The 57,671-nt window shown below is 68.6% G+C and carries 51 protein-coding genes and 2 pseudogenes (2 of these 53 running past the window's edge); 47 read left to right on the forward strand and 6 right to left on the reverse strand.

The window, feature by feature from the left end; genetic code table 11:
• From ruvA to AC2D10_RS02350, 6 genes and pseudogenes are all read left to right on the forward strand, one after another.
• A protein-coding gene (gene ruvA, locus AC2D10_RS02325) for a Holliday junction branch migration protein RuvA (RefSeq protein WP_484710223.1) crosses the window boundary here: on the forward strand, positions 1 to 222 show its 3' end. It extends 399 nt beyond the left edge of the window; only the last 222 of its 621 coding nucleotides appear in the window; the start codon falls outside the window, past its left edge; its stop codon occupies positions 220 to 222.
• A pseudogene (gene ruvB, locus AC2D10_RS02330) lies at positions 215 to 1,239 on the forward strand (Holliday junction branch migration DNA helicase RuvB). The gene ruvA and the pseudogene ruvB overlap by 8 nt, the downstream one beginning before the upstream one ends.
• A gap of 77 nt (positions 1,240 to 1,316) precedes the next feature.
• Positions 1,317 to 1,751: a preprotein translocase subunit YajC gene (locus AC2D10_RS02335; protein WP_484710224.1), complete on the forward strand. Its 435-nt coding sequence runs from the start codon at positions 1,317 to 1,319 to the stop codon at positions 1,749 to 1,751.
• A 55-nt stretch (positions 1,752 to 1,806) separates the two neighbouring features.
• Positions 1,807 to 3,555: a protein translocase subunit SecD gene (gene secD, locus AC2D10_RS02340; RefSeq protein ID WP_484710227.1), complete on the forward strand. Its 1,749-nt coding sequence runs from the start codon at positions 1,807 to 1,809 to the stop codon at positions 3,553 to 3,555.
• Positions 3,555 to 4,544 (forward strand): protein translocase subunit SecF, encoded by a 990-nt coding sequence (gene secF / locus AC2D10_RS02345; protein ID WP_484710228.1) that lies wholly within the window; start codon positions 3,555 to 3,557, stop codon positions 4,542 to 4,544. Before secD ends, secF begins: the two co-directional genes overlap by 1 nt.
• A 67-nt stretch (positions 4,545 to 4,611) precedes the next feature.
• The gene (locus AC2D10_RS02350) at positions 4,612 to 6,864 is read left to right on the forward strand and encodes a RelA/SpoT family protein (protein ID WP_484710229.1); all 2,253 of its coding nucleotides are present in this window, start codon (positions 4,612 to 4,614) and stop codon (positions 6,862 to 6,864) included.
• On the opposite strand, the gene AC2D10_RS02355 is transcribed toward AC2D10_RS02350, so the two are convergent.
• Together AC2D10_RS02355 and AC2D10_RS02360 are read right to left on the reverse strand one after the other, a co-directional pair.
• Positions 6,851 to 7,402: a hypothetical protein gene (locus AC2D10_RS02355; protein ID WP_484710230.1), complete on the reverse strand. Its 552-nt coding sequence runs from the start codon at positions 7,400 to 7,402 to the stop codon at positions 6,851 to 6,853. The genes AC2D10_RS02350 and AC2D10_RS02355 overlap by 14 nt on opposite strands.
• Before the next feature lie 62 nt (positions 7,403 to 7,464).
• Positions 7,465 to 8,814, reverse strand: a complete 1,350-nt coding sequence (locus AC2D10_RS02360) for a DUF349 domain-containing protein (RefSeq protein ID WP_484710231.1) — start codon at positions 8,812 to 8,814, stop codon at positions 7,465 to 7,467.
• A gap of 215 nt (positions 8,815 to 9,029) precedes the next feature.
• Here AC2D10_RS02360 and nirB point away from each other — a divergent pair, with 215 nt between their 5' ends.
• The 6 genes from nirB (at position 9,030) to AC2D10_RS02390 (ending at position 16,388) form a co-directional block, all read left to right on the forward strand.
• Positions 9,030 to 11,609: a nitrite reductase large subunit NirB gene (gene nirB, locus AC2D10_RS02365; RefSeq protein WP_484710233.1), complete on the forward strand. Its 2,580-nt coding sequence runs from the start codon at positions 9,030 to 9,032 to the stop codon at positions 11,607 to 11,609.
• On the forward strand, positions 11,606 to 11,965 hold the full coding sequence (gene nirD, locus AC2D10_RS02370) for a nitrite reductase small subunit NirD (protein WP_484710234.1): 360 nt from the start codon (positions 11,606 to 11,608) through the stop codon (positions 11,963 to 11,965). Before nirB ends, nirD begins: the two co-directional genes overlap by 4 nt.
• The gene (cobA, locus tag AC2D10_RS02375) at positions 11,962 to 13,197 is read left to right on the forward strand and encodes a uroporphyrinogen-III C-methyltransferase (protein WP_484710235.1); all 1,236 of its coding nucleotides are present in this window, start codon (positions 11,962 to 11,964) and stop codon (positions 13,195 to 13,197) included. Before nirD ends, cobA begins: the two co-directional genes overlap by 4 nt.
• 2 nt (positions 13,198 to 13,199) lie before the next feature.
• Positions 13,200 to 14,324 carry a uroporphyrinogen-III synthase gene (locus AC2D10_RS02380; protein ID WP_484711787.1) on the forward strand — a complete coding sequence of 375 codons (1,125 nt, stop codon included), beginning with the start codon at positions 13,200 to 13,202 and terminating at the stop codon, positions 14,322 to 14,324.
• Positions 14,321 to 14,998, forward strand: coding sequence for a sirohydrochlorin chelatase (locus tag AC2D10_RS02385; RefSeq protein WP_484710236.1), 678 nt, complete (start codon positions 14,321 to 14,323; stop codon positions 14,996 to 14,998). Before AC2D10_RS02380 ends, AC2D10_RS02385 begins: the two co-directional genes overlap by 4 nt.
• 151 nt (positions 14,999 to 15,149) lie before the next feature.
• Positions 15,150 to 16,388 (forward strand): NAD(P)/FAD-dependent oxidoreductase, encoded by a 1,239-nt coding sequence (locus AC2D10_RS02390; RefSeq protein WP_484710237.1) that lies wholly within the window; start codon positions 15,150 to 15,152, stop codon positions 16,386 to 16,388.
• A 23-nt stretch (positions 16,389 to 16,411) separates the two neighbouring features.
• Here AC2D10_RS02390 and AC2D10_RS02395 read toward each other — a convergent pair whose 3' ends face one another.
• Complete coding sequence (locus tag AC2D10_RS02395) at positions 16,412 to 16,723, reverse strand: hypothetical protein (RefSeq protein WP_484710238.1); 312 nt, start codon at positions 16,721 to 16,723, stop codon at positions 16,412 to 16,414.
• A gap of 88 nt (positions 16,724 to 16,811) precedes the next feature.
• Here AC2D10_RS02395 and AC2D10_RS02400 point away from each other — a divergent pair, with 88 nt between their 5' ends.
• The 10 genes from AC2D10_RS02400 to aroB all read left to right on the forward strand — a co-directional run bounded on the left by AC2D10_RS02400 (position 16,812) and on the right by aroB (position 27,640).
• Positions 16,812 to 18,179, forward strand: a complete 1,368-nt coding sequence (locus AC2D10_RS02400) for a replication-associated recombination protein A (RefSeq protein ID WP_484710239.1) — start codon at positions 16,812 to 16,814, stop codon at positions 18,177 to 18,179.
• 167 nt (positions 18,180 to 18,346) lie between these two features.
• A complete protein-coding gene (rpsD, locus tag AC2D10_RS02405) occupies positions 18,347 to 18,976 on the forward strand; it encodes a 30S ribosomal protein S4 (protein ID WP_282217100.1) in 630 nt (209 codons plus the stop codon).
• A gap of 111 nt (positions 18,977 to 19,087) precedes the next feature.
• Positions 19,088 to 19,276, forward strand: coding sequence for a hypothetical protein (locus AC2D10_RS02410; RefSeq protein WP_484710240.1), 189 nt, complete (start codon positions 19,088 to 19,090; stop codon positions 19,274 to 19,276).
• Between the two features lie 52 nt (positions 19,277 to 19,328).
• Entirely contained in the window at positions 19,329 to 21,989 is a 2,661-nt protein-coding gene (gene alaS / locus AC2D10_RS02415) for an alanine--tRNA ligase (RefSeq protein ID WP_484710241.1), read from the forward strand.
• Positions 21,986 to 22,459, forward strand: a complete 474-nt coding sequence (ruvX, locus tag AC2D10_RS02420; RefSeq protein ID WP_484710242.1) for a Holliday junction resolvase RuvX — start codon at positions 21,986 to 21,988, stop codon at positions 22,457 to 22,459. Before alaS ends, ruvX begins: the two co-directional genes overlap by 4 nt.
• A gap of 2 nt (positions 22,460 to 22,461) precedes the next feature.
• Positions 22,462 to 23,937, forward strand: coding sequence for an endolytic transglycosylase MltG (gene mltG, locus AC2D10_RS02425; RefSeq protein WP_484710243.1), 1,476 nt, complete (start codon positions 22,462 to 22,464; stop codon positions 23,935 to 23,937).
• Positions 23,938 to 23,941: 4 nt separating this feature from the next.
• The gene (locus AC2D10_RS02430) at positions 23,942 to 24,760 is read left to right on the forward strand and encodes a shikimate dehydrogenase family protein (protein WP_484710245.1); all 819 of its coding nucleotides are present in this window, start codon (positions 23,942 to 23,944) and stop codon (positions 24,758 to 24,760) included.
• A 57-nt stretch (positions 24,761 to 24,817) separates the two neighbouring features.
• Positions 24,818 to 26,044 carry a chorismate synthase gene (gene aroC / locus AC2D10_RS02435; protein ID WP_484710246.1) on the forward strand — a complete coding sequence of 409 codons (1,227 nt, stop codon included), beginning with the start codon at positions 24,818 to 24,820 and terminating at the stop codon, positions 26,042 to 26,044.
• Positions 26,031 to 26,561, forward strand: a complete 531-nt coding sequence (locus AC2D10_RS02440) for a shikimate kinase (RefSeq protein ID WP_484710247.1) — start codon at positions 26,031 to 26,033, stop codon at positions 26,559 to 26,561. The genes aroC and AC2D10_RS02440 overlap by 14 nt, the downstream gene beginning before the upstream one ends.
• Positions 26,558 to 27,640 carry a 3-dehydroquinate synthase gene (gene aroB / locus AC2D10_RS02445; protein ID WP_484710248.1) on the forward strand — a complete coding sequence of 361 codons (1,083 nt, stop codon included), beginning with the start codon at positions 26,558 to 26,560 and terminating at the stop codon, positions 27,638 to 27,640. Before AC2D10_RS02440 ends, aroB begins: the two co-directional genes overlap by 4 nt.
• Here the strand turns inward: aroB and AC2D10_RS02450 are convergent.
• The 3 genes from AC2D10_RS02450 to AC2D10_RS02460 form a co-directional block, all read right to left on the reverse strand.
• Complete coding sequence (locus AC2D10_RS02450; RefSeq protein WP_484710249.1) at positions 27,637 to 28,965, reverse strand: MFS transporter; 1,329 nt, start codon at positions 28,963 to 28,965, stop codon at positions 27,637 to 27,639. The genes aroB and AC2D10_RS02450 overlap by 4 nt on opposite strands.
• A 13-nt stretch (positions 28,966 to 28,978) precedes the next feature.
• Entirely contained in the window at positions 28,979 to 29,860 is an 882-nt protein-coding gene (locus AC2D10_RS02455) for a shikimate dehydrogenase (protein ID WP_484710250.1), read from the reverse strand.
• 116 nt (positions 29,861 to 29,976) lie between these two features.
• Entirely contained in the window at positions 29,977 to 30,609 is a 633-nt protein-coding gene (locus AC2D10_RS02460; protein WP_484710251.1) for a TetR/AcrR family transcriptional regulator, read from the reverse strand.
• A gap of 62 nt (positions 30,610 to 30,671) precedes the next feature.
• On the opposite strand from AC2D10_RS02460, the gene AC2D10_RS02465 reads away from it, so the two are divergent.
• The 25 genes and pseudogenes from AC2D10_RS02465 to AC2D10_RS02585 all read left to right on the forward strand — a co-directional run.
• Positions 30,672 to 32,492 (forward strand): bifunctional sugar phosphate isomerase/epimerase/4-hydroxyphenylpyruvate dioxygenase family protein, encoded by a 1,821-nt coding sequence (locus AC2D10_RS02465; RefSeq protein ID WP_484710252.1) that lies wholly within the window; start codon positions 30,672 to 30,674, stop codon positions 32,490 to 32,492.
• A gap of 12 nt (positions 32,493 to 32,504) precedes the next feature.
• Complete coding sequence (gene aroQ / locus AC2D10_RS02470; RefSeq protein ID WP_484710253.1) at positions 32,505 to 32,948, forward strand: type II 3-dehydroquinate dehydratase; 444 nt, start codon at positions 32,505 to 32,507, stop codon at positions 32,946 to 32,948.
• A gap of 75 nt (positions 32,949 to 33,023) precedes the next feature.
• The gene (gene efp, locus AC2D10_RS02475) at positions 33,024 to 33,584 is read left to right on the forward strand and encodes an elongation factor P (protein ID WP_484710255.1); all 561 of its coding nucleotides are present in this window, start codon (positions 33,024 to 33,026) and stop codon (positions 33,582 to 33,584) included.
• 3 nt (positions 33,585 to 33,587) lie between these two features.
• Complete coding sequence (gene nusB / locus AC2D10_RS02480) at positions 33,588 to 33,998, forward strand: transcription antitermination factor NusB (protein ID WP_484710256.1); 411 nt, start codon at positions 33,588 to 33,590, stop codon at positions 33,996 to 33,998.
• Positions 33,999 to 34,050: 52 nt separating this feature from the next.
• Complete coding sequence (locus AC2D10_RS02485) at positions 34,051 to 37,341, forward strand: DEAD/DEAH box helicase (RefSeq protein ID WP_484710257.1); 3,291 nt, start codon at positions 34,051 to 34,053, stop codon at positions 37,339 to 37,341.
• Between the two features lie 111 nt (positions 37,342 to 37,452).
• Positions 37,453 to 39,030 carry a Rieske 2Fe-2S domain-containing protein gene (locus tag AC2D10_RS02490; RefSeq protein WP_484710259.1) on the forward strand — a complete coding sequence of 526 codons (1,578 nt, stop codon included), beginning with the start codon at positions 37,453 to 37,455 and terminating at the stop codon, positions 39,028 to 39,030.
• A gap of 94 nt (positions 39,031 to 39,124) precedes the next feature.
• Positions 39,125 to 39,655, forward strand: a complete 531-nt coding sequence (gene pyrR / locus AC2D10_RS02495; RefSeq protein ID WP_484710260.1) for a bifunctional pyr operon transcriptional regulator/uracil phosphoribosyltransferase PyrR — start codon at positions 39,125 to 39,127, stop codon at positions 39,653 to 39,655.
• Positions 39,652 to 40,617 carry an aspartate carbamoyltransferase catalytic subunit gene (locus AC2D10_RS02500; protein ID WP_484710261.1) on the forward strand — a complete coding sequence of 322 codons (966 nt, stop codon included), beginning with the start codon at positions 39,652 to 39,654 and terminating at the stop codon, positions 40,615 to 40,617. The genes pyrR and AC2D10_RS02500 overlap by 4 nt, the downstream gene beginning before the upstream one ends.
• On the forward strand, positions 40,614 to 41,918 hold the full coding sequence (locus AC2D10_RS02505) for a dihydroorotase (protein ID WP_484710262.1): 1,305 nt from the start codon (positions 40,614 to 40,616) through the stop codon (positions 41,916 to 41,918). Before AC2D10_RS02500 ends, AC2D10_RS02505 begins: the two co-directional genes overlap by 4 nt.
• Entirely contained in the window at positions 41,915 to 42,442 is a 528-nt protein-coding gene (locus AC2D10_RS02510) for a PH-like domain-containing protein (RefSeq protein ID WP_484710263.1), read from the forward strand. The genes AC2D10_RS02505 and AC2D10_RS02510 overlap by 4 nt, the downstream gene beginning before the upstream one ends.
• The gene (gene carA / locus AC2D10_RS02515; protein ID WP_484710264.1) at positions 42,439 to 43,584 is read left to right on the forward strand and encodes a glutamine-hydrolyzing carbamoyl-phosphate synthase small subunit; all 1,146 of its coding nucleotides are present in this window, start codon (positions 42,439 to 42,441) and stop codon (positions 43,582 to 43,584) included. Before AC2D10_RS02510 ends, carA begins: the two co-directional genes overlap by 4 nt.
• Positions 43,584 to 46,871 carry a carbamoyl-phosphate synthase large subunit gene (carB, locus tag AC2D10_RS02520; RefSeq protein ID WP_484710267.1) on the forward strand — a complete coding sequence of 1,096 codons (3,288 nt, stop codon included), beginning with the start codon at positions 43,584 to 43,586 and terminating at the stop codon, positions 46,869 to 46,871. The genes carA and carB overlap by 1 nt, the downstream gene beginning before the upstream one ends.
• Positions 46,868 to 47,710, forward strand: a complete 843-nt coding sequence (pyrF, locus tag AC2D10_RS02525) for an orotidine-5'-phosphate decarboxylase (protein ID WP_484710268.1) — start codon at positions 46,868 to 46,870, stop codon at positions 47,708 to 47,710. Before carB ends, pyrF begins: the two co-directional genes overlap by 4 nt.
• Entirely contained in the window at positions 47,703 to 48,611 is a 909-nt protein-coding gene (gmk, locus tag AC2D10_RS02530) for a guanylate kinase (RefSeq protein WP_484710269.1), read from the forward strand. The genes pyrF and gmk overlap by 8 nt, the downstream gene beginning before the upstream one ends.
• A 65-nt stretch (positions 48,612 to 48,676) precedes the next feature.
• Positions 48,677 to 48,934 carry a DNA-directed RNA polymerase subunit omega gene (gene rpoZ / locus AC2D10_RS02535; RefSeq protein ID WP_484710271.1) on the forward strand — a complete coding sequence of 86 codons (258 nt, stop codon included), beginning with the start codon at positions 48,677 to 48,679 and terminating at the stop codon, positions 48,932 to 48,934.
• Between the two features lie 90 nt (positions 48,935 to 49,024).
• Positions 49,025 to 50,218, forward strand: coding sequence for a methionine adenosyltransferase (metK, locus tag AC2D10_RS02540; protein ID WP_484710272.1), 1,194 nt, complete (start codon positions 49,025 to 49,027; stop codon positions 50,216 to 50,218).
• A gap of 33 nt (positions 50,219 to 50,251) precedes the next feature.
• Positions 50,252 to 52,210, forward strand: a complete 1,959-nt coding sequence (locus AC2D10_RS02545; protein WP_484710274.1) for a primosomal protein N' family DNA-binding protein — start codon at positions 50,252 to 50,254, stop codon at positions 52,208 to 52,210.
• A 19-nt stretch (positions 52,211 to 52,229) separates the two neighbouring features.
• Positions 52,230 to 53,152, forward strand: a pseudogene (gene fmt, locus AC2D10_RS02550) (methionyl-tRNA formyltransferase).
• The gene (locus tag AC2D10_RS02555; RefSeq protein WP_484710275.1) at positions 53,149 to 54,624 is read left to right on the forward strand and encodes an RsmB/NOP family class I SAM-dependent RNA methyltransferase; all 1,476 of its coding nucleotides are present in this window, start codon (positions 53,149 to 53,151) and stop codon (positions 54,622 to 54,624) included. Before fmt ends, AC2D10_RS02555 begins: the two are co-directional and overlap by 4 nt.
• A 3-nt stretch (positions 54,625 to 54,627) precedes the next feature.
• On the forward strand, positions 54,628 to 55,308 hold the full coding sequence (rpe, locus tag AC2D10_RS02560) for a ribulose-phosphate 3-epimerase (RefSeq protein ID WP_484710276.1): 681 nt from the start codon (positions 54,628 to 54,630) through the stop codon (positions 55,306 to 55,308).
• A complete protein-coding gene (locus tag AC2D10_RS02565; protein WP_484710279.1) occupies positions 55,305 to 55,568 on the forward strand; it encodes a phosphoribosyl-ATP diphosphatase in 264 nt (87 codons plus the stop codon). Before rpe ends, AC2D10_RS02565 begins: the two co-directional genes overlap by 4 nt.
• A 38-nt stretch (positions 55,569 to 55,606) precedes the next feature.
• Positions 55,607 to 56,446 (forward strand): ATP phosphoribosyltransferase, encoded by an 840-nt coding sequence (hisG, locus tag AC2D10_RS02570; protein ID WP_484710280.1) that lies wholly within the window; start codon positions 55,607 to 55,609, stop codon positions 56,444 to 56,446.
• Positions 56,446 to 57,207 carry an imidazole glycerol phosphate synthase subunit HisF gene (gene hisF / locus AC2D10_RS02575; RefSeq protein ID WP_484710281.1) on the forward strand — a complete coding sequence of 254 codons (762 nt, stop codon included), beginning with the start codon at positions 56,446 to 56,448 and terminating at the stop codon, positions 57,205 to 57,207. Before hisG ends, hisF begins: the two co-directional genes overlap by 1 nt.
• The gene (hisI, locus tag AC2D10_RS02580; protein ID WP_484710282.1) at positions 57,204 to 57,569 is read left to right on the forward strand and encodes a phosphoribosyl-AMP cyclohydrolase; all 366 of its coding nucleotides are present in this window, start codon (positions 57,204 to 57,206) and stop codon (positions 57,567 to 57,569) included. The genes hisF and hisI overlap by 4 nt, the downstream gene beginning before the upstream one ends.
• Positions 57,566 to 57,671, forward strand: partial view of a Trp biosynthesis-associated membrane protein gene (locus tag AC2D10_RS02585; RefSeq protein ID WP_484710283.1) — the beginning only. It continues 485 nt past the right edge of the window; the window shows 106 of its 591 coding nt (coding positions 1-106); it begins with the start codon at positions 57,566 to 57,568; its stop codon lies beyond the right edge, outside the window. The genes hisI and AC2D10_RS02585 overlap by 4 nt, the downstream gene beginning before the upstream one ends.

A 57,671-nucleotide genomic window follows, 5' to 3' on the forward strand; every position in this document is an offset into this window, starting at 1 on the left:
GTCGTCTCGGCCTCCCCGAAGGCGGCCACGTCCGGCAACGACATCGCGGCACAGGTCGCCGTGGCCCTGGTGGGGCTGGGCTGGTCGGAGAAGGTCGCCGCCGAAGCCGCCACCCAGTCGGCGGCCGAGGCGACCGAAGCCGAGCGAGCGTCGGTGTCGTCGCTGCTGCGACGCACCCTGGCCCTGCTGGGTCCTGCGCAGGGAGGCCAGACGCGTGTCTGACGCGCTCGACGCCGCCGAGCCGGTCGACGAGACCGAGCTCGCCATCGAAGGCGCGCTACGTCCGTCCAGCCTCGGCGAGTTCGTCGGGCAGCAGAAGGTCCGCGGCCAGCTGCAGCTGCTCCTCGACGCCGCCCGCATCCAGGGCCGCCCGGCCGATCACATCCTCCTGGCCGGCCCTCCCGGGCTCGGCAAGACGACGCTCGCGATGATCATCGCGCACGAGAGCCAGCGGCCGCTGCGCCTGTCGAGCGGACCGGCCATCCAGCACGCCGGCGATCTGGCGGCCCTGCTCTCGAGCCTCGTGCCGGGTGAGGTGCTCTTCATCGACGAGATCCATCGCATGGCACGCTCCGCCGAGGAGATGCTGTACCTCGCGATGGAGGACTACCGCATCGACATCATGGTGGGCAAGGGAGCCGGCGCCACGAGCATTCCGCTCGAGTTGTCTCCGTTCACTCTCGTCGGAGCCACGACGCGGTCCGGGCTGCTGCCGAACCCGCTGCGCGACCGTTTCGGCTTCACCGGGCACCTGGAGTTCTACGAGGAGTACGAGCTCGAGCAGGTCATCGCCCGCTCGGCGCAGCTTCTCGGGGTCGATGTGCCCACCGACGCGCTGTCCGAGATCGCGCGTCGCTCGCGCGGCACACCCCGTATCGCCAACCGTCTGCTGCGCCGCGTGCGCGACTACGCGCTGGTGCACAGCGGGGAGCGGCCTCCCTGGGTGACGTGCAGGCCGCCCTCCAGCTCTACGACGTCGACACCATCGGTCTCGACAGGCTCGACCGCGCCGTGCTCGAAGCACTCGTGCGGCGGTTCCGCGGCGGTCCGGTGGGTCTCAGCACCCTCTCCGTCGCGGTCGGTGAAGAGGCGGAGACGGTCGAGAGCGTCGTCGAGCCGTACCTCGTGCGCATCGGCTTCCTGGGCCGCACGCCCCGCGGTCGCATCGCGATGCCCGAGGCCTACGCGCATCTCGGGGTGAAGCACCCCGACGGGATGCTCACGCTCGATGACCTATAATCGCTGGAGACTTCCCCCGGATATCTTTGTGCGCCCAAACGCTGGTGCGTGCACCTGAGAAAGGCGCTACCCCCACCATGGAAATCCTCCTCTTCGGACTGCTCGCCGTCCTCCTGGTCTTCATGATCTTCAACACGCGCAAGCGCACGAAGCAGATGAAGGCACAGCAGGAGGAGAAGGCGACCAAGACGGTCCCCGGTGTGAAGGTGCTCCTGCAGGGCGGCATCTTCGGCACGATCGTGGCCTACGACCACGACGATCTCGACTCGCCGGCACTCGTCGAGATCGCTCCCGGCACCATCATCGAGGTGCACAGCCAGGCCATCCTGCGCATCGTCGAGCCCAAGGACGTCGTGGTCGATGACGTCGATGCCGCGGACGCCATCGTCGCCGAGCCCGCGGGCGACGACATCATCGTGGTCGACGAGGTCGCTGACCGCGGCACCGCCTCGACGGTCGAGACTCCCGAGGAGACGCGCGCTCGTCTCGAGCGCGACGCAGACGACAAGTAACTCGCCGCGCTCGCGCGGTACTCGGAACTCCGGCCTCCCAGAAAGCTGAACACACGTGGCTTCATCTTCTCCCGTCCGTCACGCCTGGCGGGTCCTCCTCGGCCTGCTCCTCGTGACGGGTGTGCTGTTCGGCATCAACGCCCTGGGCGTCCACGTCTTCAAGGACGCGGAGGGCGCGCCGGCCAGCTCCTGGGCACCGGAACTCGCTCTCGACCTGCAGGGCGGCACGCAGATCGTCCTCAGCGCCGAGACCGAGGACGGCGCTGACCCCACGCAGGAGCAGCTCGACCAGGCAGCGGCGATCATCCGTCAGCGTGTCGACGCCTCGGGTGTGGCCGAGGCCGACATCACGACCGAGGGCGGACGCAACATCGTCGTCCAGATCCCGGGCGAGGCCGACGAGCAGACCCGCGAGCGGATCCAGTCCAGCGCGCAGCTCGAGTTCCGCGCGGTCCTCGCCACCACGGCGGCCAGCACCGAGTTTGTCGGGGAGGACGGCAACGCGACGCCGTACCCGACACCCGACCCCGCGCTCGAGGCGACTCCTACGGCGGAGCCGACCGACGGCAGCGATCTGGCCTGGGTCACCCCGAAGCTCCAGGCCGAGTTCCTCGCGTACGACTGCAGCAACCCGCAGAACGATGCCGCCAGCGCCCCGAAGGATCAGCCGCTGATCGCCTGCGACGACCTCGGACAGGCGAAGTACCTCCTCGGCCCGGCGGAGCTCACCGGTACGGCGATCGACGACGCGACCAGTGGCCGCGACCCGCAGTCCGGTGCCTGGATCGTGCAGCTCACGATGAACCCCGACGGCGCCGACGCGTTCGGCAAGGTCAGCACGCGCCTGAACCAGAACCGCATCGACGGGCTCACCCCGCGTGATCAGTTCGCGTTCGTGCTCGACGGCGCGGTCATCTCCGCGCCGACGATGAACGGCATCATCCTCGACGGCCGCCCGAGCATCTCGGGCAGCTTCACACAGGAGTCGGCCACCACGCTCGCGGACCAGCTGAAGTACGGCGCACTGCCGCTCAGCTTCACCGTGCAGAGTTCCGACACCATCTCGGCGACGCTGGGCACGCAGCAGCTGCAGATCGGCCTGATCGCCGGTCTCATCGGTCTCGCGCTCGTCGCGATCTACTCGCTGATCGTGTACCGGGCTCTGGGCTCGGTGATCATCGCCTCGATCGCCGTGATGGCCGTCTTGACGTACATCGTGATCTGCATCCTGGCCTGGCGTCTCGGCTTCCGCCTCTCGCTCGCGGGCGTGGCGGGTCTGATCGTCTCGATCGGGTTCACGGCCGACTCGTTCATCGTGTACTTCGAGCGAATCCGAGACGAGCTGCGCGACGGCAAGTCCATCACCTCGGCGGTGGAGGACGGATGGGGTCGCGCGCGACGCACGATCTACATCTCGAAGTCCATCAACATCCTCGCGGCCGTCGTGCTCTACATCCTCGCCGACTCCACGGTGAAGGGCTTCGCGTTCACGCTCGGACTCACCACCGTCATCGACGTCATGATCTTCGTCATCTTCACGCACCCCGTGATGCAGTTGCTCGCGCGGACCCGGTTCTTCGGCGGAGGACACAAGCTGTCGGGCCTTGACCCCGAGGCACTCGGCGCCGTCTACCGCAGCCGCTCGCAGTTCCGCCCCGTGGCCACCGCCAGTGCCGGACGCGGAGCGAAGAACTCCCGCGCGCGCGGTGAGGCAGAGCGCCGACAGACGATCGCCGAACGCAAGCGCGCCGAAGCCCTCGCGGGCGATAAATCGAACACAGCCGGAAGAGAGGGAGACAACTGATGCCTTCCATGAGTGAGTTCGGCAACAATCTGTACAGCGGGAAGACGTCGTTCCCGTTCGTCGGCAAGCGCCGACTGTGGTTCATCATCGCGATCGTCCTCGTCGTGGGCTCCGCCCTCGTCCCGCTGATCCGCCCGATCCAGTTCTCGATCGAGTTCACCGGCGGCTCGCAGTTCACGGTGACAGCACCCGACAGCACCGACCAGGACACGGCCTCCGAAGCTGTGCGCACCGTCGTCCCGGGCGCGGCGACCAAGGTCGTCACCGTCAGCGAGGTCAACGTCCGCGTGCAGACCGATCAGATGAGCGCGGAGGAGACCCAGCAGGTCGCGAACGCCCTCGCCGACGCCTACGGGGTCGAGCCGAGCGAGGTGACCTCGTCGTTCATCGGTCCGCAGTGGGGTGAGAACGTCACGCGTCAGTCGCTGTGGGGACTTGCGATCTTCCTCGCGCTGACCTTCTTGATCCTCGCGATCTACTTCCGCACCTGGAAGATGTCGGCGGCGGCGATCATCGGTCTCCTCGACGTGCTCGTCATCACGGTCGGCGTCTACGCGCTGGCCGGATTCGAGATCTCGCCGGCGGCCGTGATCGGTTTCCTGACGATCCTCGCCTACTCGCTGTACGACACGACGGTGGTGTTCGACAAGGTCAGAGAGAACACGCTGGAAGACGGGGAGAAGTCGTCCCGGCTGTTCGGCGAATCCGTCAACCTCGCCGTGAACCAGACCCTGGTGCGCTCGATCAACACGTCGGTGGTGGCCGCCCTCCCGGTGGGAGCGGTGCTCTTCATCGGTGGCTTCTGGCTCGGTGCCGAGTCGCTGACCGACATCTCGCTGTCGATCTTCGTCGGCATCCTGGTGGCGACGTACTCGACGCTGTTCGTCGCCGCGCCGCTGTATTCGCTGTTCCGCGAGAACGAGCCGCAGCTCAAGGAGCGCGACGCGCGCGTGCGCGAAGCACGTAGCAAGTCCGCCGTCGAGGTCTGATCGACTCGCCGCCCGGGCCCACCCGGCCGCGGCACGCGTAGAATTATTCAGTTCGGGAGGTGAGTGGATGGCGGATGCACCGGCGGTGTCGCAGGGTTCGAGCCTGCGGCGTCTGGTACCCCGCATCTTCTCGCGCGCGTCCCGCGTCAACGATCTCGACAATCTGATCCGCACCGTTCGCGCGAATCACCCCAAGGGTGATTTCGCCGTCATCTCCCGTGCCTATGCGGTGGCGAAGGACAAGCACACCGGTCAGCAGCGCCAGAGCGGTGAGCCGTACATCACCCACCCGCTCGCGGTCGCGCAGATCCTCGCGGAGCTGGGACTCGGTCCGCGCGCGATCGCCGCGGCGCTCCTGCACGACACGGTCGAGGACACCGGCTACGCCTTAACCGAGCTGACGGCGGAGTTCGGCGACGAGGTCGCCATGCTCGTCGACGGGGTGACGAAGCTCGACAAGGTCAAGTACGGCGAGAGCGCGCAGGCCGAGACCGTCCGCAAGATGATCGTCGCGATGTCGAAGGACATCCGCGTGCTGCTCATCAAGCTCGCAGACCGCCTGCACAACGCGCGTACCTGGGGCTTCGTGCCGCCCGAGAAGGCTACGAAGAAGGCCAAGGAGACGCTCGAGATCTACGCGCCTCTTGCGAATAGGCTCGGCATCCAGGCGATCAAGTCCGAGCTCGAGGATCTCTCGTTCGCCGTGCTGCACCCCAAGATCTACAACGAGATCCACAGCCTCATCGCCCAGCGCACCCCGCAGCGCGAGAAGTACCTGACGCAGGTGGTCGAGGAGATCGACGAGGATCTGCGCGACCTGCGCATCCGCGGCAAGGTGATCGGCCGTCCGAAGCAGCTCTACTCGGTGTACCAGAAGATGGTCATCCGCGGTCGTGAGTTCGACGACATCTACGACCTGATCGGCATTCGCGTGATGGTCGCCTCCGTGCGCGACTGCTACGCGGTGCTCGGCGCGATCCATGCCCGGTGGACACCGCTGCCCGGGCGTTTCAAGGACTACATCGCCACGCCGAAGTTCAACCTCTATCAGTCGTTGCACACGACGGTGATCGGCCCTGCCGGCCGAACGGTCGAGATCCAGATCCGCACGCACGAGATGCACCAGCAGGCGGAGTACGGCGTCGCCGCGCACTGGATGTACAAAGAGCGCATGAACGGCGGCAGCAAGACCGAGGTTCGTGCCTCCGACGCCGACATGGCGTGGCTCGCACACATCTCGGACTGGCAGGCCGAGACGGCTGATCCGGGTGAGTTCCTCGATTCCCTGCGGTTCGAGATCGGCGCCAAGGAGGTCTACGTCTTCACCCCGAAGGGGCGTGTGATCGGGCTTCCGGCCAGCGCCACTCCCGTGGACTTCGCGTACGCCGTGCACACCGAGATCGGCCACCGCACGATGGGTGCGAAGGTCAACGGACGACTGGTCCCGCTGGAGTCCGAACTCAAGAGCGGTGACGTGGTCGAGGTGTTCACCTCGAAGAACCCCGACGCCGGTCCGAGCCAGGACTGGCTCGGCTTCGTCGCGAGCACCCGCGCTCGTAACAAGATCCGCGGATGGTTCACCAAGGAGCGTCGCGAAGAGGCGATCGAGCAGGGCAAGGAGTCCATCGCTCGCGCGATGCGCCGCCAGAACCTCCCGCTGCAGAAGCTGATGAGCCAGGATTCCTTCTCGGAGGTCGCCCAGCAGCTGCGCTATGAAGATGTCTCCGCCCTGTACGCGGCGGTGGGCGAGGGACACGTCTCGACGCAGTCGGTGCTCGAGAAGGTCACGGCGCTGATCACGGCCAACGATCCGACCACCGGCACCATCGACCTGCCCGGCAGCGCACCGTCACGAGAACCCCGCACGGGCGACTCGGGCATCCTGGTCCGGGGCGCCAACGACATCCTGGTCAAACTCGCCAAGTGCTGCACCCCGGTTCCGGGAGACGGCATCGTCGGCTTCGTGACCCGTGGCAGCGGTGTCTCGGTGCACCGCGCGGACTGCGTGAACGTGAAGGCGCTGGCGTCCGAACAGGACCGCTTCGTCGAGGTGTCGTGGGCGCCGACCACCAAGAGCGTGTTCCGGGTGCAGATCCAGGTCGAGGCGTTGGACCGGTCGGGACTGCTGTCCGATGTGACGCGCGTGCTCAGCGAGCATCACGTGAACATCCTGTCGGCGACCGTGACCACGAACGACGAGCGTCTCGCCCTGAGCCGTTTCGTGTTCGAGATGGGCGACGCCGTGCACCTGGACCGAGTGCTCAACGCGGTGCGTCGCATCGACGCCGTGTACGACGTGTACCGGGTCACCTCGTCCTGACGGCGAGCTCGGTGAGGATCTCCTTCGCCACCCGTGTTCCCGGAACGCGTTCGAGAGCGTGCACCGCGGTGGCCGTCTCGGCGACCAACGCCGGCATCGTCAGCGCCAGTCGCTGCGCCCAGAGCAGGAGTCCCGGCTCGCGGTGCACTCCCAGGGCCAGATCGAGCAGCGTGCGCGACGCGGACGCGACGTCGATGCCGCCGATACGCACGATGTCGTCGGGCGCAAGCGGAGTGTCATGAAAGACGAGGCGGTGGCTCGGCCGCGGGCGCACGCGGCGGGTGGTTGCGCGCTGCACGTGATGCACCGTCGGCGGAGTGTCGCCGGCTCCGTGGATCCACGCCGCGGTGGGACCGGAGGCCGCGGTCCCCGCGCGCACGAGAGTTGCGACAGAACTCGCCCGCACGTCGCAGCTCTCCACGAGATCGGCGGGGACGTAGGCGTCGCCCATCTCGACGACATGCCCGTCGAGCCGTGCCGCGCTGAGCTCAGACAGACTCAGGCGATCTCCGGGGAGGAACAGAAGCGCGGGGTGCATCACGCCAGTGTGGCGTAGCGCACCCCGCGCTCAGGACCTGTCGGTCGGACCTGTGGAGAGATTCAGCCGCCGAGGGCGCTCAGCCAGGTGCGGCGTGCCTCGAGGGCGTCCGCCGCTTCCTTGGCGGCCTTCTTGTTGCCGGCCTTCTCGGCGGCCGCGAGCTCGGACTCGAGCTTCTCGATCGCCTCGAGCAGCTGCGAACTCATGTCGTTCGCACGCGCCTTGGTCTCGGGGTTGTTCTTCTTCCAGTCGACCTCTTCGCGGGCCTTGAGGGCCTGCTCGATCACGCGGAGACGGTCGTCGAGCGCCCGCTCCTTCTCGCGAGGGAACACACGGCCGATCTCGTCCCACTGGCGCTGGATGTTGGTGAGCTGCGAGCGTGCGCGCTTGATGTTCGGCTCGTCGGCGACGGCCTTCGCTTCCTCGAGCAGGGCCTCACGCGCCTCGATCTTCGGGCCCGATTCGGCTTCCTCGGCGGCGGACTGCTCGGCGCGCGCCGCGTAGAGAGCATCTCCGGCTGCCTTGAACCGTGCCCAGAGTGCGTCGTCGGCCTTGCGTCCGGCGCGACCGGCGGCCTTCCACTCGTCGAGGAGCGTGCGGTAGGCGGGGATCCCGTCGATGCCGCGGGGAGCGAGCGCTTCGGCACGCTCGACCAGGCGCGACTTGGCATCGCGCGCAGCCTTGTGCGTGTCATCGAGCTCGGAGTAGAACGCACGCCGCTTCTTGTCGACGACGGCGCGGGCGTCACGGAATCGCTTCCAGAGCTGCTGCGACACGCCCTTCGACAGGCGAGGGCCGGTCTGCTGCTGGGCCTGCCAAGCGTCGAACAGCTCGCCCAGCTCGGCGGTGACCTGCTTCCACTGCACCTTCGTGAGGTCGCGGGCCGCGATCGCCTCGGCGCGTTCGACGAGTGCGGTGCGCTCGGCGATGGCCTGGTCGATGAGTTCCTTGGCCTTCTGCGCCTCTTCGGCGGTGGCCTCCGACAACGATGCGGTGAGCGCGTTCAGACGCTCGCGCAGCCCGGCCAAGTCGCCGACGGCGGCGGCATCCGTCGCCTCCTGGAGGACGTGCCCGGCCTGCTTGACAAGGTCGCTGGCCGCGGCGCCGCCGGCCTGGTGACGCTGCTCGAGAGCACGCACCTTGAAGGCGATGTCATCGAACTTGCGCACGAAGTAGGCGAGGGCCTCGTCGGGGGTGCCGTCGGGGTACTGACCGACCACACGCCACGTCTCGCCCTCGAGAACCTCGACGGTGCCGTCTTCGCTGACACGACCCCACTTCGCGGCATCCGAGGACACGGCGGCGGAGGGAGCGGAGGGAACCACCGCCGGCGTGGGCACCCGAGGGGGCGCGGGAAGGCGCGGGGGTGCCGGGACGGGAGGAGTCGGCTTCGACGATTCGGTGGCAGACAAGAGTGCTCTCCTTGCGCGGTCAACCCGCGGGAGGGGGGAAGGGACGGGCTTCAGCCTAGTATGCGCGGCGTCGCGGCGTCCGATGCATCCCGGTCCGGCGTTCTCACATCACCGTTATCGAGTTGTGAGCAGAACGTTCGTTCGGCGTAACCGCCGCCGGACTTTGCGCGAAACACCGGGTGCCTAACGTCAGAGCAACGAACAGAGGAGAGCTCGTGATCGTTCGAGACAGCACACCGTCGGATGTCGTGGTGGTGGGGGCCGGGATGGTCGCGCACCGATTCGTCGAGAGCCTGCTCCGCAACGCCGGTGACATGCCGCGGGTGACCGTCATCGGCGAGGAGGCGCGGGCGCCGTACGACCGTGTCGGACTGACCTCTTACTTCACGGGTGCTGTGGCGGATGACCTGGCGCTGGACGCCGATGTGCTCGCCGACGAGCGCGTGCGGTTCATCAGCGACGACCGCGTCACCAGCATCGACCGCACCGAACGCACCGTGCGCACGCGCTCCGGTGCCCTCCACTCGTACGGCACCCTGGTGCTGGCCACCGGGTCCTACGCGATGCGTCCGGCCGTCGACGGGGCCGAACTGGCCGGATGCTTCGTGTATCGGACGCTCGACGACGTGGCCGCGATCCGGGAGTTCGTCGCGCGTCGTTCGGCTCAGCTGGGGCGACCGCTGCAGGGCGCGGTCATCGGCGGCGGCCTGCTCGGACTCGAGGCAGCGGGCGCTCTTCAGGGACTCGACGTGGAGTGCACCGTGGTGCAGTCGTCGGACCGGCTCATGTCGGCGCAGCTCGACCTCGCCGGCGGTACGATCCTGCGTCGCCTCATCGAGTCCAAGGGCATCGCAGTCCGCACGCAGACCCGCACCACTCGACTGGATCCGGATGCGTCAGGTGCCGTCGCGGCACTGCAGTTCCAGGACGGCAGCATGCACGCGGCCGACGTCGTGATCTTCACCGTCGGCGTGCGTCCGCAGGACGCGCTGGCGCGCCAGGCGCAGCTCGCGGTGCACCCGACGGGCGGTGTGCTGATCGACGAGCGCTGCCAGACCGCCGACGACGACATCGTCGCGATCGGCGAGGTCGCCAACTTCGAGGGACGCTCCGTCGGGCTCGTTGCACCCGGGTACGCGATGGCGGAGGTCGCTGCGACCCGTCTGCTCGGCGGCGACGCGACATTCCCGGGCTACGACGACTCGGCCAAGCTCAAGCTCTCGGGCGTGGATGTCGCGAGCTTCGGCGACGCCATGGCGGTCACCCCGAACGCTCTGGACGTGGTCTACACGGATCCGATCACCGGCGTCTACAAGAAGCTCGTGCTGTCGGACGACGCGACGACCCTGCTCGGCGGCATCCTCGTCGGCGATGCCTCGGCGTACGGCTCGCTGCGTCCGCTCGTCGGAGCACCGCTGGGCGCCGATCCGGCGGCATACCTGATGCCGGAGGGCGGTGCGGCACTGCCCGACAACGAGCTGCCGGAAGACGCCGTGGTGTGCTCCTGCTCGAACGTGACCGCCGGGCGTATCCGCGAGGCCGTGCACGCGGAGGGCTGCACGGACGCCGCGGCGGTGAAGGCGTGCACGAAGGCCGGCGCGACCTGCGGATCATGCATCTTCGCGGTGAAGAAGATCGTCGGACAGGAGCTCACGAAGCTCGGTCAGACGACCTCCGACGCACTCTGCGAGCACTTCGCGATGTCGCGGCGCCAGCTCTTCGACGCCGTGCGCGTCTCGGAGCTGTCGACGTTCAGCGCGATCATCGGACGCTTCGGCACCGGCCGCGGGTGCGACATCTGCAAGCCGGCCCTCGCCAGCATCCTTGCCGTGCTGGTCGGCGCGCACGTCCTCGACGGCGAGAACGCGGCGCTGCAGGACACGAACGACCACGTGATGGCCAACATGCAGAAGGACGGCACCTACTCCGTCGTGCCGCGGATGCCCGGTGGCGAGGTCACACCCGCCGGCCTGATCGCGATCGGGAACATCGCCGAGAGCTACGGCCTCTACACGAAGATCACGGGCGGTCAGCGTATCGACATGTTCGGCGCTCGGCTGGAGCAGCTTCCGCAGATCTGGCAGCGGCTGGTCGACGCCGGGTTCGAGTCGGGCCAGGCGTACGGCAAGGCTCTGCGCACGGTGAAGTCGTGCGTCGGATCGACCTGGTGCCGCTACGGCGTGCTCGACGCGGTCGGTATGGCCGTGCGGCTCGAGCTCCGCTACCGGGGCCTGCGTTCTCCGCACAAGCTCAAAGTGGGGGTCTCGGGCTGCGCGCGGGAGTGCGCAGAAGCACGGGGCAAGGACGTCGGAGTCATCGCGACCGAGACGGGATGGAACATGTACGTCGGTGGCAACGGCGGCTTCTCACCGCGGCATGCCGAGCTCCTGGCCTCCGATCTGGACGACGAGGGGCTGATCCGCGCGATCGACCGCTTCTTCATGTACTACATCCGCACCGCCGACCGTCTGCAGCGCACCGCCGGCTGGTGCATGGAGCTCGACGGCGGCCTCGACGGGCTGCGTGAGGTCATCTTCGACGACAGCCTCGGAATCTGCGCCGACCTCGACGCGGCGATGGACCGGCACGTCGATCGGTACGAGGACGAGTGGGCCGCGACGCTGCGGGATCCCGTCAAGCTGCGGCGCTTCGAGTCGTTCGTCAATGCGACCGACACCCCTGACCCGTCGCTGGCGTACGTCGCCGAGCGCGGGCAGGTGCGTCCCGCCACCGCCGAGGAGCGCTCGGCCGGCTCGGTGCTCATCGCCGGCACGACACTGGAGGTCCGACGATGACGACTGTGGAGACGACAGCCCGCGTACGAGTGTGCGCGGTGAGTGATCTCGAGGTCGAGCGAGGGAGGGCCGCGCTGTTCGGCGCGGTCCAGATCGCGCTCTTCCTGCTCGACGACGGCAGCGTGCACGCGGTGTCGAACCTCGATCCCTACAGCGGCGCTCACGTGATGTCCCGCGGCATCGTGGGAAGTCGGGGAGACGTGCCGACCCTGGCATCGCCCATGCACAAGCAGGTGTTCGACCTGCGGACGGGCGAGTGTCTCGAGACGCAGGGCCGAGAGCCCGCGGCGTTGCGGGTCTGGACCGTGACGATCGTGGATGGCGATGTGGAACTGACCCCCGAGGAGATCCGATGACCGTGATGCTGGGTGTGACCCTCACCGGACGCGACGTGCTGCTGGTGGGCGGAGGATCCGTCGCGTCCAAGCGGCTGCGGCGGTTCCTCGCCGAAGGGGCGCGCGTTCGGATCGTGGCTCCGGAGTTGCATGAGGACACCGCGCGACTGGCCGCCGAGCACGAGGTGCCCTGGCAGGCGCGCCGCTTTCGCTCGACCGACCTCGCGGGCGCCTGGCTCGTGCACGCGGCCACGGGCGACCTCCGCATCGACCGTGATGTGGCGGAGCGGTGCGACCGGCAGCGGATCCTCTGCATCAACGCCTCGGACGGGGCGCACGGCTCGGCCCGCCTGACCGCGCAGGCTGAGATCGGCGACGTCACGGTGGCGGTGGCCAGCAGTGTCGGAGCGGACCCTCGTCGATCCGTCGCGGTGCGCGATGCGATCGTGGATATGGTCGGAGACGGCAAGCTCCCGCTGCGGCGTCAGCGCAGCGGACGCAGCGGACGCGTCGACCTCGTCGGCGGCGGTCCGGGACCGATCGACCTGATGACGGTGCGCGCGCGCCGGCTCATCGCCGAGGCCGACGTCATCGTCACCGATCGACTCGGTCCGGGAACAGAGGTCGTGCACGGGGTGGACCCGGACGTCGAGGTCATCGACGTGGGCAAGCAGCCGGGCCGTCATCCGGTTCCGCAGGACGAGATCAACCGCATCATCGTCGCGCGCGCGGCCGAGGGGCTGCGAGTCGTGCGTCTCAAAGGCGGAGACCCGTTCGTCTTCGGGCGGGGCGGCGAGGAGATGAGTGCTTGCCTGGCAGCGGGCATCCCGGTCGATGTGACCCCGGGAATCTCGAGCGCGATCGCGGTTCCGCAGTCGGCGGGAATCCCGGTCACGCATCGGGGGACTGCGGCCGCGTTCCATGTCGTCAACGGGCAGGGCGGGTTCGGTCCCGCTACGTTGGAGGCGATGGCTGATGCGACGGTGACGACGGTGGTACTGATGGGCGTCGCCGCCCTCGAGCGCCTGGTCGATGCGGCGACGGGACGCGGCGTTCCCCTCGACCGCCCGATGGCGTTCGTCGAGAGCGGTCACACGCCGCAGCAGCGCACCACGCGGACCACGCTCGGACGCGCGGTCGCCGACGCCCGGAACATCGGCCTGCGCAACCCGGCCGTGATCGTGATCGGTGATGTCGCCGAAGAGCGGCTGCTGCTTCCGAGCCCGCACGCGATCGGGGCTGCCCTGGCGTGACGATCCGCACCCCGCTCTCCCCGGCGTTGGCCGGATGCACCATCGTCGTCGCGGCCGACCGTCGCGCCGGTGATCTCGCATCCGCGCTCGAACGCCGAGGCGCGCAGGTCTACCGTGCCCCGGCGCTGAGCATCATCCCCAACGCCGACGACGACGAGCTGCTCGAGCGCACTCGTCAGCTGATCTCCGATCCTCCCGACATCGTCATCGTCACCACCGGCGTCGGGTTCCGCGGATGGATCGACGCCGCGCACGAGAACGATCTGGCGGAGGAGCTCACCGACGCTCTGGCCGGGGCCCAGTTCATCGCCCGCGGACCGAAGGCCCGGGGCGCGATCCAACAGGCGGGGTTCGCCGCCGACTGGGTGGCCGAGTCCGAGACCTCCGCCGAGGTGGGCGAGTATCTCACCGCCGACGGCGTTTCAGGACGCCGCATCGCCATCCAGCATCACGGCGCGGGGGCCGACGGCCTCGACGGGTTGCTTGCGGATCTCGGAGCCGATGTCGTGAGCATCACGGTGTACCGGTGGGGCCCGCCCCCGGATCCGCAGATCGTGCACCGCTCCGTCATGCAGGCAGGGTCGGGAGAGGTGGATGCGGTGTTGTTCACCTCCGCCCCTGGCGCTGCCGAATGGGTCAGAGCGGCCACTCGTGCCGGCGTGCTCGACGCCGTACGTCGCCGCGCGGACGCCGGGCGTCTGCTGCTCGCCGCGGTCGGCCCCATCACCGCCGCGCCGCTAAAGGACGCCGACCTGCGTACGACGCTCGCCGTCCGCGGACGGCTGGGCTCGCTCGTGCGCTGCGTCGTCGATCACTTCTCGTCCGGGGCGGCGCCGCAGCTGCCGACGGCCGCCGGTCTGATGGAGATGCGCAGCGGCGGCGTACTGCTCGACGGCGCTTTCGTGCCGCTCTCTCGGGCGAGCACCAGCATCCTCAGCGAGCTGTTCGACGCGCAGGGACGGGTGCTGTCGCGGGAGTCCCTGGGCCTCGCGCTGCCGCGTGGGGGCGAGAGCACGCACGCGGTCGAGATGGCCGTCGCGCGGCTGCGGGAGGCGCTCGGCGGACCCGCCGCGATCCAGACGATCGTCAAGCGCGGCTACCGACTGACCGTGGAGGAGAACGCGTGACCACTCTCGTCGCCTGCTCGCACGGGACCGATTCGCCGGTGGGGCGTCAGAGCGTCGAGGACCTCGTGGAGCTGGTGCGCACGCGTCTGCCCGGCACGCGTGTCGTACAGACGTTCGTCGACGTGCAGGAGCCGAGCATCGTCGAGATCGTGAACGAGGAGCAGGCGCACGACGATGTCGTCGTCGTCCCGCTGCTCCTCTCTGTCGGGTTCCACACGGCCGTCGACATCGCCGAGGCCATCCGGCCCTATGACAACGTGCGGCAGGCGGAGCCGCTGGGCACGCACCCGCTGATCGCCGAGGTGCTGCGATCTCGGCTGCGTGAGGTGCTCGCGGATGACTGGCTGCCGGGCGACCACGTGGTGTTGGCGGCCGCCGGCTCGAGCAATCCCGCCGCGATCGCCGATGTCACGACTGCGGCCACTCATCTCGCACGACTCATCCCCGCGCCCGTCACGGTCGGCTACGCCTCGGCCGTCGATCCGCGGATCCCGGAGGCGGTGGCGGCCGCGCGCTCGCACGGAGCCAAGCGGGTCATCGCCGCCAGTCACGTCCTCGCTCCCGGATACTTCGCCGGGCTCGTCGAGCGGTCCGGAGCGGATGTCGTCTCCGCACCGCTCGGAGTGGATGCGCGCATCGCCGACGTCGTCATCGATCGCTTCCGCTCGGTCTGATCAGGCCTCGTCCCGCGCGATCCGGCGCGCGTCGGCTCAGTCGCGCATGGCACGAAACATCCGCTGTCGACGTCTGTGACATCCGCGAAATACAGGCCGTCTAGCGTCAGCGTTACGGCCGTGTTCGCCGTCGCGACAGGAGCAGCACAGCATGAATGAGTCGGTGCCCACCGAGGTCGTCGTGGTCGGAGCGGGGATGGCGGCCCAGCGCTTCGTGGAACGACTCCTTGCGGACGCCGGCGCGTCGGTTCGCATCACGGTCATCGGCGACGAAGGACGGCGTCCCTACGATCGCACGCGTTTGAGTGACCTCTTCCTCGGCGGAGTCGCGGAGGATCTCGATCTGGGCGGCTCGATCCTCGACGACGCCCGGGTCGTGCTGCTCGTTGACGACCGCGTGCTGCGAATCGACCGTCGCGCGCAGACCGTCCTCACCCGCTCGCGGAGCGTGCATCGCTATGACACGCTCGTGCTGGCGACCGGTGCCTACGCCGCCCGCGTCGCCATCGAGGGAGCCACCGCACCGGGGTGCTTCGCCTACCGCACGATCGACGACGTCGAGGAACTGCGCGACTTCGTCAGCGCTCGCAGCGCCGAGGTCGGACGGGACCTCAGAGGAGTGGTGATCGGCGGAGGCGCGCTCGGGCTTGAGGCGGCGGGGGCGCTGCAAGCGATGGAGGTGGATGCCACCGTCGTGCAGTACGCCGACCGCCTGATGGCCGGACAGCTGGACGGCACGGCGGGCGGGATCGTGAAGCGGCACCTCCAGGCGCGAGGCATCACGGTTCGCACGGGCACGCGCGCGACGCGCATCGACGCCGACGAATCGGGCGCGGTGACCGCGATCGAGTACCAGGACGGGTCGTTTCAGCGGGTCGACGTCGTCATCTTCACGGTCGGGATGCTGGCGCGCGACGAGCTCGCACGCAACGCCGGGATCGACGTGCACCCCCGCGGCGGGATCGTCATCGACGAGCGGTGCGGGACGTCAGACCCCCACGTGCTCGCGATCGGCGAGGTTGCCAGCTACGGCGGCCGCTGCGTGAGCCTGGCGGCACCCGCACGCGAGATGGCCGAGGTCGCCGCCGAGCGACTCCTCGGAGGGACTCGGACGTTCTCGGGCTATGACGAGTCCGCCGCAGTGACGCTGGCCGGCGTGCAGGTGGCGAGCTTCGGCGACGCGCTCGCGCGCACGCCCGACGCGGTCGACGTGCTCTACGCGGATCCGATCGCGGGCGTCTACCGGAAGCTGGTGCTCGGGCCGGACGCGCACACGCTGCTCGGCGGCATCCTCATCGGCGATGCGTCGGCCTACGGCTCACTGCGTCCGCTCGTCGGAGCGGCGTTGACCCGGGACCCGGCCTCGTACGTGCTGCCGGCGAACCGGTAGCGGTCGGCGTCTCGGGGCAGTAGTTACGGGGCAGGCGTCTCCGCCGGTGCAGGTGCGTCCGAGGGCGCGGGCGTCTCGGAGGTGCCGGGTGCAGGTGCGTCCGAGGGTGAGACCGATGGGCTGGGCGTCGGCTCCGGAGCCGTGACCTGCGCGTGCACGACCTGGCTGGCGATCGCCGCGACCACGATGAGTCCGCCGACGATGCCGGCGAGCACGTTGTCACGCACCCGACGGCGAATGCGACCGTCGTGCCAGTCCTTACGCGCCGCGTGGATGCGGGCGCGCTCCGCCTGGGCGCGCGCCTGCTGTGCGTTCTTGGACCCGCGTGCAGCCATTCCCTGGTTCCCCTTCACCGCGTCGGCGGTCGACGTCGCCTGAGAGCCTACCGGCGAGAACGTCGGGACCCCGCATTAGCCTGGAGTCATGACGTCTCCTGCCGCACTGCTCTCCGGGCAGACGCCCCTCGCCGTGCGCATGCGCCCGGTCTCGCTCGCCGAAGTGGCGGGGCAGCAGCACTTGCTGCGGGCGGGTTCTCCGATCGTGGCACTGGCCGACCCCGACGCGACATCGGCCGGCGCCGTCTCGATCATCCTCTGGGGTCCGCCCGGAACCGGCAAGACCACGCTGGCGCAGGCAATCGCCCGGTCGTCGGGTCGCCGCTTCGTCGAGCTCTCCGCAATCACGGCGGGAGTGAAGGACGTGCGCGAGGTCATGCAGGAGGCCATCACGCAGCGCGACCTCTACGGTCAGACGACGATCCTGTTCCTCGACGAGATCCACCGCTTCACGAAGGCCCAGCAGGACGCCCTTCTCCCTGGTGTCGAGAACGGGTGGGTGATCCTGATCGCCGCCACGACCGAGAATCCGTCGTTCTCGGTGATCTCGCCGCTATTGTCGCGCTCCCTGCTGCTCACACTCCAGGCCCTCACCGACGATGACATCGGACTGCTGGTCGACCGCGCCGTCTCCGACGCGCGCGGTCTCAACGGCGTCGTGGCGCTGAGCGGCGAGGCCAGGTCCTCACTCATCCGCCTCGCCTCGGGCGACGCACGGCGCGCACTCACCGGGCTCGAAGCCGGTGCCGCGGTCGCGCTCTCGCACGCGACCGAGAGCACCGGGAGCAAGAAGGACTCGAAGAAGAAGAGCGCTGACGTTCCGGAAGTGACCGCAGACGACGTCGCGCAGGCCGTCGACCGTGCCCTGCTGCGGTACGACCGTCAGGGCGACGAGCACTACGACGTGATCAGTGCGTTCATCAAGTCGATCCGCGGCTCCGACCCCGATGCCGCGCTGCACTACCTGGCGCGCATGATCGAGGCTGGGGAGGACCCCCGCTTCATCGCTCGTCGGCTGGTCATCTCGGCGTCGGAGGACGTCGGTCTCGCCGATCCCCAGGGGCTCGTGATCGCCGTCGCCGCAGCCGACGCGGTGGCGTTCATCGGGATGCCGGAGGGGCGGATCCCGCTGGCCGAGGCCACCGTGTACCTGGCGACGACGGCGAAGTCCAACGCCGCCTACAGCGGCATCGACGCCGCCATCGCCGACATCCGCAAGGGCGGCTTCGGTCGAGTGCCGCTGCACCTGCGGGACGCGCACTACCCCGGAGCGAAGCGGCTCGGACACGGACGCGGGTACGTCTACCCCCACGACGCGGAGTTCGGGATCGTGCCGCAGCAGTACCTTCCCGACGAACTCGACGGCCGTCGGTACTACGAGCCGAAGACACTCGGGTCCGAGCGCGACATCTCCGCGCGCCTCGAGAAGATCCGCCGCATCCTCGGCGACCGGTGAGCCCATACCCGATCTGTTAGACTTGACCGGCTCGAAACCAAGTTTTCGGGCATCTCCTCGTTCACACCCCACCTTGCTGGCGCCCCGGCGTGCGCTCCAAGGCAGAACGCGGACGATACGTCCGTGAGTCGTGAAAGTCGCGACCACGTCATCGGAAGGACAGCTTCGTGACCACGAAGTCCCAGGACCGCCGCAAGGTGCGTCTGAGCCGTGCCCTCGGCATCCCGCTCACCCCGAAGGCCGCCCGCTACCTCGAGAAGCGTCCCTACGCTCCGGGTGAGCACGGCCGCACCAAGCGCAAGGCAGACAGCGACTACGCCGTCCGTCTGCGCGAGAAGCAGCGTCTGCGCGAGCAGTACGGCATCCGCGAGAAGCAGATGCGCAACACCTTCAACGAGGCACGTCGTCACGACGGCCTGACGGGTGAGAACCTGGTCGAGCTGCTCGAGATGCGTCTCGACGCCCTCGTCGTGCGTTCGGGCTTCGCCCGCACCACCGCGCAGGCTCGCCAGCTCGTCGTGCACCGTCACATCCTCGTCGACGGCCAGCTCGTCGACCGCCCGTCGTTCCGCGTGAAGCCGGGTCAGCTCATCCACGTCAAGGCCAAGAGCGAGGGCACCGAGCCCTTCCAGGTCGCAGCCGCCGGCGGTCACGCCGAGGTCCTGCCTCCCGTTCCCGGCTACCTCGAGGTCGAGCTCGACAAGCTCCAGGCACGTCTGCTCCGTCGTCCGAAGCGCGCCGAGGTCCCCGTGACCTGCGAAGTGCAGCTCGTCGTCGAGTACTACGCCGCTCGCTGATCCAGCGAACGCATTCATACGCAAGAGGCGTCGGGGGTTCCCGACGCCTCTTGTGGTTTCGGCATACGATGAAGACACCGCGCCTTCGCGGACAAGGGCAAGGATGACGTCATGAAGAACATGCAGTGGTTCCTGATCGGTGTGATCGGCGGCTTCATCGCCGCACACTTCATGAACAAGGACCCGCGTGGCCACGACATCCTCGCCGAGGTCGACGCCCGCATCAACGGGTTCACCGCTCTCATCGGCGACGCCTACCGCGAGCAGGAGGCACGGCTCACTGAGCCGGGCGACAACTGAACCATCTCCGCGCCTCGGCGCGTCATCTTCACGCAAGGACACCCGGCACCCCATGAAAACTGCGGAGATCGCGAAGCGTTACCTCGACTTCTTCGAGAAGAACGATCACGTCATCGTCCCCTCCTCCTCGCTCGTCAGCGAAGACCCGTCGCTCCTGTTCACGGTCGCCGGGATGGTGCCGATGATCCCGTATCTGACCGGCGTCGTGCCCGCTCCGCACCCCCGCATCGCGGATCTGCAGAAGTGCATCCGCACCAACGACATCGAAGAGGTCGGCAAGACCGCCCGCCACGGCACGTTCTTCCAGATGATGGGGAACTGGTCGTTCGGGGACTACTTCAAAGAGGGCGCTATCCGCTACGCGTGGGAGTTGCTGACGTCGTCCGAGGCGGACGGCGGCCTGGCCTTCGACGAGAAGGACCTCTGGGTCACGGTCTACGAGACCGACGACGAGGCCGAGGCCATCTGGCGCGACATCATCGGGCTGAAGCCGGAGCGCATCCAGCGCCTCGGTCGTGCCGACAACTACTGGAACACCGGCCAGCCGGGACCCGGCGGTCCTGACTCCGAGATCTTCTTCGATCGCGGTCCCTCCTACGGCAAGGACGGCGGCCCCGCGGTCGACGACTCCCGCTTCCTCGAGATCTGGAATCTCGTGTTCATGCAGGACTTCATCGAGAACATCCGCGGCAAGACCGAGTTCGACATCGTCGGGGAGCTGCCGATGAAGAACATCGACACCGGCATGGGTCTCGAGCGCGTCGCCTTTCTCAAGCAGGGCGTCGAGAACATGTACGAGAGCGATCAGGTGCGCCCGGTCCTCGACCGTGCCGTCGAGCTCTCGGGCCGCACCTACGGCTCCGATCACCAGGACGACGTCCGGTTCCGCGTGGTGGCCGACCACGTGCGCTCGTCGCTCATGCTGCTCTCCGACGGCGTGCGCCCCTCGAACGAGGGCCGCGGCTACATCCTGCGGCGCCTGATGCGCCGTGCCGTGCGCGCGATGCGTCTGCTCGGCGTCGACGAGCCGGTCTTCCCCGAGCTCTTCGCAGCGTCGCGCGACGCCATGAAGACCGTCTACCCGGAGCTCGAGACGGACTGGTCCGTGCTCTCCTCGTCGGCGTTCGCGGAGGAGGAGACCTTCCGCCGCACGCTCGCCTCCGGGTCGACGATCCTCGATCTCGCGCTCGACCAGACGAAGAAGAGCGGCGGAGCCACGCTCAGCGGCCCGGAGGCTTTCCTCCTGCACGACACCTACGGATTCCCCATCGACCTCACCCTGGAGGTCGCTGAGGAAGCCGGACTCGACGTGGACCGCACGGCGTTCGACGCGCTCATGCAGGAGCAGCGTCAGCGCGCGAAGGCCGACGCCCGCAACCGCAAGCGCCAGCTTGCCGACCTCTCGATCTACCGCGACCTGCGCGCGCTCGGCGAGACCGGCTTCGACGGGTACACCGCTCTCGAAGTCGAGTCGCGCATCCTGGGCATCCTCGTCGACGGCCATCCGGTGCGCAGCGCCTCGGAAGGGCAGATCGCCGAGGTCGTGCTGGCCGAGACCACCCTCTACGCCGAGTCCGGCGGACAGGTCGCCGACAAGGGCACCATCGTCGGGCCGGGCTTCGAGCTCGAGGTCCTCGACGTGCAGCGCCCCGTCGCCGGGCTCATCAGCCACACGGTGGAGGTCTCACGCGGCAGCGTGGCAGTCGATGACGCCGCGACCACGGTGGTCGATGCCGCGAACCGACGCGCCGCCCGCCAGGCCCACTCGGCTACGCACCTCGTGCACGCCGCTCTCCGCGACACGCTGGGCCCGACCGCGACGCAGGCCGGTTCGCTCAACCGCGCCGGCTACATGCGCTTCGATTTCTCCTGGTCGCAGGCGCTGTCGGGGGAGACCCGTTCCGAGATCGAGGAGATCACGAACCGCGCCGTTCAGGACGCCCTCGAGGTGACCACCCGGGTGATCTCGCTCGACGAGGCCAAGCAGGCCGGCGCGATGGCGCTGTTCGGCGAGAAGTACGGCGATGTCGTGCGCATGGTCGACATCGGCGGCCCCTGGTCGCGTGAGCTCTGCGCCGGGACGCACGTCGGCTCGAGCGCCGAGATCGGTCTCGTCAGCGTTGTCGGCGAGTCATCTGTCGGCGCGTCGAACCGTCGCATCGAAGCGCTCGTCGGAGCCGACGCGTTCCGCGATCTTGCGGCGGAGCGCGCTCTCGTCTCGCAGCTTTCATCGTCGCTCAAGACGCCACGTGAGCTGCTTCCCGAGCGCATCGCCGACCTCGCCGCGAGCCTCAAGGTCGCCGAGAAGCGCATCGCGCAGTTCGAGGCCAAAGAGCGTGCCGGTCGGGTTCCGGCGATCGCCGAGGCCGCAGCGCGCGTGGGAGCCTTCCACGTCGCCGCGCAGTCGCTGGGCGAGGTGGCCTCGGCCGACGACGTGCGCGAGCTCGTGCTCGGAGTGCGTGAGCGTCTCGGGTCGGACGCCGCGGTCGTGGCCCTCGGCGCGATCGTGAACGGTCGCCCTGTGGTGGTCGTCGCGACGAACGACGCGGCACGCGCGGCCGGAGCCAAGGCGGGTGCCCTCGCCAAGCGTGCGGCCGGCGTGCTGGGCGGCGGTGGCGGCGGACGAGACGACGTGGCTCAGGGTGGCGGAACGGACGCGGCGGCACTGCCGGCGGCGCTCGACGCCATCGCGCAGGAGCTGCGTACAGCGTGAGTGGGTTCCGCCGCGGCGTGCGGCTCGGAATCGACGTGGGTCGTGCGCGCGTCGGGGTCGCCCGGTGCGATCCCGACGGGATGCTCGCCGTGCCCGTCGAGACCGTCCCGCGCTCGGAGACCTCGGTCGATCGGTTGGTCGAGTTGGTCGCGGAGTACGATCCGATCGAGTTCGTGGTGGGGTTGCCGGTCAACATGCGCGGTGACGACACCGCCTCGACGGTCGACGCTCGGGACTTCGCCGCGCTCATCCAGACGCGCTCGGGGCTTCCGGTGCGACTCATTGATGAGCGTCTCAGCACCGTGACCGCCCATGCGGCTCTGCGCTCTTCGGGGCGATCTCAGAAGAATTCTCGTAGCATTGTGGATCAGATCGCTGCGGTGGTCCTGCTGCAGCAGGCGATCGACATGGAGAAGAGCACCGGAAACCCGGCCGGTGCCGCCATCTCGCCGAACGAGGAGTCTGCCTGAACATGGCCGAACGCGAGGGTGATGCCGCCCAGAACGACGCAGACTCCCGCCTGGGCGATCTGTTCTCGAACCTTCCCGACCCGACGCAGCAGATCCCGTCCGTCGACACGAGCGAGCCCACGCCGGGTTCGCGGCGCGCGGCACGCGAAGCGGCATCCGCTCGACCGACCATTGGCGGGGGAGCTGCCGAGCCTGATGCCGGCGAGGCTCTCGAGCCGGCCGCGGAGCCGGTGCGTGCCGATGCTGACGCCCCTCGCGAGCCGTCGGTCGTCCCCGTGCGTGCCTCAGCGGATGCCGTCGCCTCTGCGCGACAGGAGCCTGCCGAGGAGGCGACTTCCGTGCTGGGCGGGGGACTCGACGATCTGTTCGTCGCCACGGAAGACGGTCGTGGCGATGGGAGGCCCCCGAAGAAGAGGCGCCGGGCGGGATGCCTGATCGCGCTGGTCATCGTGCTCGCGATCTGCGGCGGGATCGCGGCCGGCGGACTCTGGGTGTGGAACACCTACGGTGAACGCATCACCGAGGTCATGGGCTGGGGCGAGCCCGACGACTGGGAGCCGGGCATCGCGACCGGGGAAGCTCTGGTGACGATCAAGTCCGGCGACACCGGCGGACCCGTCTCGGTCGCCCTGTTCGAGGCTGGCGTCACGAGGACCGAAGACGTCTTCTACGACTATCTCGTCGCAGAGGCTCCCGCGACGACCTTCTACCCCGGCGTCTACCAGCTGCAGACGAAGATGACGGCTGAGGCCGCGCTGGCCGCTCTGCAGGACGACGCGAACAAGCTCGACAACACCGTCTCGATGGGAGAGGGCGCCACGATCGAGTCTTCTCTTCCCGAGATGGCCGAGACGATGGAGATCCCGCTCGCGGACTTCGAGGCCGCGGTGGCGGATCCCGCCGCCTATGGGGTGCAGGCGCAGAGTCTCGAGGGCTGGCTCTTCCCGGCGCTCTACGAGTTCGATCCGGGTGTCACCGCGACCCAGGTGATCCAGCGCATGGTCGACCGCACCCGGGAGTCGCTCGCGGCTGCCGGCGTTCCCGCGGGCGATGAGGAACGAGTCCTCACGATCGCCTCGATCATCCAGCGCGAGGGACGCACCGACGACTTCGCGAAGGTCTCACGTGTCATCCAGAACCGCCTCGACATCGACATGAAGCTGCAGATGGACTCGACGGCGCAGTACGGCTACGGGTCGCTGCACGAGGGAGTGGTGTCGAGCTCCGCCGAGGCGCTCGAGGATCCCAACCCGTGGAACACCTACGTGAACACCGGGCTTCCGGTGACGCCGATCGCCAGCCCGAACGATGCGGCGATCGAGGCCGCGATGAATCCGGCGGACGGGCCGTGGATCTACTTCGTCACGATCGACCTGTCGACCGGAGAGACGCAGTTCTCCGAGACCTACGAAGAGCACCAGGCCGGCATCGAGAAGTGGCGCTCCTGGTGCCGCGAGAACCCCGACGCCGGATGCTGACCGCGTGAGCGGCTCGCGTCTGGCGGTGTGGGGCGACCCGATCGCGCACTCGAAGTCGCCGGCGCTGCATGCCGCGGCCTACGAGGTGCTCGGGCTCGACTGGCGATACGAGCGACGGCAGGTGTCTGAGACCGGCTTCCTCGCGAACCTGCGGTCGCTCGACGCCGACTGGCGCGGTCTGTCGCTCACCATGCCGCTGAAGGAGCAGGCTTTCCGCGCCGCCGCGTCGCACGACCCGCACGCGCAGGCGACCGGCGCCGTGAACACGCTGCTACTCGGATCGGAGGTCCGCGGCTTCAACACCGACGTCGGCGGAATCATCGACGCTCTCGCGGAGCACGGGATCACGCAGGCCCCGTCCGTCCGCATCCTCGGGGCGGGGGCGACCGCGGCATCCGCACTCGTCGCCGTCAGTGAGATGGGCGCAACATACGTCGACGTGCGCGCCCGACGCCCCGAGCAGGCCGCGGCGCTGACGGACCTCGGAGCGCAGCTCGGGGTCACCGTCACCCGCGACACGCTCGACGCACCGTCCGGAGCAGTCGATCTCACGATCGCGACGCTGCCGAGCGGCACCATCCTTGACGCCGACATCGCCGACGGTCTCGCTGCCGGCGGAGGGGTGCTGTTCGACGCGGCCTACGCGCCGTGGCCCTCCGCTCTCGCGACGATGTGGGGAACGCGTCCGATCGTGTCGGGCCTCGGGATGCTCCTGCACCAGGCCGTCCGCCAGATCCGCATCTTCGTGCACGGCGACCCGCTCGTCCGTCTCGACGACGAGGCACGCGTGCTCGCGGCGATGCGCGCAGCCCTCGCCGTCTGACCGCCCCACGGCGACATCCGGCGCGGCACAGGGTGAAACGCATGGGAGACTGGAGCAATGCTCCGCGTGCTCACGGCCGGCGAATCGCACGGCCCAGAACTCATCGCCGTCATGGAGGGTCTGCCCTCCGGTGTGCCGGTGTCCTCCGAGGCCATTCAGGCCGACCTCGCCCGACGCAAGCTCGGCTACGGCCGCGGTTCGCGGATGAAGTTCGAGCAGGATGAACTCACGATCTCCGGTGGCGTGCGCCACGGCAAGACGCTGGGCAGCCCGATCGCGCTGCGCATCGGCAACACCGAATGGCCGAAGTGGATCGAGGTCATGAACCCCGAGCCCATCGAGCTGACCGACAGATCACGCGGACGCAGCGCTCCGCTGACACGCCCGCGCCCAGGACACGCCGATCTCGTGGGCATGCAGAAGTACGACTTCGATGAGGCCCGCCCGATCCTCGAGCGCGCCAGTGCCCGCGAGACCGCCGCGCGGGTGGCGCTCGGGGCGATCGCGCGGTCGTTCCTCTCCGAGCTCGGCATCCGCCTGGTCAGCCACACGCTCTCGATCGGGCCGGTGCGGGTTCCCGAGGGCTCGGTGCTTCCGGGGCCCGACGACGTCGACGCGCTCGACGCTGATCCGCTGCGTTGTTTCGATGCCGCGACGTCGGCCCTGATGGTGGCCGAGGTCGATGACGCGAAGAAGGACGGCGACACGCTCGGTGGCATCGTCGAAGTGCTCGCCTACGGACTGCCGCCGGGACTCGGCTCGCACGTGCACTGGGACCGTCGTCTCGACGCACGCCTCGCGCAGGCGCTCATGAGCATCCAGGCGATCAAGGGCGTCGAGGTCGGAGACGGATTCGAGACCACTCGGCGACGCGGATCGGCCGCGCACGACGAACTGTTCGCGACAGCGGACGGCATCACTCGTGGCTCCGATCGCGCCGGCGGCACCGAGGGCGGTATGTCCACCGGCACCGTGCTGCGCGTCCGCGCCGGCATGAAGCCGATCGCGACCGTGCCGCACTCGCTCCGCACGATCGACGTCGCCACGGGTGCGGACGCCACGGCCCACCACCAGCGTTCCGATGTCTGCGCGGTGCCGGCGGCCGGTGTCGTCGCCGAAGCCATGGTCGCGGTCGAACTCGCGAATGCGGTGCTCGAGAAGTTCGGCGGCGACAGCATCCGCGAGACACGCAGGAACCTCGAGGGATACCTGGCCGGCATTCCCGAGGAACTGCGCACGACGGCGGGCAGCGACGCTGAACTGCTCGAGCATGACCGGGGCTGAACCCGGCCATCTTGTCCTCATCGGCCCGATGGGCGTCGGAAAGACGAGCATCGGCAGGAGAGTCGCCCGCCAGCTCGGCGCACGATTCCTCGACACGGACAAGATCGTGGTCCGTGATCACGGACCCATCCCCGAGCTCTTCGTCCGTTTCGGCGAAGCACACTTCCGAGAACTCGAGCGCTCTGCGGTCGTCGAAGCCCTCGCCTCCGGCGGCGTCATCGCCCTCGGCGGCGGAGCGGTGCTCGATCCGGACACCCGCGCCGACCTCGGCCGCCACCGGGTCGTGCTGTTGACGGCCGCCGCACGCATCGTCGCCTCCCGCATCCAGGGCAGCGGACGACCGTTGCTGGCCGGCGAAGAGGATCCCGTTGCACGCTGGCGCCGCATCTACGAGTTTCGGAAGCCGCTCTACGAGGAGGTCGCCGACGTGACCTTCGACACCTCGACGGGCCCGCTCGCGGACATCGTCGCCAAGATCGTGACCTGGGCTCAACGCCCCGCTGTGGAGGATTCATGAACGACATCACGACCATCCCGGTGACCGGGGAGAGCGGCTACGACATCACCGTCGGCCACGACATCCTCGATCGAGTCGGGGATGCTCTCGATCCCGCTGTTCGCAAGGTGCTCGTGGTGCATCCGCCGACTCTTGCCGATCGCGCAGCCCAGTTGCGTGAACGCCTTCAGGCTGACGGCGGCCGGGAGGTTTTCCTCGCCGAGATCCCCGATGCCGAACAGGGCAAGCGCATCGAGGTGGCCGCGTTCTGCTGGCAGGTGCTCGGACAGGCAGACTTCACTCGCACGGACGCGGTCGTCGGATACGGCGGGGGCGCCGTGACCGACCTTGCCGGCTTCGTCGCCGCCACTTGGCTTCGTGGCATCCAGGTGGTGCAGGTCCCGACCACTGTGCTCGGAATGGTGGATGCTGCCGTCGGCGGCAAGACCGGCGTGAACACGGCAGAGGGCAAGAACCTCGTCGGAGCGTTCTGGGCGCCCCGGCACGTCGTCTGCGATCTCGACGAACTCGCCTCGCTCTCGCGCAATGAGTCCGTCGCCGGCTTCGCAGAGGTGGTGAAAGCCGGCTTCATCCGGTATCCCGAGATCCTCGACCTGGTGGAAGCCGACCCCGAACGCGCGATCGATCCGACGACGCCGGAGTTCCGACGGTCGATCGAACTCGCGATCGAAATGAAGGCACATGTCGTCAGCGAAGACTTCCGAGAGGGCGGAGCGCGCGAGATCCTGAACTACGGCCACACGCTCGGCCACGCGATCGAACACGCTGAGCGCTACCGGTGGCGGCACGGCGCTGCGATCTCCATCGGCATGCTGTTCGCCGCCGAACTATCGCGGCTCGCCGGCCGGCTCCCCGACGCCGCCACGCAGCGACACCGTCGGATCCTGGAGACCTTGGGGCTGCCGACCTCGTATCGCCCCGGAGCATTCCCGCAGCTGCTCGCCACCATGCAGCGCGACAAGAAGAGCCGGGGCGGGATGCTCCGATTCATCGTGCTCGACGACATCGCCCGACCGACCGTGCTGCAGGCGCCGGATGAGTCGCTGCTCTTCGCCGCCTACCAGGAGGTCAGCGCCTAGTTCGTCTGCGCCGCATTGACGGAGGCGACATCGTCCTTCAGCCCGAGCTGAGCGGTCGGTACGTTCTTGGTCTCCCGTGCGGTCAGCGCGCTACCCGCGGCGATCAAGGCGATGATTCCGGTGAAGACGCTGATCACGACCCAACCGCCCTCCTGGACTCCGCCCAGAGCAGTAACGATGCTCGGTGCGAAGCCGGCCATCAGGAAGCCGAGCTGGGTGCCGATCGCCATGCCGGAGAAGCGAACTCGCACGCTGAACATCTCGCCGTAGAACGAAGGCCACACGGCGTTCGCGGCGGCGTATCCGAACGAGAAGGTGAGGATCGCGAGGGCGAAGGTCAACACGGTGTTCCCACCGGACATCGACAGCATGTAGAACGGCATCAGGATGGCCGCGGACAGTGCGCCGTAGATGAAGACCGGCTTGCGGCCGATACGGTCGGCCAGCATTCCGAACAGCGGCTGCGTGCCGAGGGCGACGATGTTGGCGACGACGACGAGCCACAGCGTGAGGCTTTCGGCGAGACCGACCTCCTTGCCGTAGGCGAGAGCGAGGTTGCCGAAGACCGTGGAGATGGCGGCGACGAAGGCGCAGCAGATCACGCGGACGACGTCGCGCCAGTGGTACTTCGCGAGCGGCACGAGCGGAAGGCGGGCGATGGTGCCGTCTTTCTTGGCCTGTTCGAACTCCGGGGTCTCCTGCAGGCTGCGACGGATGAAGAATGCCACGAGCACGACGATCGCGCTGAGCCAGAACGGGACGCGCCATCCCCACGAGTACTTGATGTCGTCCGGCATCGCCACCACCGGGATGAAGATGAGCGCCGCGAGGATCTGACCCCCCTGAGTGCCCGTGAGCGTCCAGGAGGTGAAGAACGCCCGGCGGTCGTCTGGGGCGTGCTCGAGGGTGAGGGAAGAGGCGCCGGCCTGCTCTCCAGCCGCTGACAGACCCTGCATCAGACGGCAGAGCACAAGCAGCACCGGAGCGAACCAGCCGATCTGGGCGAAACCGGGGAGGCAGCCGATGATGAACGTCGAGAGACCCATCAGCAACAGCGTGAACATCAGCACTTTCTGCCGGCCTATGCGGTCGCCGAAGTGCCCGAGGATCACGGCGCCGAAGGGGCGCGCGATGTAGGCGAAGCCGAAGGTCGCGAACGACATCACGAGCGACGCCTGATTGTCGCTGGGAAAGAACACCGTCGGAAAGATGAGGGCGGCAGCGGAGCCGAAGAGGAAGAAGTCGTAGTACTCCACGGCGCTGCCCATGAAACTGGCGACCGCTGCTTTGACCGGGGTCTTGCGGGGGATCTCGGGGGTGGACATTCGAATCGTGCTCCTAACGGGCGAGGACATCGTCGTCGGTGATGAGGTCGTGGAAGTGGGCGGTCATACGTGCGGCGTCCGGGCGGATGCCGGTGATGAGGTGGAAAGCATCGACGGCCTGGTGCACCGCCATGAGTCCGCCGTCGAGCGTGCGTGCACCGATGCTCTTGGCCGCTTTCAGCAGCTCGGTCTCCAAGGGCCGGTACACGATGTCACCGACCCACATGTCGGGACGAAGGAGCTCGACGGGGAAGGGCAGGCCGGGATGCTCTGCCATACCCGTCGGCGTGCAGTGCACGACCCCATCTGCCTCAGCGAGCAGGCGGGGGAGTGTCGTCATCGGTCCCGCGTCGACCCGGTTCGCACCGTGCCGATCCCGCAGATCGCTTCCGAGATCGGCGGCGCGTGCCTCGTCGATGTCGATGAGGTGCAGGTGGCGTACGCCCTCGCGGAGCAATGCATCAGCGACAGCAGATCCGGCGCCGCCGGCCCCTATCTGGACGACGTCGCCTGTCGGTGCGCCGGACAAACCGCCGGTGAAGGCCGCTGCGAAACCTGTGGTGTCGGTGTTGTGGCCGATGCGCTCACCATCGCGGAAGAGGACCGTGTTCACTGCACCGAGGGCTGCGGCCACCGGATCGATGCTGTCGAGATGTGCGAGCACGAGTTGCTTGCAGGGGTGGGTGATGTTGAGGGCGTCGTATCCGAGACGCTGCGCCCAGTCGAGGACGTCGCCGAGGCGGTCGGGAGAGAGGTCCAGCGCCGTGAGGTCGATCGGACGGTAGACGTACGCGATTCCGAGGCTCTTCGCCTCGGCCATGTGCATACGCGGCGTCAGCGATGGCGTGACGCCGGCGCCGACCAGGCCAACGAGATAGGGGTGCGTTCGAGCCACAGTGCTCCTTCGGTACGACCATGTACGAGACGTAATGTACTAAACGGTACGTTCAGGATTGACGACAAAACGCTGTCTGTCAAGCATCGTCTCGAGGTGCAGCCGTTCGGAGGGGGTCAGCGCGGAGCAGCCGTGAGCCAGCCGACGATGACATCGCCGATGACGGCGCGCAGGTGACTGCGTCGTTCCGGATCAGCGAACGACACGTCGAAGAGGTACCCGAAGGTGTACTGGTTCGCTACCGGGAACACGCAGTACGCACTGATCACCATGTGCACATCGATGGCATCGACGTCGGTGCGGAAGGCGCCGGTGGAGCGGCCGCGCTCGAGGATCTCATCGAGGATCGACTTCGCCGGCTGGGACAGCGTCCGCAGTGAGTCGATCCGGCGGATGAACTCGCCGCGGTGGATGTTCTCGATCGACACGAGCCGGATGAACGCATCATGCGTCACGTGATGGTCGAAGGTCAGCTCGGCCAGCTCTCTGACGGCGGCGACCGGGTCGGTGTGGCTGACGTCTATCGAGCTCTCCGCCTCTCGGATGCCACGATAGGCCTGTTCGAGAACCGCGATGTAGAGACCTTCTTTACTGCCGAAGTAGTAGTAGATCATTCGCTTCGTGGTGCGCGTGCGAGCAGCGATCACGTCGACCCTGGCGCCGGAGTACCCGTCCTCCGCAAAGACCTCCGTGGCGACGGCGAGGAGTTCGGCGCGGGTCCGCTCGGCGTCGCGGCTGGAAGTCGTCACAGGGTCAGATTAGTCCAGCCGTACCCTTTCCTGCATTTGTACCGTCTGGTACATTGGCGCGCATGCGGACCTCCATCGCCACCGTGTGTGTCAGCGGAACCCTCGTCGAGAAGCTTCATGCCTGCGCTGAGGCCGGCTTCGACGGGGTGGAGATCTTCGAGCCCGACCTGGTTGCCGCCCCCGAGAGCCCCGAGGAGATCCGCGCTCTCGCCGATCGCCTCGGACTCACCCTCGACCTCTATCAGCCGTTGCGTGACGTGGAGGGCGTCGAAGAGATGCTCTTCGCCGAGGTGCTCCGCCGCGCGGAGGCGAAGTTCGCGCTCATGAAGCGCCTTGGGATGAATCTCGTGTTGTGCTGCAGCAACGTCGGCACCGCCACGATCGATGATGACGAGGTGAGCGCGGGGCAGCTCCGGCGGCTCGGCGAACTCGCCCAGCGGTACGGCATCCGCATCGCTTACGAGGCACTCGCCTGGGGAAAGTTCGTCGACGACTACCGCCGGGCGTGGCGCATCGTGAAGCTCGCCGATCACCCGGCGGTCGGCGTCTGCCTGGATTCCTTCCATGTGCTGTCTCGCGGCCACGATCCGGTACAGATCGAGCAGATCCCGGCGGAGAAGATCTTCTTCCTGCAGCTCGCAGATGCCCCTCGGCTGTCGATGGACGTTTTGTCTTGGAGCCGACATCATCGGCTGTTTCCGGGGGAGGGCGCTTTCGACCTCGTCGCATTCGTCGGCCATGTGCTCCGTGCCGGCTACTCCGGACCGCTCTCGCTCGAGGTGTTCAACGACACCTTTCGGCAGACCGATGCCCGCCGCACCGCCGCCCATGCGCGCCGCTCCCTGCGTTGGCTGGAGGACGCCGTGGCCCGGGCTTTCCCTGAGGCGCAGACGCGAGGGCTGGAAATGCTCTCGGACAGCGCAGCTCCGTCCTCCGTCGACTTCGTGGAGATCAAAGCAGAAGACACCTCGGAGTTGGAGTCGCTGCTCACCCAGGTCGGATTCACCGCGCGCGGACGACACCGCACGAAACCGGTCTCACTGTGGACGTGCGGGCGCGCACGCGTGATCCTCAACGAGCAGCACGCCCGAGACCTTCTACCGCATCTGGCCGCGATCGGCTTCGAGGTCGACGACGCAGAAGCCGTGACCCGCCGGGTCGAGGAGCTGCGAACTCCCCGGGTCTACCGGCGCACCGGTGCGAGCGAACAGGCGTTGGATGCGGCCTTGGCTCCCGACGGCACCGAAGTCTTCTGGTCGCAGGCATCCGATGCGGGAGAACCGGCGTGGGTCGTCGAATTCGAGAACGGGTCGGCACCTCAGGCAGGCCAGGTCACCGGCATCGACCATGTCAGCATGACCCAGCCGTGGCAGGTCGTCGATGAGACGGTGTTGTTCTACACCGCGGCGTTCGCGCTCGCCTCCGAAAGCTCGAGCGAGGTCGCGAGTCCCCGCGGACTCGTGCAGAGCAGGGTACTCGGATCGCCTGGTGGCAGCATCCGTATCCCGTTGAACGTCGCGCCGCCGATAGCCACGGAGCAGGGTACGACCAACGGACTGCCGCAACATGTCGCCTTCCGCTGCTCCGACATCCGCTCCCTTGCTCGCGTTGCAGCAGAACGCGGTCTCAAGCCGCTGCCGATGCCGGACAACTACTACGAGGATCTGACAGCCCGCCTCGACATCGATGCGGAGTTCGTCGGTGAGCTGCGCGCTCTGCACCTCGCCTACGACCGTGACGAGTCCGGCGAGTACCTGCACTTCTACACACGCACCATCGGCCAGATATTCTGCGAGTTCGTCGAGCGGCGCGGTGCCTACGACGGATTCGGAGCGGCGAACGCCTCCATCCGGCTCACCGCTCAGGGCGCTGTCGCCCGCTGATATGGTGCGAACATGACCATCCCGCGCCGCATCCTGCTCGTCAACGGACCGAACCTGAACCTGCTCGGCACCAGGGAACCGGAGGTGTACGGCACGGCGACTCTGGCCGACGTCGAAGCGCTCACCGCCGACGCCGCGTCGGAGTTCGACGTCGAGGTGCGTGCGGTGCAGAGCAATCACGAGGGTGTGCTGATCGACGCGATCCACGCGGCTCGCGCGGACTGCATCGGCGTCGTGATCAATCCGGGCGGTCTGACGCACACCTCCGTGGTGCTGCGCGACGCCCTCACGGGGGTCGCGCTGCCCTTCGCCGAGGTCCACATCTCGGACGTGTACGCCCGTGAGGAGTTCCGCCACCACTCCTACCTGCACGACGTCGCGCGCGTGCGGGTGATCGGTGAAGGCGTCGCGGGGTACGCCACCGCGGTGCGGCAGCTCCTCGCGCTCATCCCGTAGACTCGACTGTCGGCCCTCGCCGAGCCTGTCGAAGGGCGGCCGCGACAACCACACACGAAACGGAACCCGCAGCGCATGGCATCTACCGCAGACATCAAGAACGGCGTCGTCCTCAGCATCGACGGACAGCTCTGGAACGTCATCGAGTTCCAGCACGTCAAGCCCGGCAAGGGTGGCGCGTTCGTGCGGACCAAGCTGAAGAACGTCGTCTCGGGCAAGGTCGTCGACCGCACCTACAACGCGGGCGCGAAGATCGAGATCGAGAACGTCGACCGCCGCGACTTCACCTACCTGTACGCCGACGGCGACAGCTTCGTGTTCATGGACACGGCGGACTACGACCAGATCACGGTGGGTGCTGCCACCGTCGGCGATGCGAAGAACTTCCTGCTCGAGAACCAGCAGGTCACCATCGCGCTGAACAACGGCAACCCGCTGTACATCGACCTCCCGGCGTCCGTGATCCTCGAGGTCACGTACACCGAGCCGGGCCTGCAGGGCGATCGCTCCTCGGCCGGCACCAAGCCCGCGACCGTCGAGACCGGCTACGAGATGCAGGTCCCGCTGTTCGTCGAGCAGGGCACCAAGATCAAGGTCGACACCCGCACGGGTGACTACCTCGGCCGCGAGAAGTAAGGCGTGAGTGCCCGGACAAAGGCGCGCAAGCGCGCTCTCGACATCCTGTTCTCCGCCGACGTGCGCGGTGACGAACTCTCGGTGACTCTCGCCGCCGAGGCCAAGCGAGCGGCGAGTGAGCCGGCACGCGAGGCCTCATGGCTCTACGCGCGCGAGATCGTCGACGGCATCGTCGACCACCGCGACGAGGTCGACGAGCAGATCACCACGCACAGCCGCGACTGGAAGATCGAGCGCATGCCCGCCGTCGACCGCGCCCTGCTGCGCATCGGGGTCTGGGAGCTGCTGTACAACGACGAGGTGCCGACGGCGGTCGTGATCGACGAGGCCGTGGAGCTCGCGAAGGAGTTCTCGACCGACGACTCGGGCGCATTCGTGCACGGCGTTCTCGCCCGGGTGGCCCGCGCCGCCTGACCGTTTCGCCCACGTCGCAGCTCCGTATCGGATGCTGCGGGAAGAAGCTGGCATGCCCGCACCTCACGTCGACCTCCGCGATCTCCTGCAGATCACGGACGCCGGTGGGTACGCGCGCGGACTGGCGTACTTCCGGGAAGGGAACGTTCTCGACCTCGTCTGGGACGAGGACAACGAGCATCTCGAGGGCCACGTGAAGGGCAGCAAGGACGCCCGCTACGTCGTCGAGGTCGGATTCGTGTCGTCGAACGGCAAGAGTCACGTCCGCTCCACACGATGCTCGTGCCCGGTGCGCTCCGGATGCAAGCACGTCGTCGCAGCCCTGCTCGCATCGAACGTGAACGAGTACTCGCGGCAGAGCGGAGCCCGGAGCGTCGAACCGGCCACCCTTCCTTCCGCCGTTGTACCGGCCGTCGTCCCTTCGTGGCGTGCGCTGGTCGGTCCTGCGAGCGTCGCCAAGACGAGCCCCTTGGCGCTCGGCGTCGAGCTGCGGCATCGCGAGGCGCGCGGCGACAACCACTGGGCTCCTCGCGCGGTGCGTCCGGCGACCCCGCGCGACCTCGCCCGACCGACCGGCGAGCTGCTCCTGGCGATACGCCCACTCATGCGCAGCCAGCAGACCGGCGCGTGGATCCAGGGTCACGCCGGGTGGGACCTGGTGCGCCGCGACGCGTCTCAGTTCGGCCGAGCGCAGACACGGTGGTTCGGCGATCTGCTGAGCATCTCGCGCGACTCGCTGCTGTCGGGCAACTCCGGTGACTGGCTGGTCGTGGACCAGATCGAGTCCGGGCTGCTGTGGGGGCATCTGCGCGCGGGCGCGGCGCTCGGCATCCCTCTGGTGTCCACCCAGAAGAACTCCACCGTTCAGCTCGCCGATACCGCCGAGATCACGGCCATGATCACGCGCGACGAGCAGGGAGCGCTGACGGTCGCGGCGGCCGCCACCATTGACGGCCAGGCGGTGTCGGCGGCGGAGGTGCATCCGATCGGCCGCTCGGGAGTGTACGCCGCCGTGCTGCGCGGCAGTCGGATGCAAGTCACTCTCGCCGAGGTGCCCCTGAGTCCGCAGGTGCGCGCTCTGGTCGACGCGCGGCATCCGATCGTCGTCCCCGCGCAGGAGGAAGAGGCCTTCGTGGCCGAGGCCTACCCGCTGCTCGCCCGACGCACCGTGGTGCAGACGGTCGGCGACGTCTCGCTTCCTGAGATCCCCTTGCCGGAGCCCGTGCTCACCGTGGTCTTCGAGCGCGGCGACGTCGTGCGCTACACCTTCGCCTGGTCGTACGGCGGATTCGGCACGGTTCCCTTCGTGGCAGGTTCGGCGGCGGTGCGCGATGCCGAGGCCGAAGAGGTGCGGCGCGCAGAGCTCGAGACGGTGTGGCAGGAGCAGATGGCGACGCGTTTCACGCCGTCTGGCTCCTTCCATGACGTCGACGCCGCGGCCTTCGTCGCGCAGGTCGTGCCGGCGTTCGAAGCCGCCGGCGTCACGGTCGTCACCTCCGGCACCCGTAAGGAGTATCGCGAACTCACCGGCGTGCCCGAGGTCACCGTGTCGACCGTCGAGACGCCGGACTCCGACTGGTTCGATCTCGGCATCATCGTGACGATCGACGGCCGGAACATCCCGTTCGGGCCATTGTTCACGGCCCTCACCAGGGGGAAGAAGAAGCTGTTGCTGTCGGACGGCGGCTACTTCACGCTGAACCATCCGGGGCTGGATCGCCTGCGCGAACTCATCGACGAGGCCGGCGAGCTCAACGAATGGGAGACCGGGCCACGTATCAGCCGCTACCAGACCGACCTCTGGGAGGAGTTCGAGGATCTCGCCGACGAGTCGCAGCCGGCAGTGAGCTGGCGCTCCATCGCCGAGGGGCTGCGACAGGCGACCGGTGTCCCGGCGACCGAAGTGCCCGCATCGGTTCAGGCTGAGCTGCGGCCGTACCAGAAGACGGGATTCGACTGGCTCGCCTTCCTCTGGAGACATCGACTCGGCGGAATCCTGGCCGACGACATGGGCCTCGGGAAGACGCTGCAGCTGCTTACGTTCGTGCAGCACACCCGGGACGAGGGGGAGCGGCGGCCGTTCCTCGTGCTCGCCCCCACCTCTGTGCTCAGCACCTGGAAGACCGAGGCCGCCCGTTTCACGCCCGATCTCCGCGTCACCGTCGTCGAGAGCACCAGCGGAACGCGCCGGAGCGCGCTGACCGATGCCTCTGCGGGAGCGGACATCGTCGTGAGTTCGTACACCGTCGCGCGGCTCGACGAGAAGGAATTCGCCGCTGTCGAGTGGGCGGGCCTGATCCTCGACGAAGCGCAGTTCGTCAAGAATCCGACGACGAAGCTGCATCGGGCGATCTCGACGTTCCGCGCCGATGTGACGTACGCGGTCACCGGCACACCGATGGAGAACAGCCTCTCCGACCTCTGGTCCCTGCTGAAGCTCGCCGCCCCGGGTCTGTTCCCCTCCGCGCGGAAGTTCCGGGAGCGCTACATCCAGCCCATCGAGAAGGGCAAGGTCCCCGAGAACGAGGAGGGCGGCGAGTACCGCCGGCGCCGGCTCTCACAGCTGCGCCGCCGCATCCGCCCTCTCATGCTGCGGCGTACGAAGGAGATCGTGGCCTCCGATCTGCCGCCGAAGCAGGAGCAGGTGCTCGAGGTCGAACTCAGCCCGGCTCACCGGGCGTACTACGACGTCGTGCTGCAGCGTGAGCGGCAGAAGGTGCTCGGTCTGATCGACGATCTCGACCGCAACCGGTTCATCGTGTTCCGCTCGCTCACCCTGCTGAGGATGCTGAGCCTCGCACCCGTGCTCATCGACGAAGAGCATGCGGACATCGGCTCCAGCAAGCTCGACACGCTCCTCGAGCGGGTCGCCGAACTGCAGGCCGAGGGACACAGAGCGCTGGTGTTCAGCCAGTTCACGTCGTTCCTCGATCTCGCCGCCGCGCGTCTCGACGCCGCCGGCATTGCCTACGCGCACCTCGACGGGTCGACCCGCCGTCGGCAGGACGTGGTGGACGGGTTCCGGGCGGGCGACCAGGTCGTGTTCCTGATCAGCCTGAAAGCCGGCGGGTTCGGACTCACCCTCACCGAAGCCGACTACGTGTTCCTGCTCGACCCCTGGTGGAACCCGGCGGCCGAGGCCCAGGCCATCGACCGCACCCACCGCATCGGCCAGACCAGTCAGGTCTTCGTCTATCGCATGATCGCGGCGGGAACGATCGAGGAGAAGGTCCGAGAGCTGCAGCAGCGCAAGGCCCGCCTGTTCACGGCCGTGATGGACGACGAGGCGCTGTTCGCGAAGTCACTCACCGCCGATGACATCCGCGGACTGTTCGAGGACTGACAGCCTTTCTCACGGCCCGTCCGACCGGGCGCACAGGAGGGCGCGGGTAGAATCGAGGCCGTCCACAGCCGGTGTCCAACAGGTGCCGGAGGATGCATCAGGAGGAGCGCAATGCGGATCACGGGACTCGGTCACGCCGGGATGTTCATCGAGACGGTCGGCGGGAACATCATCTGCGACCCCGTGCTCGGGCCGTCCTTCTTCGGCTCCTGGTTCCCGTTCCCGGACAACCGCGGGCTCGACTGGGAGCGATTCGGACGCGAGGCGGACTTCCTCTACATCTCGCACCGGCACCGCGACCACTTCGATCCCGCCCTGCTGGAGCGGTACATCCGCAAGGACATCGAGGTGCTGCTGCCCGAGTACCCGATCGACGACCTGGAGCGCGACATCCGCGCGCTGGGGTACACGAACATCACCTATGCCCCGGCCGGCGAGATCATCGAACGCGGCGCGCTGAAGATGATGATTACTCCGCTGCGCGCCCCCAGCGACGGTCCCATCGGCGACAGCTCGCTCAGTGTCGACGACGGCACCGGTTCGATCCTCAACCAGAACGACTCGCACCCGCTCGACCTCGACACGCTGCTCCACTTCGGCAAGCCCGACGCGTACTTCACGCAGGTCTCCGGCGCGATCTGGTGGCCGATGGTCTACGACCTGCCGCTCGATGCCAAGCAGAACTTCGCCCGCCTCAAGCGCGAGGCGCAGAACAAGCGCGCGATGTACTACATCGAGAAGGTCGACGCCGCGCACGTGTTCCCGATGGCGGGGCCGCCGATGTTCCTGCGCGACGACCTGTTCGACTTCAACGGTCTCGGTCGCAACGGCGAGTCGATCTTCACCGATCAGAAGCAGTTCCTCGCGCACATGAAAGAGCTGGCGCCGCAGTACGACGGCCAGCTCTTCGTGCCCGGAACGGTCGTGAGCGTCGACGGCGCCGACGTCACCACCACGCAGTCGCTGTACACCGACGCCGAGCTCGCACACATCTTCGACGAGAAGTGGGACTACCTCGAGTCGCAGCGGGCCGCACGCCAGCATGAGATCCGCGACGAGGAGGCCTCGCGCGCGGATGTCATCCCGCCCGACGAGATGCTCGCCGCGATCAAGGCCTGGTGGGAGCCGCTGCTGAAGAAGTCGCGCACGATCCGACTCGGTGTCGGCGGCGCGGTGCGCTTCCGCATCGGCGAGCTCGACATGGTGGTCGACTTCCCGCGGGCCAAGGTCCGCGAGTACGCGGGGGAGGAGTGCATCTACTGGTACACGATCCCCGCCGACCTCGTGTCGACGAACATCCGCGACCACGAGATCGACTGGTCGAACTCGATCTTCCTGTCGATGCAGTTCCAGGTGGGCCGCAGCGGCAAGTTCAACGAGTTCCTCACCACGTTCCTCAAGTGCCTCTCGATCGACCGGATTGAGTACGTCGAGAACTGGTACCAGGAGCAGACCGACCAGACGGAGGACGCGCAGATCGGCGACTGGGTCGTGCAGCGGCGATGCCCGCACCTGCGCGCCGACCTCACCAAGACCGGCAAGGTCGATGAAGACGGCGTGCTCACCTGCAGCATGCACGACTGGAAGTGGGACCTGAAGACCGGTCGATGCCTGTCGACCAGCGGGCACCCCATCCGTTCGTCCCAGATCGACGAGGTCACCGAAGACGCACTTCGCCCTGCCAGCTGAGGACGGAACGTCCGCCGCGCCGGACCGCTCCGCTAGACTTGACGGAGCAAGCAACCTTTAACACCGTCCTGTGAGGCGGAGAAGGGAGCGGCCGATGAGCACGCGCACAGTGCTGCACGACGCCGACATCTCACGGGCATTGACCCGTATCGCGCACGAGATCCTCGAGTCCAACCGAGGTTCCGAAAGCATCGTCCTGCTGGGGATCCCGACTCGCGGCGTGACTCTGGCCCGTCGCCTTGCGACGTTGATCAGCGACATCGCGCAGGTCCCCGTTCCGGTGGGTGCCCTCGATGTCACGCTCTTCCGTGACGATCTCGCCAAGCATCCGACGCGTTCCCCGCGCCCGACCGAGATCCCCGCGGGCGGGATCGACGGCAAGGTCGTCGTGCTGGTCGACGATGTGCTCTTCTCGGGGCGCAGCATCCGTGCCGCGCTCGACGCCATCCAGTCGATCGGACGGCCGTCTGCCGTGCGACTGGCGATCCTCGTCGATCGCGGTCACCGCGAGCTGCCGATTCGCCCGGACTTCGTCGGCAAGAACATCCCCTCGGCTCGGACGGAGCGCGTGAACGTGCGGCTGTTCGAGGACGACGGGGCCGAGGAGGTGACGATCGGCGCATGAGGCATCTCCTCGACACCCGCACCCTCGATCGCACCACGGCGCTGCGCATCCTCGACGTCGCGGAGGACATGGCCGACACGCAGTCCCGCGAGGTCAAGAAGCTGCCCACACTCCGGGGCAAGACCGTCGTGAACCTCTTCTTCGAGGACTCCACTCGCACCCGCATCTCGTTCGAGGCCGCCGCCAAGCGGCTCTCGGCCGATGTCATCAACTTCGCCGCCAAGGGCTCCAGCGTCTCGAAGGGCGAGAGCCTCAAGGACACCGCGCAGACGCTCGAGGCGATCGGCGCCGACGCCGTGGTGATCCGTCACCCCGGATCCGGTGCGCCGCAGACCCTCGCGACGAGCGGCTGGATCTCGGCCGGCGTTGTGAATGCCGGCGACGGGACGCACGAGCACCCGACCCAGGCACTGCTCGACGCCTTCACCATCCGCAAACGCCGGTTCGGCGTCGACAGCCGAGGCCGCGACCTCGCCGGCGTGCGCGTGGTCATCGTCGGCGACGTGCTGCACTCGCGCGTCGCACGGTCGAACGTCTGGCTGCTCGCCACACTCGGCGCCGAGGTCACACTCGTGGCCCCGCCGACGCTGGTGCCGCAGAACGTCTCGCTCTGGCCCGCCCGTGTCGTGTACGACCTCGACGTGGCGCTGGCCGAGGGGCCGGACGCGGTGATGATGCTGCGGATCCAGCTCGAGCGGATGAACGCCGCGTATTTCCCCACTGAGCGGGAGTATTCACGCCGCTGGGGCCTCGACGCACGGCGCGTTGCCGGGCTTCCGGACGGTAGCATTGTGATGCACCCCGGTCCGATGAACCGTGGACTGGAGATCTCCTCCGAAGCCGCCGATTCCGCCCGCTCCACCGTGCTGGAGCAGGTCGCGAACGGTGTGTCCGTGCGGATGGCGGTGCTGTACCTCCTGCTGGCAGGAGAACGAGACGACGAACGAGGGGGAGACCTGTGAGCGAGACCCTCGTCATCACCGGTGCGCAGCTGGTGGGCGCGAACAGCGCGGACATCATCGTGGAGGACGGGCTGATCACCGAGATCGGCACCGGTCTGAGCCGCGCCGGCGCGCGCGTGATCGACGCCGCAGGGCTGGTCGCGCTGCCCGGCCTGGTCGATCTGCACACGCACCTGCGCGAGCCCGGCTACGAGGCGTCCGAGACGATCCTCACCGGCACACGGGCTGCGGCGGCCGGTGGCTTCACGGCCGTCTTCGCCATGCCGAACACCTCGCCGGTGGCCGACACCGCCGGGGTCGTGGAGCAGGAGCTCGCACTCGGTGACGCGGCCGGCTACGCCACCGTGCAGCCGATCGGCGCCGTGACCGTCGGGCAGAAGGGCGAACGCCTCGCCGAACTCGGCGCGATGGCCACCTCGCGCGCGCAGGTCCGTGTGTTCAGCGACGACGGGTTCTGTGTCTTCGATCCGCTCATCATGCGCCGCGCGCTCGAGTACGTGAAGTCGTTCGACGGCGTCATCGCACAGCACGCGCAGGACCCCCGGCTCACCGAGGGCGCGCAGATGAACGAGGGCGTGGTCTCGGCGGAGCTCGGTCTGACCGGTTGGCCGGCGGTGGCCGAGGAGTCGATCATCGCGCGTGATGTGCTGCTCGCCGAGCACGTGGGCTCGCGCCTGCACGTATGCCACCTCTCGACCGCAGGCTCGGTGGACATCATCCGCTGGGCCAAGAAGCGCGGCATCGCCGTGACGGCCGAGGTCACCCCGCACCACCTGCTGCTGACCGACGAGCTCGTGCGCGGCTACGACGCCCGGTTCAAGGTCAACCCGCCGCTGCGGCGCGAGGAAGACGTGCTGGCCGTGCGTGAGGGCCTGGCAGACGGCACGATCGACATCGTCGCGACCGATCATGCCCCGCACCCCAGCGAGAACAAGGCGTGTGAGTGGCAGGCCGCCGCAAACGGAATGGTCGGACTCGAGAGCGCACTGCGCGTGGTCCATCAGTCCATGGTGCAGACCGGTCTGCTCGACTGGGCCGACATCGCACGCGTGATGAGTGCCACCCCGGCACGGATCGGTCGGCTGGCCGGACACGGCACGCCGCTCGAGATCGGGCAGCCCGCGCAGATCACCCTGTACGACGCCTCGGTCGACGGCGTCTTCACCGAGGCCGACCTGCACGGACGCAGCGTCAACTCGCCCTACCTCGGGCGCGCGCTGCCCGGGCGCGTGCAGTTCACGGTGTTCGCAGGCACGGTCACCGTCGACGGCGGAGTCCTGGTCGAAGGGCTGAGTGCATGAGCACTCGCGACCTCGCCATCGCCATCACCATCGCTGCGGCCCTGCTCGTCCTCCTCGTGATGCTGCTCGCCTGGCGTCGACGACTGCGCCGTGACGCGGGACTCAGCGCGCCGCTGGGTGTGCCGGAGCACGCCGAGGTCCTGCGTCGCGACGAGGTGCTGTACGTGTCGACGACGCGCCACGACCAGCCCCTGGAGCGCCTCACGGTCTCGCCGCTGGCCTACCGGGCACGCGGCGAGCTCGCCGTCACGGACCGCGGAGTCGCGCTGTGCCTCGACGGCACACCGACCGTGTTCCTCGCCTCGGCCCGCCTTGTCGAGATCGACCGCGCGACGGTCACGATCGACCGCGTCGTCGAGCCCGGCGGACTCATCCGCATCGCCTGGAACGCCGATGACGCGACGGTCGTGGACTCGTATCTGCGCCTCGCCACCGGCGACCCCAAGAATCTCATCTCTGAAATGCAGCGGCTCGTGCCGGAACGTCCCGAGCCCGCTGCCCCGGACACAGGAGCCACCCGATGACCGTCCTGCCTGAAACCGCCGTCCTCGTCCTCGAAGACGGAACCCGCCATGTCGGCCGCGCCTACGGCGCCCGCGGCACCACTCTCGGAGAGGTCGTCTTCTCGACCGGCATGTCCGGCTACCAGGAGACGATCACCGACCCGTCGTACGCGGGCCAGATCGTCCTGCAGACCGCGCCGCACATCGGCAACACCGGGATGAACGACGAAGACACCGAGTCCCGCCGCGTCTGGGTCGCCGGCTACATCGTGCGCGACCCTTCCCGTGTGGTGTCGAGTTGGCGCTCCACGAGCTCGCTCGACGACGTGCTGGTCGCCGACGGCATCGTGGGCATCAGCGGCATCGACACCCGCTCGATCACCCGCCACATCCGGTCCGCCGGCTCCATGCGTGGCGGGATCTTCTCGGGTGAAGACGCCGCGCTCGACGCCGACGAGCAGTTGAGCATCGTCCGCGCGGCTCCCGAGATGTCGGGCCGCAACCTGTCGGCAGAGGTCTCGGTCGACGTCGCGACCGTGACCACCGCGGTGGGGGAGAAGGTGGGCAACCTGGCCGTCCTCGACCTCGGCGTGAAGCAGGCGACCATCGACAACCTGGCCGCCCGCGGCTTCGAGGTGTTCGTGCTGCCGCAGAACTCGACCATCGACGAGATCCGCGCGATCGACCCGGTCGCCGTCTTCTACTCCAACGGACCCGGCGACCCCGCCGCCTCCGACCACCATGTCGAGCTGCTGCGCTCGGTCCTCGACGACGGGCTGCCGTTCTTCGGCATCTGCTTCGGCAACCAGCTGCTGGGTCGTGCGCTCGGTCTCGGCACCTACAAGTTGCCTTTCGGCCACCGCGGCATCAACCAGCCCGTGCTCGACAAGACCACGGGGCGGGTCGAGATCACCGCGCACAACCACGGATTCGCCGTCGAGGCGCCTCTCGAGGGCGCGTTCGAGAGCCCGAACGGCTACGGCCAGATCGAGGTCAGCCACGTGGGACTGAACGACAACGTGGTCGAGGGCCTGCGCGCGCTCGACATCCCCGCGTTCTCCGTGCAGTACCACCCCGAGGCCGCCGCCGGCCCGCACGACGCCAACTACCTCTTCGACCGGTTCCGTGACCTGGTCGTCGCGAACCAGAAGGACGCCAAGTAATGCCCAAGCGCGACGACATCCGCTCCGTCCTCGTCATCGGCTCCGGCCCGATCGTCATCGGTCAGGCCTGCGAGTTCGACTACTCCGGCACCCAGGCCTGCCGCGTGCTGCGCGAAGAAGGCGTGCGCGTGATCCTGGTCAACTCCAACCCGGCCACGATCATGACCGACCCCGACTTCGCCGATGCGACCTACGTCGAGCCCATCACCTGGCAGGTCATCGAGACGATCATCGCGAAGGAGCGCCCCGACGCGATCCTGCCGACCCTCGGCGGGCAGACGGCGCTCAACGCGGCGATCGAGCTGCACAACCACGGCATCCTCGAGAAGTACGACGTCGAGCTGATCGGTGCGAGCTTCGAGGCGATCAACAAGGGCGAGGACCGCCAGATCTTCAAGCAGCTGGTGCTCGACGCCGGCGCCGATGTCGCGGATTCGCGCATCGCTCACACGATGGACGAGGTGCTGGCGGCCGCGGGCGAGCTCGGCTACCCGCTGGTCGTGCGCCCGAGCTTCACGATGGGCGGTCTCGGATCGGGCTTCGCCTACGACGAGGCCGACCTGCGCCGCATGGCCGGTGCCGGCCTGCACGACTCGCCGACCAACGAGGTGCTCCTCGAGGAGTCGATCCTCGGCTGGAAGGAGTACGAGCTCGAGCTCATGCGCGACACCGCCGACAACACGGTGGTCGTCTGCTCGATCGAGAACGTCGACCCCGTGGGTGTGCACACCGGCGACTCCATCACGGTGGCGCCTGCGCTGACGCTGACGGACCGCGAATACCAGAAGATGCGCGACATCGGCATCGACATCATCCGCGCCGTGGGCGTGGACACCGGTGGCTGCAACATCCAGTTCGCGGTGGACCCCTCGAACGGGCGCATCATCGTGATCGAGATGAACCCGCGTGTCTCGCGTTCGAGCGCCCTGGCGTCGAAGGCGACCGGCTTCCCGATCGCCAAGCTCGCCGCCAAGCTCGCGCTCGGCTACCGACTCGACGAGATCCCGAACGACATCACCGGCGTCACTCCGGCGAGTTTCGAGCCCACGCTCGACTACGTCGTGGTCAAGGTGCCCCGCTTCGCCTTCGAGAAGTTCCCGGCCGCGGATTCCACTCTCACGACGACCATGAAGTCGGTCGGCGAGGCGATGGCGATCGGCCGCAACTACGCGACCGCGCTGCAGAAGGCGCTGCGCTCGCTCGAAAAGCGCGGATCCAGCTTCCACTGGGGACCCGAGGAGCGTTCGGTGGACGAGCTGCTCGAGATCTCGAGGAAGCCCACCGACGGCCGCATCGTCGTGCTGCAGCAGGCGCTGCGCAAGGGGGCGACCGTCGAGCAGGCCTTCGAGGCCACAGCCATCGACCCGTGGTTCCTCGATCAGATCGTCCTCATCAACGAGGTCGCCGAGATCGTGCGCACGGCACCCGAGCTGGATGCCGCGACGCTGCGTTACGCGAAGGAGCACGGCTTCTCCGATGCGCAGCTCGCCGAGATCCGGGGCGAGTCCGAGGCCGAGATCCGCGGCGTCCGCCACGGACTGGGCCTGCGCCCGGTCTACAAGACGGTCGACACGTGCGCGGGCGAGTTCCCGGCCCTCACGCCGTACCACTACTCGAGCTATGACTTCGAGACCGAGGTCGCGCCGTCGGATCGCACCAAGGTCGTCATCATCGGATCGGGACCGAACCGCATCGGTCAGGGCGTCGAGTTCGACTACTCCTGCGTGCACGCGTCGTTCGCTCTGTCTGACGCCGGGTACGAGACGGTCATGATCAACTGCAACCCCGAGACCGTCTCCACCGACTACGACACCTCCGACCGCCTGTACTTCGAGCCGCTGACGCTCGAAGACGTGCTCGAAGTGCTCGATGCCGAAGCGGCGAGCGGCACCATCCTCGGCGTCGTGTGTCAGCTCGGCGGTCAGACCCCGCTCGGACTCGCGAAGGGCATCGAGGCAGCGGGCTACAACGTGCTCGGCACGAGCCCCGAGGCCATCGACCTGGCGGAGGAGCGCGAGCTCTTCAGCGGCATCCTCGATGCGGCCGGTCTCGTGGCGCCCCGGCACGGCACGGCGATTGACGTCGACGGTGCCGTGCGCATCGCCGACGACATCGGCTACCCGGTGCTCGTGCGTCCGAGCTTCGTGCTCGGCGGTCGGGGCATGGAGATCGTCTATGACAGCGACAGCCTGCGCGACTACTTCGTGCGCACGGCGGGCGAGGTCATCATCGAGCAGGGCAAGCCGCTGCTGGTGGACCGCTTCCTCGACGACGCGATCGAACTCGACGTCGACGCGCTCTACGACGGCACCGACCTGTACATCGGCGGCGTCATGGAGCACCTCGAGGAAGCCGGCATCCACTCCGGTGACTCCAGCTGCACGCTGCCGCCGATCTCGCTCGGGCGCTCCGACATCGACCGGGTCCGCATCGCGACATTGGCGATCGCCGAGGGCGTGGGCGTGCGAGGCCTGCTGAACGTCCAGTTCGCGATCAGCGCCGGCGTCCTCTACGTCATCGAGGCGAACCCCCGGGCCAGCCGCACGGTACCGTTCGTGTCGAAGGCGCTGGGCATTCCGCTCGCCAAGGCGGCCAGCCGCATCATGACCGGGTCGACCGTGGCAGAGCTCAAGGCCGAGGGGATGCTGCCGCAGAGCGACGGCTCACGCGTGCCGCTGGGTGCTCCGGTCGCAGTCAAGGAGGCCGTGCTGCCGTTCAAGCGCTTCCGCACCGTCGACGGCAAGATCGTCGACTCCGTGCTGGGCCCGGAGATGCGCTCGACCGGCGAGGTCATGGGCATCGACCGTGACTTCCCGACGGCGTTCGCGAAGAGCCAGGCGGCGGCGTACGGCGGCATGCCCACCTCGGGCACCGTGTTCATCTCGGTCGCCGACTCCGACAAGCGGGCGGTGATCCTGCCGGCGCATCGTCTGCAGCAGCTCGGGTTCACGATCGTCGCGACCGAGGGCACGGCCGAGATCCTCTCGCGCAACGGCATCGCCGTCACCGTGGTCGACAAGTTCAGCGAGACGCAGGAGAGCGGCGCGCGCAACATCGTCGACCTGATCAACGACGGCGAGATCGACATCGTCGTGAACACGCCCTCGGGTGGCACCGCCCGGGCAGACGGCTACGAGATCCGCGCCGCGGCCGTCGCCGCCGACAAGGCACTGTTCACGACGATGGCAGTGCTCGGCGCCGCGGTCAGCGGCATGGACGCAGCTCACGAGGGCTTCCAGGTCAAGAGCCTGCAGGAGTACGCACTCGACCGGCAGGCCTCGGTGTGAGCCAGACCTTCGGTGAGCGGGTCCGGGCGGCGCTCGCGTCGACCGGCCCGCTCTGCGTGGGCATCGATCCGCACGAGGCGCTCCTCGAGGCGTGGGGCCTCGGCCGCGACGCCGCGGGCGTGCGCGAGTTCGGTCTGCGCACCGTGGATGCCGCGGCCGGACGCGTGTCGGTCGTCAAGCCGCAGGTGTCTTTCTTCGAGCGCTTCGGCTCGGCGGGCTTCGCGGCCCTCGAAGACGTGCTCGCCGCGGCACGTGGGGCCGGTCTGATCGTGATCGCCGACGCCAAGCGCGGCGACATCGGAACGACGATGGACGCCTACGCCGCCGCGTGGCTGACCCCGGGCTCGCCGCTCGAGGCCGACGCGCTCACCGTGAGCCCGTATCTGGGCGTCGGTGCGCTGGACGGTGCCGTCGAACAGGCACATGCGCAGAGCAAGGGCCTCTTCGTCCTCGCCGCCACCAGCAACTCCGAAGCCGAGAGCCTGCAGCGCTCGCGCGGCACCGACGGCTCGGTCGCAGCGCGTGTCATCGCCGAGGTGACCGCCCGCAACGCCGTCGCGGTGTCGGGCGATGAGTGGGGAAGTGTCGGCGTCGTCATCGGCGCGACGGTCAACTGGTCACAGGCGCAGATCTCGGCGTTCACGCCGGGCGCGCCGATCCTCGCCCCGGGCTTCGGCGCTCAGGGCGCGGAGCCGCAACATCTGCGTTCACGGTTCGGCGCGATGGCGCCTTTCGTCATCGCGAGTGAGAGCCGCAGCATCCTCGGCGCGGGTCCGGACCGGCTCGCGGATGCGATCGACGCGCGTGTCGCGCAGTACCAGGAGGCCGCACGTGTCTGAGACCCGAGTCGTTCCCGAGGTCGATCGCGCGGCTGCCGCGCGCAAGGCGGTCGAGCGCCGTCGCGCCCGCGCCTCCCTCAAGCGCGACCTCACGACGCGGGTGCGCGCGCCGCAGGCCGTGCTGCACGCAGCGACCGCGGACCCGGAGTCCGTCGAGGGCTCGATGCGGATCACCGATTTCCTGGTCGCGCTGCCGGCGATCGGGGCAGGCAAGCGCGACCGCGTGCTGGAGGACCTGCACATCTCGCCGGTCAAGCGTCTGGGCGGACTGGGCGCGCGACAGCGTACGGTCCTGGAGGACTGGCTCGACGGGCGCTTCCCGGTGCTGCGTCCGCGCGGCGCACGCAGCAGGCTTCTGGTGCTCGCCGGGCCCACGGCTGTGGGCAAGGGAACCGTCGCGGCACACATCCGCGAGCACAACCCCGAGATCCACCTCTCGGTCTCGGCGACGACGCGTCCACCGCGTCCGGGCGAGGTCGACGGGGTGCACTACTACTTCGTGGATGACGCCGAGTTCGACCGGCTGATCGCCGAGGGCGAGCTGCTCGAGTACGCGATCGTGCACAACAAGTCGCGCTATGGCACCCCGCGTGCACCGATCGACGCCGCACTGGCCGAGGGACGCACGGTGCTGCTCGAGATCGATCTGCAGGGCGCGCGCCAGGTGCGGGCAGCCGAACCGGCCGCGACGCTCATCTTCCTGCTGCCGCCGAGCTGGGACGAACTGGTGCAGCGACTGGTCGGACGCGGCACCGAGGGAGACGAGGAACGGGCCCGCCGACTGCGCACGGCGAAGGTCGAACTGGCGGCCCAGAACGAGTTCGATCACCTCATCGTGAACGAAGACGTCGCCGCTGCCGCCGCCGAGGTCGTAGAATTGTCTTCAAGCTCTGCGCGCTGAGTGTGTTCGCGCGCCCATCGCACCGTCTTCGCGACGATCCCGTCGCCTGATCAGGAGGTCTCATCATGGCCGGACACCACAACAAGGGCATCATCGATCCCCCCATCGACAACCTGCTCGACCGAGTGGACTCGAAGTACGAGCTCGTGATCTACGCATCCAAGCGCGCACGTCAGATCAACGACTACTACTCCGACCTGCACGAGGGCAACCTCTTCGACAACGTGGGCCCGCTCGTCGACTCCTCTGTCGAGGACAAGCCGCTCACGATCGCTCTGCACGAGATCAACCAGGACAAGCTCCGCCTGCGTCACGCGGAGTGATATTCGGACCGCGCCGACCGCTCTGTCGGTGGCGCGGTCCAGTATGGGTGCATCAGCCCTTTCCCTGTCTCACCCCGTTCTGGAGCATCGATGAGCGCCCTGCGTCTGTTCACGTCCGAATCCGTCACCGAAGGCCACCCGGACAAGATCTGCGACCAGATCTCAGACAGCATCCTCGACGGCCTGCTCGCGAAGGACCGCGACTCCCGGGTCGCCGTCGAGACGCTCGTCACCACCGGTCTGGTCCACGTGGCGGGCGAGATCCGCACCGAGGCCTACGTCGACATCCCGACGATCGTCCGCCAGGTCGTGAACGGCATCGGCTACACCTCCAGTGACACCGGCTTCGACGGCGACTCGTGCGGGGTGAGCGTGTCTGTCGGCGAGCAGTCGACCGACATCGCGCACGGCGTCGACAACGCGCAGGAGCACCGCGACGGCTCGTCGGTCGATCCGCTCGACATCCTCGGCGCCGGCGACCAGGGCATCATGTTCGGCTTCGCCACCGACGAGACCCCCCAGCTCATGCCGATGGCCGTGTGGACGGCGCATCGCATCGCGGAGCGGCTCACCGAGGTGCGCCGCAGCGGACTGCTGCCGTTCCTGCGCCCCGACGGCAAGACGCAGGTCACCCTCGGCTACGACGGGTTCACGCCGAAGACCGTCGACGCCGTGGTGGTCTCGACGCAGCACCACCCCGACATCTCGCAGGAAGATCTGCAGCAGCAGGTTCGTGAGCACGTCATCGCTCCGGTGCTGCAGGGCACCGGACTCGACCTCGACGACGTCACCTACTACATCAATCCCGCCGGTCCCTTCGTCACGGGTGGTCCCAAGGGCGACGCCGGTCTCACCGGCCGAAAGATCATCATCGACACCTACGGCGGCGCCGCACGGCACGGTGGAGGAGCCTTCAGCGGCAAAGACCCGTCGAAGGTCGATCGCTCGGGCGCGTACGCCACACGGTGGGTGGCGAAGAACGCCGTCGCCGCCGGACTCGCCAAGCGCCTCGAGATCCAGGTCGCCTACGCGATCGGCGTCGCGCACCCGGTCGGACTGTATGTCGAGACCTTCGGCACGGGCGCGGTCTCTGACGACGTGCTCATCCGGGCCATCACCGACGTCTTCGATCTGCGCCCGCAGGCGATCATCGAGCAGCTCGACCTGTTGCGCCCAATCTACGCACAGACCGCCGCGTACGGTCACTTCGGTCGGGAACTGCCTGATTTCACGTGGGAGCGGACCGACCGCGTCGAAGAGCTGCGTCGCGCTGCCGGGCTCTGACGGGGCCTCGGTTCCCGTGAGCGCTGAGGTTCCGTGAGCGCAGGAAGGCGGCGCATCGCGCGAGTGCTGCTCGACTCGCCGTTGCCGCAGCTCGATCGTCTGTTCGACTACGCGCTGCCGGAAGAGCTGGGCGAGGTACCGCTCGGTGTACGGGTGCGCGTGCCCTTGCGCACGGCCGGGCGTGTGGTCGACGGCTACGTCATCGAGCTCGACACCGAGCATGACGCAGACCGACCGCTTTCCGAGGTTGACAGCGTGGTGTCGAGCGTGTCGGTGCTACCGGACCGACTGCATCGGCTCGCGCGGCGGGTGGCGGATCGCGCTGCCGGCTCGGAGTCCGACATCCTTCGACTGGTGATCCCGAAGCGTCAGGTCCGCGTCGAGAAGGCCTGGACGGCCGACAGTCCGGCCGTCGTGCCCGACGCCAAGATGCTCACGCAGGTCGACGACGTGATCGCGCACTACGCGGGCCTGTCGGAGGTACTCACCGGCAGTGAACGCGCGGCCGTCGAGGCGATTCCCGGCTTCCGCGACGGCCTGCCGGCGTGGGCGGCGCTCCTTGCCGCAGCTGCCTCGCGAATGTTGGCGGACGGACGCTCGTCGATACTCGTGGTGCCTGATCATCGCGACCTCGATCGGCTCCTCGCGGCGCTCGAGATGCTGGCGCCGGCCGAGGCGATCGTGCGTCACGATGCGCGCCGCAGCAACCCCGACCGCTACCGGTCGTTCCTGCGCACGCTCGAGGACGAGCCGTGCATCGTGGTCGGCAACCGCTCGGCCGTGTACGCGCCGGTCACCGCCGGTCTGGTCGCGGTGTGGGACGACGGGGACTCGCTGCTCAGCGAGCCGCTGGCGCCGTACGTGCATGCGCGAGACGCCGCGCTGCTGCGCCAGGAGCAGGACGAATGCGCGCTGCTCTTCGTCGGGCACACGCGCACGACCGACGTCGAGCGGCTCGTCGCCCACGGATGGCTGCAAGACGTGCGGGCCGCGCGCCGGGTGCTCCCGCGGGTGGTCCTGAGCACGCCGTTCGAGATGGAGCAGCCCACCGCTCAGCGGATGCCGTCATCGGCCTTCCTGGGGGCGCGGACGGCCGCAACCGAGGGTCCGGTACTCGTGCAGGTGTCACGTCCGGGGTTCTCGCCGTCACTGGTCTGCGCGGACTGCCGCCACCCGGCCCGCTGTGCGCACTGCGGAGGACCGCTGGGCGCACGGCATCGCGGCGCGGTCCCGGTCTGCGGCTGGTGCGGCCGCGGCGCGAGTGCGTGGGCCTGCCCGAACTGCTCGTCGACCAAGCTGCGCCTGGCCTCGTCCGGCAGCGAACGTACCGCCGACGAGCTCGGTCGTGCGTTCCCGGGCGTGCGGGTCATCGTCGCCGACGGAGCGCATCCGGTGGAGCGGGTCGATGCAAGACCGGCCCTGGTCGTCGCGACACGCGGTGCCGAGCCGCTGGCCGAAGGCGGGTATCGCGCGGTCGTGCTGCTCGATGGCCCGCGCATGCTTCAGGCACCGGATCTGCGCGTGGGGGAGTCGTGTCTGCGCTGGTGGTCCAACGCCGCCGCGCTGGCCGCCCCCGGCGCCCCCATCCACCTGGTCGGGGTGAACGGCGAGACGGCGCGCGCGTTGGCGACCTGGAACCAGGCCGGCTATGCGCGTTCCGAGCTCGAGAGCAGGGCACCGCTGCACATGCCACCGGTCGCGCGTGTCGCGATGGTCGAGGGCTCGGCCGCAGCCGTGTCGCGTGCTCTGATCGCCGTCGGTGAGCTCGCGCTCCCTCCGGACGCCGTGCTCGGTCCGGTTCCCATCGAATCGGATGACGTGCCCCCGCGGGTGCGCGCGCTCGTGCGCTTCGAGTACGGGGCTGGCGCGCGCGTGGCGACGACGCTGCGCGCGGCCGTCGTCGCCGAGGCGGTCAGCAGCCGCCGCGGGCGCGGACGCAACCCTCGCAGCACTCTCTCCGTCCGTCTCGATATCCTCGACCCAGAACTCTGATCCCTTCCGGAGAACCTTCATGCGCCTCGTCTTCGCCGGCACACCCGATGCCGCCGTCCCCACCCTCCGCCGTCTCGCGACCGAGCACGACGTCGTCGCGGTCATCACGCGTCCCGATGCGCCCCTGGGTCGCAAGCGCGTGCTCACGCCCTCCCCGGTGGCCCGGGCGGCAGACGATCTGGGAATCGAGGTCATCAAGGCCGCCCGTCTCGATGACGACGTCACGGCCCGGGTGGGGCTCTTGCGCCCGGCCTCGGTGTCATCGTGGCCTACGGCGGTCTCGTTCGCGAACCGCTCCTGTCGACCCCGGATGCCGGATGGATCAACCTGCACTTCTCGCTGCTTCCCGAGTGGCGCGGCGCGGCGCCGGTGCAGCGTGCGCTCATCGCCGGTGATGCGCGGCTCGGCGCGAGCGTGTTCCAGCTCGTCGCGGAGCTCGACGCCGGCGACGTCTTCGCGACCCGTGTGATCGACGTCCCCGACGATGCGACCGCGGATGCGGCGCTCGAGCTTCTGGCCGTCGACGGCGCGACGTTGACCTCCGAGGTCGTGGCCGCGATCGCGGACGGCACGGCCGTCGCTCGCGCACAGAAGGGCGAGCCCACCTACGCCGCGAAGCTGAGCCTCGACGACGGGCTGCTCGACTGGTCGCTGCCTGTGGACGCCGTCTACGCCCGCTTCCGAGGCGTGACGCCGGAGCCGGGGGCACACACGACGATCGACGGGCAGCGCCTCAAGATCCTCGAGGCCGGTCCGGCGGCGACGGACGCGGCCCCACTGGAGCCCGGCGTCATCGAGGGCGCGAAATCCGCTGTGCTGTTCGGCACGGCGACCACTCCGCTCGCCGTGACTCGCGTGCAGCCGGCGGGTAAGGGCGCGATGGACGCCGCCGATTGGTGGCGCGGTCAGCGCGCTGCAGAAGGGCTGCGTGCCGGATCATGAGCGACGGACAGAGAAGACCCTCCCGGGATCCGCGCAGGGAGTCCGGCGGCGGACGCCGCGCACGTCCCGCGAGCACCAGCGCACAGCGCGGCCCCGATCGCACGGTCCAGCCGGCACGACGCGTCGCCTTCGATGTGCTCCGTGCCGTGTCCGAGGTCGACGCCTACGCGAACCTGGCGCTGCCCGGGGCGATCGCCGAGGCGGGACTGAACCCGCAGGATGCGGCTCTGGCCACCGAGCTCACCTACGGCACGCTGCGCCGACGCGGCACGTACGACGCGATCATCGCCGCGGCGGCGGACCGCGAGGTCGAGAGCATCGACCCCGTCGTCCTCGACGCGCTGCGCCTCGCCGTGCACCAGCTGCTGGCGACTCGGGTCGCCCCGCATGCGGCCGTCAACGAATCGGTCAACCTCGTGGCCACGCTCGTGGGCCGAGGAGCCTCGAGCTTCGCCAACGCGGTGCTGCGTCGAGTCTCGCGCGACACCCCCGAGCAGTGGCAGGAGCGCATCGAGGAGCACGCCCGCTCCGATGACGAACGCCTCGCGCTACGCACCGCCCATCCCGTCTGGGTGATCCGCGCGCTTCGCCGCTCGCTCGCCGCCGAGGGTCGGGCCGACGAGCTCGACGCTCTGCTCGACGCCGACAACGCCTCGCCGGAGGTGACTCTCGTCGCGCTCCCCGGTCTGGCGGAGCCGGGGCAGCCTCGCAGGCCGTACGCCGACACCGCGTTCGCCTCGCCCGGCGGCGACCCGCACCACATCGTCGCGGGCTCCGGCGGCACCGTGCGCGTGCAGGACGAGGGGTCCCAGCTCGTCGCCCTCGCATTGGCGGAGGTCGCTCCGATCCGCGCGGGGGAGCGTTGGATGGATCTGTGCGCGGGACCCGGCGGCAAGACGGCGCTCCTGGCGGCGATCGCCCGCCAGCATGACGTCATCCTCGAGGCCAACGAGGTGGTTCCGGCGCGAGCCGGGCTGGTGCGCAACGCGCTGCGTGCGGTTCCCGGTGACGTGGTCGTGCATCAGGCCGACGGCCGTGACATCTCCGCCTCGCACCCCGCAGCGTTCGATCGGATCCTCGTGGACGCACCCTGCACCGGTCTCGGGGCCCTGCGCCGTCGGCCCGAGGCTCGGTGGCGCAAGTCTCCGGCCGACGTCGCCGAGCTCGTGCCTTTGCAGGTGCAGCTGCTGACCGCCGCGGTCGACGCGCTGGCCCCCGGCGGCATCGTCGCGTACGTGACGTGCTCTCCGCATCTGGCCGAGACGACCGGTGTGGTGCAGGACGTCCTCCGCGCCCGCGATGACCTCACCGAGCTCGACGCGCGTACCGTGGTGTCAGAGCTGAGCGCGTCGCCCATCGATCTGGCGGACGACGGGCGATCGAGCTCGGGATCCGTGCAGCTCTGGCCGCATCGTCACGGCACCGACGCCATGTTCCTCGCGCTCCTGCAGCGCGCCCCGAAGGAGAGCTGACCTGTGGAACTGCCCACCGCGCCCCGCATCAACCCGAGCATCCTGGCCGCCGATTTCGTCAACATGCAGGCGGATCTCGCCCGTATCGCGACGGCCGACTTCGCTCACGTCGACGTGATGGACAACCACTTCGTGCCGAACCTGACGTTCGGTCCGCAGATGGTCGAGCGCATCCAGGCGACCAGTCCAATCCCGCTCGACGTTCACCTGATGATCACCGATCCCGACAGGTGGGCGCCCCAGTACGCCGAGATCGGCGCGGCCAGCGTCACGTTCCATCTGGAGGCCGCAGCCGACCCGATCGCTCTCGCCCGACGCATCCGCGACATCGGCGCGCGTGCCGGAGTCGCGATCAAGCCGGGGACGCCCGCAGACGGGCTGTACTCGGTGCTCGACGAGTTCGATCAGATCCTGGTGATGACGGTCGAACCGGGGTTCGGAGGTCAGGGGTTCATGCCCGAGACCATGCCGAAGCTGCGCACCCTGGCCGACGAGGCACGTCGCCGCGGATCCTCCGTGTGGCTGCAGGTCGACGGCGGTATCTCCGACAGCACGATCGAGATGGCGGCGGCCGCGGGTGCCGACACCTTCGTCGCGGGCTCGGCCGTCTTCGGTGCCGAGGACATCGAGGCGGCCGTCACCCGGCTCAGGGACCGCGCCCGAGCCGCTAGCCTGGAATCGTGAAGACTTTCGACGAGCTGTTCGCTGAACTCAGCGTGAAGGCGCAGACCCGACCCGAAGGATCCGGAACGGTCGCAGAGCTCGACGGCGGCGTGCACACGATCGGCAAGAAGATCGTGGAAGAGGCCGCAGAGGTCTGGATGGCGTCGGAGTACGAATCCGACGAGGCCGCTGCCGAGGAGATCTCGCAGCTGCTGTACCACCTGCAGGTGATGATGATCGCGAAAGGTCTCAGCCTGCAGGACGTCTATCGACATCTGTGATGCGCTCCGCACCCACTCCTTCGAACTGAAAGCCGTTCATGCTGCGCATCGCTGTTCCCAACAAGGGCTCGCTCTCCGAGACCGCCGCCGAAATGCTCGCGGAGGCCGGATACGCCGGTCGACGCGACCCGAAGACCCTGCACGTGATCGACGCCGACAACGACGTCGAGTTCTTCTTCCTGCGCCCGCGTGACATCGCCACGTACGTCGCCTCCGGCGCGCTCGACGTGGGCATCACCGGCCGCGACCTGCTGCGCGACGTGCCGCAGCCGGCGCGCGAGCTGGAGTCGCTCGGCTTCGCCCGCTCGACCTTCCGATTCGCGGGCCCTCCCGGAAAGTTCACCTCGATCGATCAGCTGCAGGGCGTGCGCGTGGCGTCGGCCTACCCCGGGCTCGTCGACGCGTTCCTGCGTGAGCGTGGCGTCGAAGCCGAGCTCGTCTCGCTCGACGGTGCAGTGGAGTCCGCGGTGCGGCTGGGCGTCGCCGACGTGATCGCCGATGTCGTCGAGACCGGCACCACGCTGCGTCAGGCCGGGCTCGAGATCTTCGGTCCGGTGATCATCGAGTCCGAGGCCGTGCTGATCAGCCGCCCGGGCGACGCGGAGGGCACCGACACGCTGCTGCGCCGTCTGCGCGGTGTGATGGTCGCACGTCGCTTCGTGCTGCTCGACTACGACCTCCCCGCCGAGCTGGTGGATCAGGCCGTGGCGATCGCTCCGGGCCGCGAGTCTCCGACCATCTCCCCGCTGCGCGACCCCGCGTGGGTCGCCGTGCGGGTGATGATCCCGCGACGCGGCGTCAACCAGGTGATGGACGCCCTCTACGCTCTCGGCGCACGGGCGATCCTCGTCACCGCCATCCACGCCGCGAGGCTCTGATGACGCTCGCCAGCCGAGTCATCCCGTGTCTCGACGTGGCGGGGGGCCGCGTGGTGAAGGGCGTCAACTTCGAGAACCTGCGCGACATGGGCGATCCTGTCGAGCTGGCCCGCCACTACGCGGCACAGGGCGCTGACGAGATCACGTTCCTCGACGTGACGGCGACGGTCGACGAGCGCGCGACGACCTACGACGTCGTGCAGCGCACCGCCGAGCAGGTGTTCGTTCCGCTGACCGTCGGCGGGGGAGTGCGCACCGTCGACGACGTGGCGCGGCTGCTGTCGGTCGGAGCCGACAAGGTCGGCGTCAACTCCGCGGCGATCGCGAGGCCCGACCTGATCGGCGAGATCGCAGACCGCTTCGGCGCACAGGTGCTGGTGCTCTCGCTCGATGTGAAGCGCGCCGACACCGCGCCGTCGGGGTTCGTGGTGACCACGCACGGCGGGCGCACGCAGACGACGCTCGACGCGCTCGTCTGGGCACGCGAGGCGGCCGAGCGCGGTGCCGGCGAGCTCCTGGTCAACTCGATCGATGCGGACGGCACGCGCGACGGCTTCGATCTCGAACTGGTGGGCCTTATGCGCGAGGTCGCCTCGGTCCCGGTGATCGCCTCGGGCGGCGCGGGAGCGGTGGAGCACTTCGCTCCCGCGATCAAGGCCGGTGCGGATGCCGTGCTGGCCGCCAGCGTGTTCCACACCGGAGCGCTGACCGTGGGAGACGTGAAGGACGCGCTGCGCGCAGAAGGAGTGACGGTCCGATGAGTGCACAGGATGTCGACACGCGCGTCGCCCAGGTCGTCTGGAATGCCGACGGGCTCGCGCCGGTCATCGTGCAGCAGTGGGACACGCATGAGGTGCTGATGCTCGCCTGGGTCGACGCCGAGGCGCTGCGACGCACTCTCTCCTCGGGCCGCGCGACGTACTGGTCGCGGTCCCGGCAGGAGTATTGGCGCAAGGGCGACACCTCCGGTCACATCCAGGTCGTGCATGAGGCGCGCCTCGACTGCGACGGCGATGCGATCCTGCTCCAGGTCGACCAGACGGGTCCCGCTTGCCACACCGGCACGCGGACGTGCTTCGACACGACCGACCTCGAGGCTGTCCCGGGAAGCGCATCCGCATGAACCTCGCGCGGCGCGGACGATCTCTGTCGGTGAGCGGATTCCTGCTCGCGGGTGCCATCGGCATCATCTCATCGACCCAGACCTGGGTCACCGTGGAGCGGG

Source organism: Microbacterium sp. PI-SA-G (assembly GCF_057215335.1).

Excerpts from the sequence above, each read along its gene's own strand:
- AC2D10_RS02335 (WP_484710224.1), top strand. The coding sequence starts at position 1,317 with ATGGAAATCCTCCTCTTCGGACTGCTCGCCGTCCTCCTGGTCTTCATG.
- secF (WP_484710228.1), top strand. The coding sequence starts at position 3,555 with ATGCCTTCCATGAGTGAGTTCGGCAACAATCTGTACAGCGGGAAGACG.
- AC2D10_RS02350 (WP_484710229.1), top strand. The coding sequence starts at position 4,612 with ATGGCGGATGCACCGGCGGTGTCGCAGGGTTCGAGCCTGCGGCGTCTG.
- AC2D10_RS02355 (WP_484710230.1), bottom strand. The coding sequence starts at position 7,402 with ATGCACCCCGCGCTTCTGTTCCTCCCCGGAGATCGCCTGAGTCTGTCT.
- nirD (WP_484710234.1), top strand. The coding sequence starts at position 11,606 with ATGACGACTGTGGAGACGACAGCCCGCGTACGAGTGTGCGCGGTGAGT.
- cobA (WP_484710235.1), top strand. The coding sequence starts at position 11,962 with ATGACCGTGATGCTGGGTGTGACCCTCACCGGACGCGACGTGCTGCTG.
- AC2D10_RS02390 (WP_484710237.1), top strand. The coding sequence starts at position 15,150 with ATGAATGAGTCGGTGCCCACCGAGGTCGTCGTGGTCGGAGCGGGGATG.
- AC2D10_RS02395 (WP_484710238.1), bottom strand. The coding sequence starts at position 16,723 with ATGGCTGCACGCGGGTCCAAGAACGCACAGCAGGCGCGCGCCCAGGCG.
- AC2D10_RS02400 (WP_484710239.1), top strand. The coding sequence starts at position 16,812 with ATGACGTCTCCTGCCGCACTGCTCTCCGGGCAGACGCCCCTCGCCGTG.
- AC2D10_RS02410 (WP_484710240.1), top strand. The coding sequence starts at position 19,088 with ATGAAGAACATGCAGTGGTTCCTGATCGGTGTGATCGGCGGCTTCATC.
- alaS (WP_484710241.1), top strand. The coding sequence starts at position 19,329 with ATGAAAACTGCGGAGATCGCGAAGCGTTACCTCGACTTCTTCGAGAAG.
- mltG (WP_484710243.1), top strand. The coding sequence starts at position 22,462 with ATGGCCGAACGCGAGGGTGATGCCGCCCAGAACGACGCAGACTCCCGC.
- aroC (WP_484710246.1), top strand. The coding sequence starts at position 24,818 with ATGCTCCGCGTGCTCACGGCCGGCGAATCGCACGGCCCAGAACTCATC.
- AC2D10_RS02440 (WP_484710247.1), top strand. The coding sequence starts at position 26,031 with ATGACCGGGGCTGAACCCGGCCATCTTGTCCTCATCGGCCCGATGGGC.
- aroB (WP_484710248.1), top strand. The coding sequence starts at position 26,558 with ATGAACGACATCACGACCATCCCGGTGACCGGGGAGAGCGGCTACGAC.
- AC2D10_RS02450 (WP_484710249.1), bottom strand. The coding sequence starts at position 28,965 with ATGTCCACCCCCGAGATCCCCCGCAAGACCCCGGTCAAAGCAGCGGTC.
- AC2D10_RS02465 (WP_484710252.1), top strand. The coding sequence starts at position 30,672 with ATGCGGACCTCCATCGCCACCGTGTGTGTCAGCGGAACCCTCGTCGAG.
- aroQ (WP_484710253.1), top strand. The coding sequence starts at position 32,505 with ATGACCATCCCGCGCCGCATCCTGCTCGTCAACGGACCGAACCTGAAC.
- efp (WP_484710255.1), top strand. The coding sequence starts at position 33,024 with ATGGCATCTACCGCAGACATCAAGAACGGCGTCGTCCTCAGCATCGAC.
- AC2D10_RS02485 (WP_484710257.1), top strand. The coding sequence starts at position 34,051 with ATGCCCGCACCTCACGTCGACCTCCGCGATCTCCTGCAGATCACGGAC.
- AC2D10_RS02490 (WP_484710259.1), top strand. The coding sequence starts at position 37,453 with ATGCGGATCACGGGACTCGGTCACGCCGGGATGTTCATCGAGACGGTC.
- pyrR (WP_484710260.1), top strand. The coding sequence starts at position 39,125 with ATGAGCACGCGCACAGTGCTGCACGACGCCGACATCTCACGGGCATTG.
- AC2D10_RS02500 (WP_484710261.1), top strand. The coding sequence starts at position 39,652 with ATGAGGCATCTCCTCGACACCCGCACCCTCGATCGCACCACGGCGCTG.
- AC2D10_RS02510 (WP_484710263.1), top strand. The coding sequence starts at position 41,915 with ATGAGCACTCGCGACCTCGCCATCGCCATCACCATCGCTGCGGCCCTG.
- carA (WP_484710264.1), top strand. The coding sequence starts at position 42,439 with ATGACCGTCCTGCCTGAAACCGCCGTCCTCGTCCTCGAAGACGGAACC.
- carB (WP_484710267.1), top strand. The coding sequence starts at position 43,584 with ATGCCCAAGCGCGACGACATCCGCTCCGTCCTCGTCATCGGCTCCGGC.
- rpoZ (WP_484710271.1), top strand. The coding sequence starts at position 48,677 with ATGGCCGGACACCACAACAAGGGCATCATCGATCCCCCCATCGACAAC.
- metK (WP_484710272.1), top strand. The coding sequence starts at position 49,025 with ATGAGCGCCCTGCGTCTGTTCACGTCCGAATCCGTCACCGAAGGCCAC.
- AC2D10_RS02555 (WP_484710275.1), top strand. The coding sequence starts at position 53,149 with ATGAGCGACGGACAGAGAAGACCCTCCCGGGATCCGCGCAGGGAGTCC.
- hisG (WP_484710280.1), top strand. The coding sequence starts at position 55,607 with ATGCTGCGCATCGCTGTTCCCAACAAGGGCTCGCTCTCCGAGACCGCC.
- hisF (WP_484710281.1), top strand. The coding sequence starts at position 56,446 with ATGACGCTCGCCAGCCGAGTCATCCCGTGTCTCGACGTGGCGGGGGGC.
- hisI (WP_484710282.1), top strand. The coding sequence starts at position 57,204 with ATGAGTGCACAGGATGTCGACACGCGCGTCGCCCAGGTCGTCTGGAAT.